We start from the raw sequence: 54,876 nt of genomic DNA on the forward strand, positions 1-54,876 counted from the left end.
GAACTCGACGGACGCGGCGACCGCGCGGCGGGCCGCCTCATCGTCGGGGTTCAGCTCGAACATGCCGCAGATCGCCGCCGACCAGGGGCGCAGCAGGGGCCGGTCGGCGGCGGGGATGCCCAGCATCTCCGCGATGACGGCCACCGGCAGCGGCTCGGCGACCCGGGTGAGGAGGTCGCCGCCGCCGTCCGCGACGAGGCCGTCGACCAGCTCCGCGGCGAGCCGCTCGACGGCGGGCGCCAGCCGCTCGACGGTGCGGGGCGTGAACGCCTTCGCCACCAGGCGGCGGACGCGGGTGTGGTTCGGCGCCTCCAGGTCGAGCAGGCCGTGGCCGTTGAGCACGTGGAACGGCTCGTGCGCGGCGGGCGGCGGGGTCCGGCCGAACTCCTCGTGCGTGAAGCGGTGCAGGTACGTCCGCCCCAGGCGCCGGTCGCGCAGCAGGGCGGACACGTCCGCGTGGTGCGGCACCAGGTACTGGCGGGTGGGCTCGTACCAGTGGACGCGCCCCCGGGCGCGCAGCTCGGCGTACGCGGGGTACGGGTCCGCGACGAACCCGGGCGCCCAGGGGTCGAACGACGTGGCCATGGCGGGACGCTACCCCACGGCCCGCGCCCGCACGAGACCCCGGCGGGCGGGCCGGCCACTCCGGGCGGGAGGGGCACCCCGGGCGGAGGGCCGCCCCGAGCGGAGGGCCGCCCCGAGCGGAGGGCCGCCCCGAGCGGAGGGCCGCCCCGGGCGGAGGGCCGCCCTGGCAGGCCCGCCCCCGAGCTGTCCGGTGCGGCCGGCTCGGACCGGTCAGCCCGGGGTGACCAGGCGGGCCTCGTAGGCGAAGACCGCCGCCTGGGTGCGGTCGCGCAGGCCCAGCTTCACCAGGATCCGGCTCACGTGCGTCTTGATCGTCGACTCCGCCACCACCAGGTGCGCGGCGATCTCCGCGTTGGACAGGCCCTGCGCGATCAGCACCAGCACCTCCGTCTCGCGCTCCGTCAGGTCGCCGACCTGCGACAGGGCGGCCGGCCGCGGCGACTCGGCGCGCTTGGCGAACTCGGTGATCAGCCGGCGGGTGACCGTCGGGGCGAGGAGCGCCTCGCCGTCCGCCACCACCCGCACCCCGTCCGCCAGCTGACGCGCCGAGGCGTCCTTCAGCAGGAAGCCGGACGCGCCGGCGCGCAGGGCCTGGTAGACGTACTCGTCGAGGTCGAAGGTGGTCAGGACGAGGACCTTCGCGTCGCGGTCGGCGGCGACGATCTCCCGGGTGGCGTCGATGCCGTTCATCTCCGGCATGCGGATGTCCATCAGCACCACGTCCGGGCGCAGCGCCGCCACCTGCCGGACCGCCTCGCGTCCGTTCACCGCCTCGCCCACGACCTCGATGCCCGGCATCGCGTTCAGCAGGACCGAGAAGCCCTCGCGGACCATCACCTGGTCGTCCACCACCAGGACCCTGATCGTCACGCCGCCGCCTCGTCCTTCGCCACCGGCACGAACGCCGTCACCTCGTAGCCGCCGTCGTCCGTCGGCCCCGCGGTCAGCTCGCCGTCCAGCATCGCGACCCGCTCGCGCATGCCCGTGATGCCGTGGCCGGCGCCCGGGGAGGGCTTGACGAGGCCGCGCGGCGGGCCGTTCACGACCCGCAGGCCGAGCCCGCCCAGCACGTACGCGATCTCCACGCGCGCCGCCGCGCCCGGCGCGTGCCGCAGGACGTTGCTCAGCGCCTCCTGCACGATGCGGTACGCGGACAGCTCCACGCCCTGCGGCAGCTCGCGCGCGGCGCCGGTGACCGCCTTGTCGACGGTCAGGCCCGCGTCGCGGACGTTGGCCAGCAGCCCGTCCAGGTCGGCGAGGGTCGGCTGCGGGGCGTCGGGGGCCTCGTAGTCCTCCGCGCGGACGACGCCGAGGACGCGCCGCAGCTCGGCCAGGGCGGCGACGGCGTTCTCGCGGATCGTCACGAACGCCTGCTCCAGCTCGGGCGGCGGGTTCTCCACCCGGTAGGGGGCGGCCTCCGCCTGGATGGCGACGACCGACATGTGGTGGGCGACCACGTCGTGCAGCTCGCGCGCGATCGTGGTGCGCTCCTCCAGCAGGGTGCGCATGGACCGCTCCTGCGCGGTGACCGTCCGCTCCGCGGTGACCTCCTCCCTGGCCTCCCGCCGCACGTGCAGGACGGTCACCATGAGGAGGCACAGCGCGGAGACGAAGAGCAGCGCCGCCGTGTTCTCCCCGCCGTACCCGCCGAAGACGGTGCCCGAGACGAACCCGTACAGGCCGGTCACCACCCACATCCAGGCGGCCGTGCGCGGCTGCGTCCGCGCGGCGACGACGGTCATGACGGCGACGTGCGAGAAGAAGGTGAGGGGCGTCCACGGCCCTCCCTCCCACGGCCCGGACATCACCGCGCACAGGGACGCGGAGACCAGCGACCCCCAGAACGCCGCGACCGGGCGCACCAGCGTCAGCAGCAGGGCCGCCGCCGGGAGGAGGCCGAAGACGAAGGGCCCGCGGTCGAACGCCGCGACGAAGACCAGCAGGGCCGCCGCGCAGACCACCGCGTGCGGGGTCCACACCACGTACCGGCGTATCCCCTCCGGCAGCCTGCGCGTCAGGGGGCCGTCGGGGGACATGGGCGGGAGGGGGCGGTAGCTCGTGGCGTCCTGGATGAGGTGTGCGCGCAGGCCCCGGAGCATTCCCACGGCGTGGTGGAGCTCCGGGCTGCGGGCGCCCTGGATGCGCTGCGTCGTCTCGGTCACGTCAGCAACGGTACGGGGGGCGCCGCACGGTCGGCGTCGGCTGGGAGACGGGTTCCGGCGGGTCCGTCTGGAGTACTACGCGCCGCCCCGCCGGTCGGACGGGGCTGCCCCGTGGCGTGCTCCCGCGCGGGGTCGCGGCCCTCAGGCGTGCCGCCGCGCGGTGCGCGCTACCAGGCCAGCTGGGCGATCTCCTCCGCGACCACCGCGCAGGCGTCCGCCGCCGGGTCGATCAGGGGGAAGTGTCCGACGCCGTCCAGGACGGTCAGGCCGACCGGCTCGCCGGCCCGCTCCGCCGCGTCCGCGTACGCCTCGGCGACGGTCAGCGGTACGACGGTGTCCTCGCGGCCCTGGACGACGGTCGTGGCGATGCCCGTGGGGAGCAGCGCCGCGGGGTCCGCCGCGGCGGACCGCTCCTCGGCGCGGGCCTCCCCGCCGAGGAGCTGGGTGACCGCCCCGCCGCACACGTCGAGCTCCACGGCCAGCGCGAGGTGCGCGATGGGGGCGAGGGCGACGACGCCGCGCAGCTCCGGCGGCTCGGGCAGCCGCCAGGGCGAGCCGGCGGGCAGGACGTGCCGGGCGGCGGCCCACAGGGCGAGGTGCCCGCCCGCCGAGTGGCCGGTGACGACCGTGCGGCGCGGGTCGGCAAGGGGTACGTGCTCGGCGGCGAGCGCGGGCAGCGCGTCGAGCGCCGCGGCCACGTCGTCGAACGTCTCCGGCCAGCGACCGGCGACCGGTCCACCGGCCCGCGGCCCGGCCCCCCGCGGCCCGGCCCACCGCGGCCCGGCCTCCCGCGGCGCGGGGATCCCGCCGCCCCGCCGGTACTCGACGCTGGCGACGGCGAACCCGCGCCGGGCGAGGAAGTCCGCGAACGGCGAGACGTGCCGCCGGTCGTACGGCGCCCGCCACGCCCCGCCGTGCAGCACGACGACGAGCGGGACCCGGTCGTGCCGGCCCCGGGGCGCGTGGAAGTCCACGACCTGGTCGGGGTGCGGGCCGTACGGGGCGGTGGAGTCGGGGTCGACGGCCGGATGCGACAGGGCCGACGCCTCCTCGGCGGCGTCGCGCGCGGCGCGGTCGGGCATGGTGCTCAACCTTTCGGTGACGGGGCCGAATTGGCCTGACCTGCGGGGACCGTACCAGGACTGGCGGCCCCCGCAGATCGGCTCGAACGGCGGCGCTACCGGGCCGAACAGACCTCCGCGAGCACGCGCGCGGCGCGCTCGGTGTCGGAGAACCCGACGTACAGCGGCGTGAAGCCGAAGCGCAGCACGTCGGGGCGGCGCAGGTCGCCCACGACACCGCGGGCGATCAGCTGCTCCATCACCGCGGGGGCGTCCTCGCAGGAGAGGGCGACCTGGCTGCCCCGCTCCGCGTGCGCGGTCGGGGTGAGGCAGGTGAGCCGCCCCTCGGGGACGTACGCCCGGACGCACTCCAGGAAGAAGTCCGTCAGGGCGAGGCTCTTCGCCCGCACCTGCGGCAGCGGCACCCCGTCCCACACGTCGAGGGCCGCCTCCAGCGCGAGCGTCGACAGGATGTCGGGCGTGCCGACCCGGCCGCGCCGCGCCCCGTCCGCCGCCGCGTACCCGGGGGTCATCGCGAAGGGGTCGGCGTGCGAGTTCCAGCCGGGCAGCGGGGAGTCGAAGCGCTCCTGGTGGCGCCGGGCTACGTACAGGAACGCGGGCGAGCCGGGGCCGCCGTTGAGGTACTTGTACGTGCAGCCGACGGCCAGGTCCACCCCGTGGGCGTCGAGGTCGACGGGGAGGGCGCCCGCGCTGTGGCACAGGTCCCACACCGCGACGGCGCCCGCGGCGTGCGCGGCGGCGGTGATGCCGGGCAGGTCGTGGAGGCGGCCGGTGCGGTAGTCGACGTGGTTGACGAGGACGGCCGCGGTGCGCGGGCCGACCGCGCCGGCGACGTCGCCCGGGGCGACCGGCACCAGGCGGCGGCCGGTCATGCGGGCGGCGGACTCGGCGATGTACCCGTCGGTGGGGAACGTCGTCCCGTCGACGACGATCTCGTCCCGCCGGTCGTCGCCGGCCAGCCGGACCGCCCCGACCAGCGCCTTGAAGACGTTGACGCTGGTCGAGTCGCCGACCACGACCTGGCCGGGCGCGGCGCCGACGAGCGGGGCGACGCGGTCGCCGATCCGCTCGGGCGCGGTCCACCAGCCGCTCTCGTCCCAGGAGCGGATGCGCAGCTCGCCCCACTCGTGGCCGATGACGTGCGCCATCCGCGCGGGCACGTGCCGGGGCAGGGCGCCGAGCGAGTTCCCGTCGAGGTAGACGACGCCGTCGTCGAGGGCGAACAGGTCGCGGTGGGCGGCGAGCGGGTCGGTGGCGTCGAGCTCCGCGGCCCGCGCCCGGAGGGTCTCCGGGCGGAGGAGGGTCTCAGACATGGCTGCGCGCCGTCCACAGCTCGGGGAAGACGTGCTTGCCGGCGCGCTTCTCCAGCCAGGCGACCCCGGCGGAGCCGCCCGTCCCGGTCTTGGCGCCCATGGCGCGGCGGGTGGCGACGAGGTGGTCGTTGCGCCAGCGCCACACCAGTTCGGCGACGTCGGTGAGGGCCTCGCCCAGCTCGACCAGCTCGGCGTGGTCGCGGGGCGCGGCGTAGAGCCCGGCCCAGATCTCCTCGACCGCCGGCGACGCCGCGTACCGCTGGGTGAGGTCGCGCTCCAGGACCTCGGCGGGCACGGGCAGGCCGCGGCGGGCCAGCAGCCGCAGCACCTCGTCGTACAGGGAGGGCTCGGCGAGGGCCTTCTCCAGCTCGGCGTGGACGCGCGGGGAGCCGCGGTGCGGGACGAGCATGGAGGCGGACTTGTCGCCGAGGAGGAACTCCATGCGGCGGTACATCGCGGACTGGAAGCCGGAGCCCTCGCCGAGCATCTTGCGGTACGCGTTGAACTGCGCGGGCGTGAGGCGGGCGATGGGGTTCCAGGAGGCGTTCAGCGCCTCCAGCTCGTGGGTCGAGCGGCGCAGGGCGGTCAGCGCGTCGGGGATCCGGTCCTCGCGCAGGGCGCGGCCCGCGGTCTCCCACTCGTGGACGATGACGGTGAACCACAGCTCCATGACCTGGGTGGTGACCAGGAAGACCATCTCTCCCGGGTCGTCGGAGCGCAGGTGCTGCAGGTGGGTGAGGACGTCCGCCTGGACGTAGTCCTCGTACGGTGTGGTGCCCGCGAAGTCCAGGTTCGGCAGGTCCGAACCGGTCTCGTGCGCAGGGGGGGTAGTGGGCGAAGTAGACATCGCTGTCTCCGTCGGTGCGTGCTACCGGGTAGCGGTCTGCTCCTTCCGTTCGGCGGTGGAGCCCCGGTCCCCTCGGGACCGGGCGCAGTCGGCGCACGCGGTCCCGGTCGCATCATGGCACGATCGGACCGGTGATGTAACGGCCGTCCTCGTCGTGGGGCCAGGCGTTGGAGACGCAGCCGCGCAGTCCCTTGATCTGCTGCATCATCACGGGCGCGGGCTTGCCGGGGCCGGGGCAGGTCATGTGGGCGCGCAGGCCGATCTCGTGGCCGACCTCGTGGTTGACGATCAGGTGCCGGTACTCGGCGGGGGTGCCGGTGAAGGTCGGGGAGCCGAGCAGCCACCGCTTGAGGTTGACCACGACGCCCTCGGTGGTCTCGCAGTTGTACTCGCCGCGGGTGTCCAGGCCCTGCGCGCGGCAGAGCCGGTCGGCGGTCGCGGGCGTGGCGATGCGGATGACGAAGTCGGCGTCCTCGGTGACCAGCTGGAACGCGCCGCGGCCGTGGGCGGCCCAACCGCGCGGGTGGGCGAGGATGCGTTCGATCTCGTGCGCGGCCTCGGCGGCGGGGACGCCGGTGCCGTCCTCGACCTGCACGCGGTAGCGGCGCAGGGTGCCGGTGCCGACCTTGTCGCCGGTGGCGCGGGCGGTGGTGAACGTCCCGGCGCCCTCCTGCGGTACGGCGGGGGGCGGCGCGGCGGGGCCGCGGCTGCGGGAGGGGGACGGCGCGACCGGTGCGGCGGGGCGCCGGGCGCCGGCCCCGGGCGGGGCCGGGGCTGCGGGCGGGGCCGGGGCTGCGGGCGGCCGGGCGGCCCGCGGCTCCTGCGCCTCCCGCGCCTCGTGCGGGACGGCGGGGGCGACGGCGGCGACGGGTTCCTCGTCGGCGTGCCAGTGCGCGAGGGCGGCGCCGCCGCCCAGGGAGAGGATGCCGAGGGCGAGTACCGCCGGCGCCACGCGGCCCAGCGGCCCGCGGGTCCTGCCCCGGCCGCGGCCGTTCCTGCGGCGCGCCCGTTTTCGCGGCGCGCCGGTTCCACGCTTGCCCACGGCAGAGCTCTCCCCGTGTCCTGGCCGGGTGGGGGGAGGTCCGGCGCCTGATTCGATGGTCTGTGCGATCGTACCGGCCGGTCACTCCGCGGGCCGACCACGTCCCGCCGCCGGGTGCCGCCCGGCCGGCGGGCCCACCGCCCCAGCGGCCGGGCGCAGTTGGGCCGCGGCTGCGGACGGCCCCGTTCCGCGCGGGACGGGCACGGGCCCCGGCCCCGGCGTGTCGCCGGATGCCGGGGCCCGCCGGATCCCGTCGGTGCGGGCCGTCAGCCCAGCGTCTCCGCGGCGAGCGGCGAGGAGTCGCGCAGGAACGTGGCGCAGCGCTCGTACTCCTCCTTCTCGCCGATGGCCTGCGCGGCCCGCGCCAGGGCGTGCAGGGCGCGCAGGAAGCCGCGGTTCGGCTCGTGCTCCCACGGCACCGGGCCGTGGCCCTTCCAGCCGTTGCGGCGCAGGGCGTCCAGGCCCCGGTGGTAGCCGGTGCGGGCGTACGCGTACGACTCGACGACCCGGCCGCCCTCGAAGGCGTCGTCGGCGAGGCGCGCCCAGGCGAGCGAGGACGTCGGGTACTGCGCGGCGACCTCGGCCGGAGCGGTCCCGGCGGCCAGCAGCTCGCGCGGGCCGGGCTCGTCGGGCAGGTGGGTGGGGGGCGGGCCCCCGAGCAGGTTCTGGTGAATGGACATGGCCCCAGTCTCCTACGGCTGCCGGGTCATTCGGCGAGACGGGTCAGGGTGCGCACCAGCGCGTCGACGCCCCGCTCGGCCTTGGCGCGGGGGCAGCCGAGGTTGACCCGGACGAAACCGGCCGTGCCGTACGCCGTTCCGCGCCGGACGGCGACCCGTTCCCGCCGGACCAGCTCCTCGTCGAGCGTCCCGTCGTCCACGCCGAGCGGCCGCAGGTCGACCCAGGCGAGGTACCCGGCCTGCGGCGGCGCGTAGAGGGCGCGGCCCGGGAAGGCGTCCGCCAGCCGGTCGCCGAGCAGCCGCAGGTTCCCCGCGACGTACGCGCGCAGCTGCTCCAGCCACGCCCCGCCGTGCCGGTAGGCGGCGGTGTGCGCGGCGAGGGAGAGCACGGACGGCGCGGTGAGGCCCTCGCCGTACTCCAGCCGGCGGTCGAACGCGGCCCGGTCGGCCGGGTCGCCGAGCACGCCGTACGCGCCGTTCAGGGCGGGGAAGTTGAACGCCTTCGAACCGGAGGTCAGCAGCGCCCAGCGGCCGCCGGCCGGCGCCACGGCGGGCCACGGCACGTGGGGGTGTCCGTCGTGGGCGAGGTCGCCGTGGATCTCGTCGCTGACGACGGCCGCCCCGTGCGCGGCGGCGAGCGCCGCGAACCGCTCCAGCTCCTCCCGGCTCCACACCCGGCCGGTCGGGTTGTGCGGCGAGCACAGCAGGAGCACCCGGCTGTCGGGCCGGGCCAGTTCCCGTTCCAGGGCCGCCCAGTCGCCGACCGGGACGCCCCGCGCCTCCCGCCCGAGCCCGCCGAGGGTCTTGGTGAAGCCGTCGTACGTCGGGACGTGCACCACCACCCCGTCGCCCGGCCGGGTCCACATCCGCAGCAGCTGCGCCAGAGCGTTGACGACGGACGGGCCGAAGACCAGCGCCGCCGGGTCGAGCTCCAGGCCGTACCGCCCGGAGTACCACTCGCGCACGGCGTCCGGGAAGGCCGTGTACCGCCAGTCGGCGTACCCGAACACCCCCTGCTCGACGCGTTCCCGAAGGGCGTCGAGCACCTCGGGCGGCGAGCGGAAGTCCATGTCGGAGATGGTGAACGGGATCAGGTCCGGCACCCCGTACAGGTCCGGCAGCACGTCCCACTGGAACGAGCCGGTGCCCCGTATCGGCACCTCCGTGTCGAAGTCGTACACCCGGCCTTGCGGCATGGTTCCCCTTCCGGCGAGCTTGCGGCGTGCTTCCGGTGTGCTTCCGGCGTGCTGTGCTTCCGGCGTGCTGTGCTTCCGGTGTGCTTGGAGCATGTCCGGCGGCCCGGTGGCGGGCGTCGGGGCGGGGTCGCACGGGCCAGGGGCCGCGGGCGGTCGCGCGGTGCGCGGGCGGGCCGTCACGGGCCCCCACGGGCGCGGGCCCGGCACCGCGCGCTCGCGGTGCCGGGCCCGGCCGGTCGCCGGGGTGGCGACGGCTGCGAGGGTGGCGGCTACTTCAGCCGGGTACCCGCCGAGCGGAGCGCCTGGCACGCCTCGGCGACGCGCGCGGCCATGCCCGCCTCGGCCAGCTTGCCCCAGGTGCGCGGGTCGTACGTCTTCTTCGAGCCGACCTCGCCGTCGACCTTCAGGACGCCGTCGTAGTTCTTGAACATGTGGTCGGCGACCGGCCGCGTGAAGGCGTACTGGGTGTCGGTGTCGAGGTTCATCTTCACGACGCCGTTCTCCAGCGCGGTGGCGATCTCCTCGGCGGTGGAGCCGGAGCCGCCGTGGAAGACGAAGTCGAACGGGTCGGCCTTGCCGAAGCGCTCGGCGACGCCCTCCTGGAGGTCCTTCAGCAGCTCGGGGCGGAGCACGACGTTGCCCGGCTTGTACACGCCGTGGACGTTGCCGAAGGAGGCGGCCAGCAGGTAGCGGCCCTGCTCGCCCAGGCCGAGGGCCTCGGCGGTGCGGACGGCGTCGTCGACGGTGGTGTACAGCTCGTCGTTGATCTCGTGGCTGACGCCGTCCTCCTCGCCGCCGGTCGGGGTGATCTCGACCTCGAGGATGATCCGGGCGGCGGCGGCCTGCGCGAGGAGCTCGCGGCCGATGGCCAGGTTGTCGGCGAGGGTCTCCGCGGAGCCGTCCCACATGTGGGACTGGAACAGCGGGTTCTCGCCCTTGGCGACGCGCTCGGCGGAGACCGCGATCAGCGGGCGGACGTAGCCGTCGAGCTTGTCCTTCGGGCAGTGGTCGGTGTGCAGGGCGACCGTGATGTCGTACTTCGCGGCGACGATGTGGGCGAACTCGGCCAGCGCCACGGCGCCGGTCACCATGTCCTTGTTGTGCTGACCGCCCAGGAACTCCGCGCCACCGGTCGAGATCTGGATGATGCCGTCGCTCTCGGCCTCGGCGAAGCCGCGCAGCGCGGCGTGCAGGGTCTGCGACGACGTCACGTTGATGGCCGGGTAGGCGAACTTGCCTGCCTTCGCCCGGTCGAGCATCTCGTTGTAGACCTCGGGGGTTGCGATGGGCATCTGTCCGCTCCTTGTGATCTGCGGTTGCGTACCGTTGCTGATCCCTGACCTGGGGGCGACGTCATCGTCGCACCTATCTTTCCAGACGGCCCCGCAGGCTCCACCCCCCGGACGCCGCCGTGACGCACGACGCGTGCGCCGCTCAGGGGGAGCGGCGCACGCGTCGTGAGAAGCCGCAGGTGGGGCGGCCGGAGGTCAGCCCAGGCCCAGCTCGTCCAGGGCGAAGGCGTACCGGTAGGGCACCCCGGCGGTGCCGCTGATCTTCTCGCCGGCGCCGGTCGCCCGGTCCACGATCGTCGCGACGGCGACGACCTCGGCGCCCGCCTCGCGGACCGCCTCGACGGCGGTCAGCGGGGAGCCGCCGGTGGTGGAGGTGTCCTCCACCACCAGGACGCGGCGGCCCCGGATGTCCGGGCCCTCGACGCGGCGCTGCATGCCGTGCGCCTTGGCGGCCTTGCGGACCACGAACGCGTCCAGGGCCCGCCCGCGGGCGGCGGCGGCGTGCAGCATCGACGTGGCGACGGGGTCGGCGCCGAGGGTGAGGCCGCCCACCGCGTCGAAGTCGAGGTCGGCGGTCAGATCGAGCATGACCTGACCCACGAGCGGCGCGGCGGCGCCGTCCAGCGTGATCCGGCGGAGGTCGACGTAGTAGTCGGCCTCCAGACCCGAGGAGAGGGTCACCTTGCCGTGCACCACGGCCTTGTCCTTGATCTGCCGGAGCAGATCGGCTCGTACGTCAGTCATGCCCACGAGCTTAAGCGGCGCCGCCCGCGCCCCGCGCCCCCGCTCGGAGGCGGCGCCAGGTCCAGGTGGTGGCGGTCTCCAGCGGGTCGATGGGGGTGACGAGCCGCGGGTGGGTGTTCAGCCCGTTCGGCGGGCCCGACTGGGGCTCGACGCACACGGCGGCCTCCTGCTCGTCGTAGACGACGACCCACGGGGAGCGGCTCGCGACCTCCAGCTCCAGCACTCCGGGCCAGGTCAGCGTCACGCTGACGCCGTCGGGCATGCCGAAGCAGTCGTCCCAGGGGCCGGGCTTCGGGTCGACGCGCCGGCCGGTGGGGAGGTGGTCGTCGCCCCGCTCCTCCTGCCAGGCGGGCGCGAAGTCGAGGGCCACCTCGCTGCCGTCGACGGTCCGGTTGAACCACGGGTGCCAGCCGGCCTGCGCGGGGAACGAGTCGTCGTACGTCTCGACGCCCAGCCGCAGGGTGAGCGAGGAGTCGCTCAGCTCGACGGTCTGCGTGACCCGGCCGGTGTACGGCCACGGGTCGGCCAGGTCGTAGGTGAAGACCGCCTCCGTCCCGTCCGCGCGGGCGGTGCGCCAGGCGGTGTCGCGGCCGGTGCCGTGGATGGCGTGCGGGGGCGCGTTGACGGGCAGCCGGTGCCGGGTGGCGCCGTTGAGGAAGACGCCCCGGTCGGTGCGTCCACACCAGGGCACCATGGGGAAGCAGCCGTACCGCTCGCCCTGCCGCAGCAGTTCGGCGCCGGCCACGCGCAGGCTGCTCAGCCGGCAGCCGTCGGCGGGCGCGATGGTCAACTCGACGTCTCCGGCGGCCAGCCGGACGTTCTGCGTACTCATGCTCACCCCACCGACCCTAGGCCCTGGGACCCGTCTTCGGACCACGCCGCGGGCCCCGGCGGACCCGGGAGGCGGTCCCGGCTCCGTCGTCGGGCCGGCACGGCCCGGCACGCGCGGACCCCGCGGCCGGCGCGGGCCGCCGGGTCCAGGGCGTGTCCCGTCGATCGGGCCGGATCAGCGAGCGGCGTCCGGTGTCGTGCGGCGCGGGGCGGACCGAGGGAGCCGATGCGGAGCATCGGCGACCGACGACGACGCGGCGAGGCGCGACAGCGGGCACCGGGAGCCCGGCGTGATCGGCGAGACACCCCCTACGGTCGGCGACCGCCGGCCCGGCCGCGGCGCCGCAGGGCGCGGCCGACCACGACCGCCGAGGCGAGGGCGAGCGCGGCGGCGGGGGCCAGCCAGCGCAGCACGAGGGACCCGGCGCGGTGGTCGGGGCCGGGCACGGGGGCGTACCGGCCGCGGGGCGGGGAGTGGTCGACCTCCTCGGCACTGCGGCCGATCATGGTCCGCCGGGCGTGGGCGGCCTCGACGGGGGGTTCGCCGGGGACCGTCTCGTCGAGCGGGAAGCCGTCGACGGCGAACGGGTCGAGGGCGGCCGGGTCCAGGGACGGCGGGGGGACGGGCGTGTCGAAGACGGTGGGCCGCCGCCCGGCCCCGCCCTCGCCCGCGTCGCCACCGGCGTCGGGCTCGGCGGCGGGGTCGGTGGGGCCGCTGTCGGCGCCGGGGCTCCCGTCGGCGCCGGGGGTCCGGTCGGAGGCGGCGTCGTGGGCGGCCGCCGGTTCCACGGCGCCGTCGTCCACTCCGTCGTGGTCCACGTCGCCGGGGCCGTCGGCGTCGTCCGGTGCGCCGGTGTCCGCCGCGGCGGCCGGGGCGGCGGTGGTACCGGACGCGGGGCCGGGCACGGGTCCGGGTTCGGCCGCGCCGTGGGCGAGGGCCTCGCCGAACCGGTCCAGCAGGCGCCGGGCCGCCGAGGTGACCGCGTCACCCGGCAGCTCGGCCAGGCGCCCCTCGGCGCCGGCGGAGCCGGTGAACGCCAGGGTGGTGCCCTCCTCCGCCGGGGTGAGCCGGGCGGTCAGCACGACCTTCACCGCCCCGCCGCCGCGCACTTCGGCGCCCTCGCCCTCGACGGCGTACGCGCCGTCCTCCCGGGCGGTGAGGTGCAGCTCGCCGCGGTAGGTGATGGTGTGCCCGCCGACCCGCACCCGCAGGCGGCCCGACAGCGGCCCGGCGGCGCCGTCCGCGTCCTGTTGGAGCCCGGGGACGCAGCGGGCGACGCGGGCCGGGTCGGCCAGCAGGTCGCGGAGGGGCGACTCGGCGACCGGAACGAACACCTCATGCTCCATGGGAGCGAGACTACCCACGCCGGGCCGTCCCGTCCCCGCCCCGCGCGGCACCGATCCCCCGCGGGCCGCGCCCCGGGCACCCCACCGGCCGCGCCCCGCACGGCCCGCCGCCCGGTCAGCGGCCGTAGCGCGGGTGGGTCAGCGTCGACGGCGGGAGCCCGCGCACGCGGGAGCGCTCCGCGCGGCGGGCCGCGGCGGCCAGGGCGTCCGCCGTCGGCGCGTCCCCGGCCGGCGCCCCGGCGGCGGGCGCCAGGGCGGGCGGGCCCGGCCGCCCTCGGGAGGCGGGTACGGCGAGGAGGAGGCCCCAGTCGTGCGGGGAGCGCGCGGACCCGCCCGGCTCGCCGCCGGCGTCGCCCGGGTCACCGGCCGCCCTGCCGGTGACGGCGTACGGCCGGGTGGCGAAGCCGGCCGCGCGCAGGGTCGCCTCGACCGTCCAGTACGCGGAGGGCCTGGCGGCGACCGGCCCGGCGTGGACGGCGAGGCGGCCGCCGTCGGCGAGCACGCGCGCGGCCAGGCCGTAGAACTCCTGCGAGTACAGCTTCGCCCCGGCGGCCGTCCCCGGGTGCGGCAGGTCCGCGACGACGACGTCGTACCGCGCGGCGCGCTGCGCCGTCCTGAGCCAGCGGAACGCGTCGCCGTGGACGACCCGCACCCGGGGGTCGTCGTACGCGTGGCCGTTCAGCCGGGCCAGGGCCGGGTCGGCGCGGGCTAGCCGGACGACGCCCGGGTCCGCCTCGACGACGGTCACGGAGACCACGTCGGCGTAGCGGAGCACCTCGCGCGCGGCGAGGCCGTCGCCGCCGCCGAGGACCAGGACCCGGGCGCGGGGCCCGCGCATGGCGGGGTGGACCAGGGCCCGGTGGTAGCGGTGCCCGTCGCCGCCGCTGACCCGCAGCCGCCCGTCCAGGTACAGGTCGGGCGGTCCGTGCCGGGCGCCGGTCAGCACGACCTCCTGCACGTCGGTGTGGACGGCGACGCGGACGTGCGGGCCGTAGACGGCGTGGCGCGCGGCCCGCTCGAAGTCCTCCACCAGCAGCGCGGCGCCGGCGAGCAAGCCGAGCACGGCGACGTTGACGCCGACGAGCAGCAGCCGCTCGCGGCCCGTCAGGCTCCGGGCGAAGAGCCACAGCACGATCGCCCCGCCCGCCACGGCGTTCACCGCGCCGGTCAGGAGCGCGCCGGTGAGCTGGCCGAGCCAGGGCAGCAGGACGAACGGGAAGGCGAGCCCGCCGACCAGCGCGCCCACGTAGTCGGCGGCGAACAGGTCGGCGACGGTGCCGTCGGCGTCCTGGCGGGCGCGCCGTGACACGCGCTGGATCAGCGTCATCAGCAGCGGCATCTCGGCACCGATCAGCACGCCGGTGGCGAGGCAGAACGCGACCAGCGCGTGCCACGCCCCGTCCAGCCAGGCGAACGAGGCGTGCAGCGCGAGCGCGGAGCCGCCGCCGACCAGGGCGAGCAGCGCCTCCAGCAGCCCGAAGCCCATGGCGGCCCTGCGGCGCAGCCGCTTGGCGAGCAGGGAGCCGACGCCCATCGCGAAGACCATCACGGCCAGCACGACGGACGTCTGGGTGACGGAGTCGCCGATCAGGTACGAGGCGAGGGCGACCAGCTGGAGCTCGTAGACCAGCCCGCAGGCGGCGCAGACGAACACCGCCGCGAGGACCAGGGGGCGGCCGGCGCGCCGCCCCGGCCGCCCCGGCGCCGCGTCCTCGGGGGAGGGCGGCGCCGCGGGCGGCGAGGCGGGCGCTTCGAGCATGCGTCCACGCTACGTCGCGGCCCGGCCACTCCCTGTCACCCACAAGAGTGCTACCGGCGCGTCCGAGGCATGGAACGCCCACGTCCGCGGCGGGCGGCTCCACCGGGGACGGCCGGCCGCCCCGTCCGCCACGGCCGCCTGCCGGTCAGCCGGCGGCGCCGCGCACCAGCGCCCCTCCCCCGGCCGCCGCGTCGCCCTCCCGGCACCGGCGGGCGGTCGCGCCGCCCGGGGGCCGGGGGGCGCGCCGCACGCTGGTCCGCGTGACCACGAGCTGCCCCTCCTGCGGGTACGCGTGCCACGTGCGCCACCGCACCCGGCCGTCGTACCGCTGCGCCAGCATCGCGGTGAACGCGTGCGGCGAGCCGGGGAACGTCCCCGCCAGGCCGTGCGGGTGGTCCGCGACGAGCGCGAGCAGCTCCTGGGCGCGTCCGGCGAACGCGCCCTGGGACAGGGTCTCGACGCGTGCCGCGAACTCGTACTCCAGGCCGCCGATCCGCTCGGCCGCGCCGAGTGGCAGGGGAGTGGAGCTGCCCGGCATGCAGGCGACGGTCTCCGAGCATCTGGCGTCCCCTTCCTCCAGGAGCACCTGGTGGGACGCGCCCAGCAGTCTCAGTTGCAGGGTGGCGCCGGACAGTTCGAGGTCCAGGACGGCGAGCGCGGGCAGCGCCTCGCGCCCCAGCGCCCAGGCCAGGTCGGCTGCGCGCGTGTCGGTGTACGCGGTCTGCAGGGTGGTGAGCATGAGTCAGCTCCGCAAGCACGGTGACGTGACGGGTGGACCGGGGCGTCGTCCCGGAGACGTTCAGGGGACTGGAGGTACCGGCTCGGGGTCCACACGAGGTCCGAGGGCTCGATGTCTCGACAGCGAGGGAATCATGAACCCCGCGAGGCTCACAGCGTCTTTACCCAACTTTGCGCCGGTTCCATCCCCCCGGGGGCCCGACGGTTCAACTGTTCACCCGTTACCGGGCGGTGGGCGCTCGAAAACGGAACGGAGGCGCGCCCGGCGGAAGTTCCTCCACCGGGCGCCCGCCGTGGGTGCGGACCGGCTGCCCCGTGTCAGCCGCCTCCGCACCCGCCTCCTCCCCCGCCCCCGTCGCAGGAGCCGCCGGACGAGCCGCCGCTCCCGCCGCCGGTGTCGCACGGCGGCGCGTCACCCCCGCCGCCCTGCACGACGCCGCTCCCGGCGTCGGCCCCGAAGGCCCCCGAGGTCCCGAAGGCCCCGTCCCCGGCACCGCTCCCCGGGCCGCTCCCGCCGCCCGTCCCGCCGCCGGCGCCCCCGCCTCCCGCGGTGAGGGCCACGAGCCCCACCGCCAGCAGCAGCAGCGCGCCGCCCACGACGAACACCCCCGTCATCGCGTCCACCCCCGCCGCTCAGGAGCCGCCGCAGCCGCCGCCCCCGCCGCCCCCGCCGCACGACGAGCCACCGCCGCCGCAGGAGTGGCCCCCGCCACCGTCCCACCAGCCCCCGCCGCCCGCGCCGCCGCTGCCGGACGCCGAGCGGCGGCGCCGGCCCCGCGGCACCGTGCCGCCCCGGCCGGCAGTCGAGACGGCACCGATGATCACCGCCAGCACCACCAGTCCCCCGAAGACCGCCATGAACTCCATGTCCGATCACCCTCCCCCGTGTTCCCCCGTGCGTGTGTGACTGGGGGATGCCCGTCCGCGGGCCACGCCCAATCGCGACTTGAGGAACTCCAGAGGTTTCGCGGCCCGGACGCCGTACGGCCCGCGCGCGCCCTTGAGGGCGCCCGCGCTTCACCGCAGGATGGCGCCCATGACCAGAGCACCGCTCAACCGCCGTCTCGCCCCGTTCGGCACCACGATCTTCGCCGAGATGTCCGCGCTGGCGACCGCCACCGGCGCGATCAACCTCGGCCAGGGCTTCCCCGACACCGACGGCCCCGAGGAGGTCCGCGAGGCGGCCGTCCGGGCCCTGCGGGACGGGCGCGGCAACCAGTACCCACCCGGCCCCGGCGTGCCGGAGCTGCGCACCGCGATCACCGAGCACCAGCGGCGGCGCTACGGACTCGTCCACGACCCGGACACCGAGGTCCTGGTCACCGTCGGGGCGACGGAGGCCGTCGCGGCGTCCCTGCTGGCGCTGGTCGAGCCGGGTGACGAGGTCATCGCCCTGGAGCCGTACTACGACTCGTACGCCGCCTGCATCGCCATGGCCGGGGGCACCCGGGTCCCGGTGACCCTGCGCCCCGACCCGGAGGCCGGCCGCTTCGTCCTGGACCTGGACGAGCTGCGCGCCGCCGTGACCGACCGCACCCGGCTCATCCTGCTCAACACCCCGCACAACCCCACCGGCACCGTCCTCACCCGGGACGAGCTGGCCGCCGTGGCGGCCCTGGCCGTCGAGCGGGACCTGCTCGTGGTCACGGACGAGGTGTACGAGCACCTGGTCTTCGACGACGCGGAGCACGTGCCGATCGCGACGTTCCCGGGGATGCGGGAGCGGACGGTGACGATCTCGTCGGCCGGCAAGACGTTCTCGTTCACCGGCTGGAAGGTCGGCTGGCTCACGGCGCCGCCCGAGCTGACGACGGCGGTGCGCACGGCGAAGCAGTACCTGACCTTCGTCGGGTCGGGGCCGTTCCAGTACGCGATCGCCGAGGCGCTGCGGCTGCCGGACGCCTTCTTCGCGTCGCTGCGCGCCGACCTCGCCGTCAAGCGGGACATCCTCACCGAGGGGCTGACGGCGGCGGGCTTCGGCGTGTACCGGCCGCGCGGCACGTACTTCGTGACGGCCGACGCCGCCCCGCTGGGCGAGAAGGATGGGGTCTCCTTCTGCCGGTCGCTGCCGGAGCGGTGCGGGGTCGTCGCCATCCCGAACGCCGTCTTCTACGACCACCCGGACACCGGGCGCTCCCTGGTGCGGCTGGCCTTCTGCAAGGGCGAGGACGTGCTGCGGGAGGCGGCCGAGCGCCTGGCCCGGCTGTGACGGCCCGGCGGTGCCGGTCCGGCTCCGACGGCCCGTACGTCACGCGTCCGGCCGCCACCCCTCCGGCCGGGTCGCGTGACGGCCGGGACGCGTGACGGCCGGACCGGGTGCCGCGGGGCGCCCCCGAGGGGGCGGGGGCGTTCAGACCTCGTCGCCCTCGGTGGCCGTGCCGGGCTCCAGGCCCAGCTGCTCCAGGAGCCACTTGTCGAACTCGATCGACGCGCGCACCCAGCTGACCGTCGACGACACGAAGTGCTCCAGGCTGACGCCCGTGCCGATCAGCATTTGGGCCTCGCCGATGAGCCGGACGGTGGCGCCGCCCTGCTCGTCCTCGTGGAGGTGCGTGTACACCTTGGGCCACAGGGTGCGGCGGTTCCAGTCGTCGATGGTCTCCAGGATCTTCGTACGGTCCTCGACCGGGTGCGGCCGGTCGTAGAACGTGCGGACGGAGAAGACCTGCTGCTCCGCCTCGCCGCGGAACATGAAGTAGGTGCGGAACTCCTCCCACGGCGCCGCGAGGTCGCCCTCGTCGTCGACGACGTACTTGAGCTCCATCTGCTCCAGGAGCTGCTTCACCAGGTCCTGGTCGGGGACGATGGGCCCCGCCGGTCCTTCGGTCTGGGGCTGGGGCTGTCCCCCGAAATTCGGAATCGAGGACGGGTCGATGCTCACCGGGTAATTCCCTTCGTACGGATAGCCGCCATCCTCTCCCATCGTGGGCGGTCGATGGCAAGCCCGACGGCGCCGATCCGCTGCGGGCTGACAGCGACCGTGCGGGGCCACCCGTACGGGCCCGCCCGCCCGGCCCCCCCTTGCGGGCGGGCCGGGCGGGGCCGGGTCAACGGACCGGTTCCACCGACAGCCCGCCGTCGACGCGGTCCACCCGGACCGTGTCGCCGTCCGTGACCTCGCCGGACAGGATCGCGCGGGCGAGCCGGTCGCCGATGGCGGTCTGCACCAGGCGGCGCAGCGGGCGGGCGCCGTACGCCGGGTCGTTGCCCTCGACGGCGAGCCACTCCAGGGCGTCGGGCGTGACGTCCAGGGTGAGCCGCCGCTCGGCGAGCCGGCGGGCCAGCCTGCCGATCTGGAGCCGGGCGATGCGGGCCAGCTCCTCGCGGTTGAGCGCGGCGAACACGACGATGTCGTCCAGCCGGTTGAGGAACTCGGGCTTGAAGGAGGCCCGCACGACCTCCAGCACCTGCTCCCGCTTCTCCGCCTCCGTCGTCGTCGGCTCCATCAGGTACTGGCTGCCCAGGTTGGAGGTGAGCACCAGGATGGCGTTGCGGAAGTCGACCGTGCGGCCCTGGCCGTCCGTCAGCCGCCCGTCGTCGAGGACCTGGAGGAGCACGTCGAAGACCTCGGGGTGGGCCTTCTCCACCTCGTCCAGCAGCACGACGCTGTACGGGCGGCGGCGCACCGCCTCGGTCAGCTGCCCGCCCTCCTCGTAGCCGACATAGCCGGGGGGCGCGCCGACGAGCCGGGCGACGGAGTGCTTCTCGCCGTACTCCGACATGTCGATGCGGACCATGGCCCGCTCGTCGTCGAAGAGGAAGTCGGCGAGGGCCTTGGCCAGCTCGGTCTTGCCGACGCCGGTCGGGCCGAGGAAGAGGAACGAGCCGGTCGGCCGGTCGGGGTCGGCGATGCCCGCCCGCGTGCGGCGCACGGCGTCGGAGACCGACCGGACGGCCTCGGTCTGGCCGATCAGCCGCCGGCCCAGCTCCTCCTCCATGCGCAGCAGCTTCTGCGTCTCGCCCTCCAGGAGGCGGCCCGCGGGGATGCCGGTCCAGGAGCCGACCACGTCGGCGATGTCGTCGGGGCCGACCTCCTCCTTGACCATGGTGTCCTTGGCGGCCTCCTGCTCGGCCTCGCTGGCCTCCTCCAGCTCCCGCTCGACGGACGGGATCTCGCCGTAGAGGAGCTTGGAGGCGGTGTCGAAGTCGCCGTCGCGCTGGGCGCGCTCGGCCTGGCCGCGCAGGTCGTCGAGCTTCTCCTTCAGCTCACCGACGCGGTTGAGGCCCTGCTTCTCCTTCTCCCAGCGGGCGGTCAGGCCGCGCAGCTCCTCCTCCTTGTCGGCGAGGTCGCGGCGCAGCTTCTCCAGGCGCTGCACGGAGGCGGGGTCGGACTCGCTCTTCAGCGCCAGCTCCTCCATGCGGAGGCGGTCGACGGCGCGCTGCAGCTCGTCGATCTCGACGGGCGAGGAGTCGATCTCCATACGGAGCCGGGAGGCCGCCTCGTCGACCAGGTCGATGGCCTTGTCGGGGAGGAAGCGGGAGGTGATGTACCGGTCGGAGAGGGTCGCGGCGGCGACGAGCGCGGAGTCCGCGATCTGCACCTTGTGGTGCGCCTCGTACCGGCCCTTGAGGCCGCGCAGGATGGCGATGGTGTCCTCGACGGTCGGCTCGGCGACCAGGACCTGCTGGAAGCGGCGCTCCAGCGCGGGGTCCTTCTCGATGCGCTCGCGGTACTCGTCGAGGGTGGTCGCGCCGACCATGCGCAGCTCGCCGCGGGCCAGCATGGGCTTGAGCATGTTCCCGGCGTCCATCGCGGAGTCGCCGCCGGCGCCCGCGCCGACGACCGTGTGCAGCTCGTCGATGAACGTGATGACCTGGCCGTCGCTCTCCTTGATCTCGGAGAGGACGGTCTTGAGGCGCTCCTCGAACTCGCCGCGGTACTTCGCGCCGGCGACCATGGCGCCCAGGTCGAGGGAGACCAGCCGCTTGTCGCGCAGCGACTCCGGGACGTCGCCCTTCACGATCCGCTGGGCGAGCCCCTCGACGACGGCGGTCTTGCCGACGCCGGGCTCGCCGATGAGGACGGGGTTGTTCTTGGTGCGGCGGGAGAGCACCTGTACGACGCGGCGGATCTCCTGGTCGCGGCCGATCACCGGGTCGAGCCGGCCCTCGCGGGCGGCGGCGGTGAGGTCGGTGCCGAACTTCTCCAGCGCCTTGTACTGCCCCTCGGGGTCCGGCGTGGTGACGCGGCGGCTGCCGCGCGTGCGGGTGAAGGCGTCCAGCAGCTTCCTGGCGGTCGCCCCCTGCCGCGTGAGCAGCTCGCCCGCGGGGCCGCCCTTGGCGGCGACGCCGACGAGCAGGTGCTCGGTGGAGAGGTACTCGTCGCCCAGCTCGCGCGCCCGGGCCTGGGCGTCGGCGATGACGGCGAGCAGGTCGCGGTTGGGCTGCGGCGGGGCGACGGTCGACCCGGTGACGCTCGGGAGCCCGGCGAGCAGCCGCTCGGCCCCGGCGCGTACGGCCGCCTGGTCGGCGTCGACGGCGGCGAGCAGGTCGGTGAGGTTCTCGTTGTCCTGGCCGGAGAGCAGCGCCAGCAGCAGGTGCGCCGGCGTCAGGTCGGCGTGTCCGCCCGACACGGCGCGGCTCGTCGCGGCGTTCAGCGCGTCCCGGCTCTTGTTGGTCAGCTCGGCGTCCACGGGTACTGGGTCCTCCTCGGCTGCTGATGCGTCGTACCGGCTTCTGACTCAGCCAACGTCCACAAAGTTGAGTCTATTCCACTCAAGCTGGTCGGGGCCAGCAGCCGCCGGTAGGTTCCGGACCATGGCCATCGACCTGCGGGACCCCGGCGCCTCCTACGTCAGCTTCTGGCGGGAGCGCCACATGTGCACCCTGACGACCCACCGCCCCGACGGCTCGCCGCACGTGGTGCCGGTCGGCGTCACCTACGACCCGGACGGCGGGGAGCGGGGCGTGGCCCGGGTGATCACCAACAGGCACAGCCGCAAGGTGGCGAACGTGCTGGCCGCGGGGGCCGACGGCGCCCGGGTCGCGGTGTGCCAGGTGGCCGCGGGCCGCTGGGCGACGCTGGAGGGTCTGGCCGTGGTCCGCACGGAACCGGACGTCGTCGCGGACGCCGTCACGCGGTACGCGGAGCGGTACGGGCGCACACCGGCGCCCAACCCGGACCGGGTCGTGATCGAGATCACGCTCACCCGCGCGATGGGACGGGCCTAGACCGAGGGACGCGCGGGGCCCGCGGGACGTGGGAGCCACGAGCGTCCCGCGCGGCGTGGGCGGCACGAGCGGCCTGCGGGGCGCCCGGGGCGCGGGGCACGCGGACAGCACAGCGGCGCCATCGTGTTTCAGGTCCACGATGGCGCCGCTGTGTGGGGGAAGCGTCTGAGCGATCTACAACGACGGGGGAATCGCTCAGGCGCTGCGGGGGGTGGCGGTGGGGGACTCGGCCTCGACCAGCTGGTGGTCCCGCTGGTCGAGGTTGACGAAAATCATTCCGTAGCGGATGGCGCAGCGGACGGGCTGCGGCGCGCCGCGGGGCCGGCGGAGGCACCGGTAGGCGCGGATGTCCTCGTCGTCGCCGCGGGTGATGACGATCGGCTCCCCGAAGAGGGTGACCATCAACGAATCGCCACCCTGGGGGACTGCGGTGACGAGGTCGATGAAGTGCCACCCGGAACGGTAGGCGGACGCCATCTCACGGCGGAATCGGGAGTCGTCGGGGACGTTCATGCGGCGACACCCGTCGGCGTGGAGTCGGCGCTGTCCCAGGAGGGCTCCCCGAACGTGGCCGGTCCGACCTCCCACGAGGGCTCCGGGATGCCCGCCGGTCCGCCTTCCCACGCAGGCTCACCTGCGACGACGCTGTTCGCGGACACCGTGTCCCACGACGGCTCGCCGCTGAGGGCGGCGACACCGCACGCGGCCGCCGCGGCGACAGCTATGGCGCTAAGTGCACGAACCATCCTGGTCATGGACGATCTCCACCTCTTTTTGTCCTTACCTCCTCCCCCGCGTCTATGACGATGGCTCACTCCGAACGCTTCCACCAGCCAGTACAGGCATCATGTTCCTGAAATACAGGACCCTGAGGGGGGTGCAGATGCGGTCTAAGGTGGACAATCCGGAAACCGGGCACAGTCATGACGAGCTGTGCGAAGCCGGAAAGCACCTGTACGCGGCCGCCCTGCGCGCCGGCCGGATAGCCCGTACGGAGGTCGACGCGGCACCGTGCCTCATCGACCTCGCCCTGCTGCATCCGGATCCGGACGATTCGCAGTGGCTCCGGCCCGTGCCCCCGTCCATCGCTCTCAACCAGCTGATACACCCCATCGAGCGCGAGATCCAGCAGCGGCGGCAGCGGGCCCTTTCGTTGGCCGACGCATTCGAGCCGTTCATGACGATCCCCGCGGCGGCCCCCTGCACCAGCGCGGCGATCAACGTCCTGGAGGGTCTGGCGGTCATCAACGCCGAACTGGACCGCGTGACGGACGAGTGCGCGGTCGAGCTCCTCACCATCCAGCCCGGCAGCGGGCGGAAACCCGAGACTGTCAAGGCCGCCTTGCGGCGGGTGGAGCCCCTGCTCGGCCGCGGTGTCCGAATGCGGACCCTCTACCAGCACACCGCGCGGCACCACTCGGCGACCATGGGGTACGTCGAGCGGATCACGCCCTACGGGCTGGAGGTGCGCACGCTGGAGGAGATCATCGACCGGTTGATCATCGTCGACCGCAAGGTCGCCTTCATACCGGCCCGCAGCGACCGCCAGGTGGCCCTGGAGCTGCGCCACGAGGGGCTGGTGCAGTACCTCGTCGGTGTGTTCGAACAGTTCTGGCTGCACGGCATCCCCTGGGAGGAGGAGGTCGTCGCGTACACCCCCGCCCTCAACGGCATAAGCGGCATCCAGCGGTCCATCGCCAAGCTGCTCGTCGAGGGCCACGTCGACGAGGCCATCGCCCGCCGCCTCGGCATGAACGTGCGCACCTGCCGCGCCCACATCGCGAAGCTCGCCTCCACCCTCGGCAGCGGCAGCCGCGCCCAGCTCGGCTACCTCATCGCCCGCTCCGGCATCCTCGACCAGGAACCGGACCACGCCCCCCGCACGCCCGGCCCGGAGGAGCCCCCGCGCGGCCACGACTGACACCCCGGCCCGGTCGGCCCGCACCCGCCCCGGCACCACCCCGCACCCGCCCCGGCCGCACCGCCGGACCCGCACGGGCCGCACCGCACCGTCGCCCGGCCCGGCCCGCCCGGCCCGCACCGCCGGACCCGCACGGGCCGCACCCGCCCGCCGAGGGCCGCGGTACGCGGAAGGCCCCCTCCGCGGAGGGGGCCTTCGGACGTCCACGGGCGGCTACTCGCCGCCCCGCCGCGCACCGGGGCGCCACACGACCAGCGCGCCGGTCTGCTGCACGTCCTGGTACGGGACCAGGTCCCGCCGGTACGAGGCGTGGACCTGCGCTTCGCGCTGGCGCATCGCCGCCGCCGCTCCCTCGACCGCCGCCGACAGCTCGGCCACCCGCGCCTGCAGCGCGGCGACCTGGTTCTCCAGCTCGATGATGCGCTTGATTCCGGCCAGGTTGATGCCCTCGTCCTGCGACAGCTGCTGCACCTGCCGGAGCAGTTCGATGTCACGGGCCGAGTAGCGCCGGCCCCGCCCGGCCGTACGGTCCGGCGAGACGAGTCCCAACCGGTCGTACTGGCGCAGCGTCTGCGGGTGCAACCCGCTGAGCTGGGCCGCCACCGAGATGACGTACACCGGAGTCTCGTCGGTCAGTTCGTACGGGTTGCGTCGGCGTGCGTCCATTGCGTCAAGCCCCCTTCGCGGCCTGGAAGAGCTCCGCCCGCGGGTCCTCACCCGCGGTCACCCGACGGTACGCCTCCAGGGCCTCGCGCGCCTCGGCGCTGAGCCCCTCGGGCACGGCGACCTCGACGGTCACCAGCAGATCGCCCCGCGTGCCGTCCTTGCGGACGGCGCCCTTGCCGCGGGCGCGCATGGTGCGGCCGTTGGGGGTGCCGGCCGGGATCTTCAGCGTGACCGGCGGCCCGCCGAGGGTCGGCACCCTGATCTCGCCGCCCAGTGCCGCCTCCGCGAAGGAGACGGGGACCGTGACGGTGAGGTTGTCGCCCTTGCGGCCGAAGACGGGGTGGCTGCCGACGTGCACGATCACGTACAGGTCGCCGGCCGGTCCGCCCCGCTCACCGGGGGCGCCCTTGCCGCGCAGCCGGATGCGCTGGCCGTCGGAGACGCCCGCCGGGATGCGCACCTGCATGGTGCGCGAGGACTTGGCGCGGCCGCTGCCGTGGCAGACGTCGCACGGGTCCTGGGCGATGAGCCCGCGGCCCTTGCAGTCCACGCACGGGTCGGTCAGCGAGAACGAGCCGCTGCCGCCGCGGGAGACCTGGCCGGTGCCGACGCAGGTCGGGCAGACGCGCGGGGTGCCGTTCTTGTCGCCGGTGCCGGAGCACGCCTGGCAGGGCTGCTGGCTGGACATGCGCAGCGGGACCGTGGCCCCGTCCACCGCCTCGGTGAAGCTGAGCGTCACCTCGGACTCGACGTCCTGGCCGCGGCGCGGCTGCGTCCGCGTGCCCGGGCCGGCGCCGCCGCCCCGGTTGAACAGGCCACCGAAGACGTCCCCGAGCCCGCCGCCGAAGCCGCCGGCGCCGCCCGGCTGGCCCTGGGCGCCCCCGAAGAGGTCACCCAGGTCGAAGTTGAACGTGCCGCCCGCGCCGCCGGGCCCGGGGCGGAAGCCGCCGTTGCCGAAGAGGGCGCGCGCCTCGTCGTACTCCTTGCGCTTCTTGGGGTCGCCGAGGACGTCGTTCGCCTCGGAGACCTCCTTGAAGCGCGCCTCGGCCGCCGCGTCGCCCTTGTTGGCGTCCGGGTGGAACTCCCGGGCGAGCTTGCGGTACGCCTTCTTGATCTCGGCCTCGGTGGCGTCCTTGGGGACGCCGAGGACCTTGTAGTAGTCCTTCTCGACGAAGTCCTTCGTGCTCATCGACGTCCCTCCTCCCGGACGATCACTGCGCGAGCCGCCGGGCCGGCGGTCCGAAGACCGCCGGCCCGCCGGCTCTCAGCCCTCTTCGGGGCCACCGTTCTCCTCGTCGCCCGGCTGCTCGTCCTTCGCAGCGGGTGCCGCGCCCGGCTGGGGCTCGGCCACGGCGACGCGCGCGGGCCGGATGGTCCGCTCGCCGATGCGGTACCCGGGCTGCAGGATCGCCACGCACGTCGTCTCGGTGACGTCCGGCGCGTACGAGTGCATGAGCGCCTCGTGCACGGTCGGGTCGAAGGGCTCGCCCTCCTTGCCGAACTGCTGGAGGCCCATCTTGGCGACGGTGGTCTCCAGCGACTCGGCGACCGACTTGAAGCCGCCCAGCAGCTCGCCGTGCTCCCGTGCGCGGCCGATGTCGTCGAGCACGGGCAGCAGCTCGGTCAGGAGCGTCGCCACGGCGACCTCCTTGACCGCGGCCCGGTCCCGGTCGACGCGGCGGCGGTAGTTCTGGTACTCCGCCTGGAGCCGCTGGAGGTCCGCGGTGCGCTCGGCGAGCGCGCTGCGGGTCTGGTCCAGCTGGGCGGTCACGCCGACCGACTGGTCCGTGTCGTTCGCGTCCCCGGCCGGGGCCGCCTCGCCCTCCTCGACGGGAGGGGTGTCGGCGGCCTCGGCGGCGTCGTCAGGGGTGGCGCCGGAGGGGACGTCGGGCTTCTCCTCGAATCCCGGGGTCTCCTCCGTCATGCGGCCCCACCCTTCGGCTTCTCGTCGTCGACGATCTCGGCGTCGACCACGTCGTCGTCGGCGGCGCCCTGGGCGGCGCCCGGAGCCTCGCCGGCACCGGCCGCCTGGCCGGCCTGGGCGTCGGCGTACATGGCCTGGCCGAGCTTCTGGGAGACGGCCGCGACCTTCTCGGTGGCGGTGCGGATCTCCGCGGTGTCCTCGCCCTTCAGCTTCTCCTTGAGCTCGTTCACCGCCGTCTCGACCTCGGTCTTGACGTCACCGGGCACCTTGTCGGCGTTGTCGGTGAGGAACTTCTCCGTCTGGTAGACGAGCTGCTCGCCCTGGTTGCGGGTCTCGGCGGCCTCGCGGCGGCGGTGGTCCTCCTCCGCGTACTGCTCGGCCTCCTGGCGCATCCGGTCGACCTCGTCCTTCGGCAGCGAGGAGCCGCCGGTGACGGTCATCTTCTGCTCCTTGCCCGTGCCGAGGTCCTTCGCGGTCACGTGCATGATGCCGTTGGCGTCGATGTCGAAGGCGACCTCGATCTGCGGGACGCCGCGCGGGGCCGGCGGGAGGCCGGTCAGCTCGAACATGCCGAGCTTCTTGTTGTACGCCGCGATCTCGCGCTCGCCCTGGTAGACCTGGATCTGCACGGACGGCTGGTTGTCCTCGGCCGTCGTGAAGATCTCGGACCGCTTGGTCGGGATCGTGGTGTTGCGCTCGATGAGCTTGGTCATGATGCCGCCCTTGGTCTCGATGCCGAGGGACAGCGGGGTGACGTCGAGGAGCAGGACGTCCTTGACCTCGCCCTTGAGGACACCGGCCTGCAGGGCGGCGCCGATGGCGACGACCTCGTCCGGGTTGACGCCCTTGTTGGCCTCGCGGCCGCCGGTCAGCTCCTTGACCAGCTCGGCGACGGCCGGCATGCGGGTCGAGCCGCCGACGAGGACGACGTGGTCGATCTCGGAGAGCTGGATGCCCGCGTCCTTGATCACGTTGTGGAACGGGATCTTGCAGCGCTCCAGCAGGTCCGAGGTGAGCTGCTGGAACTGGGCGCGCGTGAGCTTCTCGTCCAGGTGCAGCGGGCCCTCGGCGGACGCCGTGATGTAGGGCAGGTTGATCGAGGTCTCGGTGGACGAGGACAGCTCGATCTTGGCCTTCTCGGCGGCCTCGCGGAGGCGCTGGAGGGCCATCTTGTCCTTGGACAGGTCCACGCCGTGCCCGGACTGGAACTGCTTGACCAGGTACTCGACGACGCGCTGGTCCCAGTCGTCGCCACCGAGGTGGTTGTCGCCGTTGGTGGCCTTCACCTCGACGACGCCGTCGCCGATCTCCAGCAGCGAGACGTCGAAGGTGCCGCCGCCGAGGTCGAAGACGAGGATCGTCTGGTCGTCCTTGTCGAGGCCGTACGCGAGGGCGGCGGCCGTCGGCTCGTTGACGATGCGCAGGACGTTCAGGCCCGCGATCTCGCCGGCCTCCTTGGTGGCCTGGCGCTCGGAGTCGTTGAAGTACGCCGGGACGGTGATGACCGCGTCCGTGACCTTCTCGCCCAGGTACGCCTCGGCGTCCCGCTTGAGCTTCTGCAGGATGAACGCGGAGATCTGCTGCGGGTTGAAGTTCTTCCCGTCGAGCTCGATCTTCCAGTCCGTGCCCATGTGGCGCTTGACCGAGCGGATGGTCCGGTCGACGTTGGTGACGGCCTGCCGCTTGGCCACCTCACCGACGAGGACCTCGCCGTTCTTCGCGAAGGCGACGACGGACGGCGTGGTCCTGGCGCCCTCGGCGTTGGTGATGACGGTGGGCTCGCCGCCTTCCAGAACGCTGACGACGGAGTTAGTCGTGCCCAGGTCGATGCCGACCGCACGTGCCATTTCGATTCCTCCAACTGACTTGAGTGGAACAGGCTCAAGGATGCACGACACGGGAACGCACGTCAACAGACCTGAGTCGGGCCCGCTCAACTTTTATCCCGCCCTTATGCGCAAGACGCCCCCGACACGCGACCCGGCGGGCCCGACCGGCACCCCTACCCAGCCTATTGTTCAGCACACCGGGACTATCCGGACAAAAGCCGCCAACAGGCAGCAACACTCCCGATACGTACACCCCCTGAACGACCCGGAACGGTGAGGTGGCCGCCATGCACTCCAAGCGCGTCCTGGACCTGCTCCTCGGCTCGGTCCTGCTGACCCTGGTCGCGCCCCTCCTGCTCGCCGCGGCGGCGGCCCGGGCGCTGGGGCGCCCCCCGGACGACCTCCTCGCACGCGAGACGGCCGTCGGCCTGCACGGCCGCCCCTTCACCCTGCGCACCCTGCCGGTGCGCCGGCTGCGCCTCGACGCGCTCTCCCGGCTGGTCCACGTCGTACGCGGCGAGATGTCCCTCGTCGGCCCCGCCCCGCTGCCCCCGGGCGCCCCCGGCGCCGACACCCCCTGGCGCCGCTCGGTACGCCCCGGACTGACCGGCCTGGCCCAGGTGCGGCGCGACTCGGCGCTGCCGTGGGACGAGCCGCTGATGCTCGACCAGCACTACGTGGAGCACCATGGGGTGGGGACGGACGTGGCACTGCTCCTGCGGACCCCGGTGACCCTGCTCGCCGGGCCGCGGCGGCGGGACCGGGGGGCGGCGCCGGTCAGGCTCACCTGAGCGACGCAGATCACCGCGTGCGCGGCTACAGTGCGGCGGAATATCTGGGTACGCTCAGCACCGAACCCAATAAGTTACCGCTTAGTAGTACCGGATCCCCCACCTCGCAGGCCCGAGGAGCCCCCATGCAACTCGCCGCGATCATTGTGTCGCTGACCCTGACCGTGGTCGGCGTTGCGCTCTTTGCCCGAGCGATCGCGCACATCTACCGGTTCGTGCGGCTCGGCCAGCCCGTGCCGGCGGGCCGCCGCACCGACGACTGGAAGGCCCGCACGGTCACCCTGGCCCGGGAGTTCCTCGGCCACACGCGGATGAACCGCTGGGGGATCGTCGGCTTCGCGCACTGGTTCGTCGCGGTCGGCTTCCTGACCCTGCCGCCGACGCTGGCGCAGGCGTACGGCCAGCTCTTCCAGGCGGACTGGACGCTGCCGGTCCTCGGCGGCTTCCTGCCGTTCGAGATGTACATCGAGGCCATCGGCCTGATGACCGTCCTCGGCATCGCCGTCCTCATGGTGATCCGGCTGCTGAGCCTGCCGTCCCGCGCCGGCCGCAAGTCGCGCTTCGCCGGTTCCAAGGCGTGGCAGGCGTACTTCGTCGAGTACGTCATCCTCACCATCGGCCTGGCCATCCTGGCCCTGCGCGGCCTGGAGGGCGCCCTCCACCACGTGGACTCCTACGAGGCGGCGTACTTCGTCTCGTACCCGCTGGTCCTGCTCTTCGACGGACTGTCCACGGGCACGCTCCAGACCCTCGTCTACCTCGCCGCCATGGTGAAGATCAGCGTCTCCCTGATCTGGATGATCACGGTCTCGCTCAACACCAACATGGGCGTCGCCTGGCACCGCTTCCTCGGCTTCCCGAACATCTGGTTCAAGCGCAACGCCACCGGCGAGACCGCGCTGGGCGCCCTGCAGCCGATGACCTCCGGCGGCAAGGAGATCGACTTCGAGACGGTCTTCGACGACGAGGAGGGCGCCGAGGAGACCCACTTCGGCGTCAGCCAGGTCGAGCACTTCTCCTGGAAGGGCATCCTCGACTTCGCGACCTGCACCGAGTGCGGCCGCTGCCAGTCGCAGTGCCCCGCCTGGAACACGGGCAAGCCGCTCTCCCCCAAGCTCCTCATCATGTCGCTGCGCGACCACGCCCACGCCAAGGCCCCGTACCTGCTGGCCGGCGGCGGCAAGGGCGCGGACGGCGAGGAGAAGGCGTCCGCCGAGGCCCTGAAGGACGTTCCGGCGTCCGCCCTGGCCGAGGCCGAGCGCCCCCTCATCGGCACCGCCGAGGAGAACGGCGTCATCGACCCGGACGTCCTGTGGTCCTGCACCACCTGCGGCGCCTGCGTCGAGCAGTGCCCGGTCGACATCGAGCACGTCGACCACATCGTCGACATGCGCCGCTACCAGGTCATGATCGAGTCGTCGTTCCCGTCCGAGGCGGGCACGATGCTCAAGAACCTGGAGAAGAAGGGCAACCCCTGGGGCCTGGCGAAGAAGCAGCGCGTCGAGTGGACCAAGGAGGTCGACTTCGAGGTCCCGATCGTCGGCAAGGACGTCGAGGACCTCTCCGAGGTCGACTACCTCTACTGGGTCGGCTGCGCCGGCGCCCTGGAGGACCGGGCGAAGAAGACCACCAAGGCCTTCGCCGAGCTGCTGCACATCGCGGGCGTCAAGTTCGCGATCATGGGCGGCGACGAGAAGTGCACCGGTGACTCCCCCCGCCGCCTCGGCAACGAGCCGCTGTTCCAGCAGCTCGGCCAGGAGAACGTCGCGATGCTGAACATGGCGTTCGGCGAGTCCCTCGATGAGGACGGGGGGGTGGACGAGTCGACGAGGAAGCCCAAGTCGGCCAAGAAGATCGTCGCGACCTGCCCGCACTGCTTCAACACGATCGCGAACGAGTACCCGCAGCTGGGCGGCGAGTTCGAGGTCATCCACCACACGCAGCTGCTCCAGCACCTCATCGACGAGGGCCGGCTCACCCCGGTCACCCCGGTCGACGGGCTCATCACCTACCACGACCCGTGCTACCTGGGCCGCCACAACAAGGTCTACACGCCGCCGCGCGAGATCATGTCGGCCGTCCCCGGCCTGCGCCAGCAGGAGATGCACCGCCACAAGGAGCGCGGCTTCTGCTGCGGCGCCGGCGGCGCGCGGATGTGGATGGAGGAGCGCATCGGCAAGCGCATCAACACCGAGCGCGTCGACGAGGCCCTCTCCCTCGACCCGGACATCGTCTCCACCGCCTGCCCGTTCTGCCTGGTCATGCTCACGGACTCGGTGAACGGCAAGAAGAACGACGGCAAGGCGAAGGAGAACCTCCAGGTCGTGGACGTCGCGCAGCTGCTGCTGGACTCCGTGAAGACCCCGGCCGCCCCCGAGGCGGACACACCGGAGCCGGACGCCTCGCAGGAGCCGCAGCCGGCGAAGTGACCGCCGCGCCACGCACCACGGACGGCCGGGCCGCCCCCCACGGGGCGGCCCGGCCGTCCGCCTACCGCCCCGGCGAGTCCCCGGTACGCCCCGGCAATCCCACCCCCCCCACCCCCACCTGACGCCCCCTAGGGGATGTCACAGGTCGGCAGCAAACGCCCTTCGGCGACGGGCCGTGTACGCCCGTACGCGCGGAAGCGGGTACGTTCGTTGACGTGGCTGGATTCAGGATCGGACGCGGCCGGGACAACCGCACCCCGCACCAACGACCGCGGCAGGCGCCGCAGACGCGGCAGGGACCGCACGGCGGCGCGGCGGCGCCCCCTCCGTCGTACCCGTCCCCGTCGCCCTCCCCGCAGCAGCAGTGGTCGCAGGGCGGCCGCCCCTACGGCGGCCAGGGCGGGCACGGCGGACCGCAGGGCGGCACGGGGCAGGGCCGGCCGTACGGCGACCCCCGGGGCGGACCGCAGGGCGGTGAGCCGTACGGGGAGCCCGAGTACTTCGGCGACCCGTACCAGCAGCAGCACGCGCCGCAGCAGCCGTACGGCTCCCACCCGCACGCCGCGAACAACCCGGGCCACACCCAGGTGTTCAGCGTCGGCGAGGACCCCTACGGCCCGGCGGACACCTACCAGGCGGGCTCCGCCGCGCCCTCGGGCCCGCGGCTGCCGTGGAAGGCGCTGCTCAGCGGCATCGTGATGCGCCCCGGCCCGACGTTCTGGCAGATGCGCGACCACCCCGTGTGGCCGCCGGCGCTGATCGTGACGTTCCTGTACGGCCTGCTGGCCCTCTTCGGCTTCGACAAGGCCCGCGAGGAGGCGATCAGTGCGACGATCTCCACCGCGATCCCCTACGTCCTGCTGACCGGGGTCATGTTCGTGGTCGGCGGCCTCATCCTCGGCGCGGTCACCCACACCCTCGCCCGCCAGCTGGGCGGCAACGGCGCCTGGCAGCCGACCGTGGGCCTGTCGATGCTGATCATGGCGATGACGGACGCCCCGCGGCTGCTGTTCGCGCTCTTCCTCGGCGGCGAGAACTCGCTGGTCCAGGTCATCGGCTGGCTGTCGTGGCTGGCGGCGGGCGCGCTCTTCACGTCGATGGTGAGCAAGTCGCACGACCTGCCCTGGCCGAAGGCGCTCGGCGCGTCGTCCATCCAGCTCGTGGCGCTGCTGTCCCTGATCAAGCTGGGCACGCTGTAGGCGGACACCGCGGCGGCCGCGCCGCCGCACGAACGGAAGAGGGCCCCTCACGGGGCCCTCTTCCGTTCACCGACCGTCCGCCGACCGTCCCTCAGGCGTCGAGGACCTGACCGGACCGCCGCACGACGGGCTTCTCGACGCTCCACGGGAAGTTGATCCACTCGTCGGTGCGCTTCCAGACGTACTCGCACTTCACCAGCGAGTGCGACTTCTCGTAGATCACGGCCGAGCGCACCTCGGCGACGTGCTCCAGGCAGAAGTCGTGCACGAGCTTCAGCGTCTTGCCGGTGTCGGCGACATCGTCGGCGATCAGGACCTTCTTGTTGCTGAAGTCGATCGCGTTCGGCACGGGCGCCAGCATGACCGGCATCTCCATCGTGGTGCCGACGCCGGTGTAGAACTCGACGTTCACCAGGTGGATGTTCTTGCAGTCCAGGGCGTAGGCGAGCCCGCCCGCGACGAACACCCCGCCGCGCGCGATGGAGAGCACCACGTCGGGCTCGTACCCGTCGTCCGCGACGGTCTGGGCGAGCTCGCGCACGGCGCGCCCGAATCCCTCGTAGGTCAGGTTCTCCCGTACACCGCTCATGCTCACACCTGCGTCCGATGGAAGTTCTGGAAGGACCGCGAGGCCGTGGGCCCGCGCTGCCCCTGGTACCTGGACCCGTACCGCTCGCTGCCGTACGGGAACTCCGCCGGCGAGCTGAGCCGGAACATGCACAGCTGGCCGATCTTCATTCCCGGCCACAGCTTGATCGGCAGGGTCGCGAGGTTCGACAGTTCCAGGGTCACATGTCCGGAGAACCCCGGGTCGATGAACCCGGCAGTCGAGTGCGTCACGAGCCCCAGCCGGCCCAGCGAGCTCTTCCCCTCCAGGCGGGAGGCGAGGTCGTCGGGGAGGGAGATGACCTCGTACGTCGAGGCCAGCACGAACTCCCCCGGGTGCAGGATGAACGCCTCGTCCCCCTCCGGCTCCACCAGCCGGGTGAGGTCGGCCTGCTCGACCGCCGGGTCGATGTGCGGGTGGCGGTGGTTCTCGAACACCCGGAAGTAGCGGTCGAGCCGCACGTCGATGCTCGAGGGCTGCACCATGGAATCGTCGTACGGGTCGATGCGCACCCGACCGGCGTCGATCTCGGCCCGGATGTCCTTGTCTGAGAGAAGCACGCCCCGAGGATACGCAGAGCGCGCGGGCCCGCCCCAATCGGACGGACCCGCGCGCTCGCGCACGATCCCGAGGCGGCGCCGCCCGACCGATCGACCCACCCGGCCCCGAACCGCCACCCTCGGGCCATGCCCCTACCGGCCGCCGCCCCTACCGCTGCGCGGCGAACCCCACCGGCACGGCGTGCCGCAACCGCGCGCACCGCGGACACCGGATGAGCCGCCCGGGCCCGATCCGCCCGGCGCCGAGGTTCTGCATCGGGAACGTCGCGGTACTGAACACATGCCCCTCGGCACAGCGGACGACGGTTCGCTCCATGGTGTCCATCAGGCCCTTTCCCCAGACAAGCGGTGGACGAGAAGGCCACATTAGGGGATCAACAGGACACCACTCCAGGCGGCACTCCGCCCCGCACCCTACGCCCCAACTCCCGCACCCCGACCGCCGGATAACCCCACCCCGCGACACGAAACCCCCGCGGCGCGATACACCGGAAGCCGGTCATGAGGTACAGTGAGCGACGATGCGGCACGGATCACCGGCCGCTGCGCGGGTGTAGTTTAATGGTAGAACATGAGCTTCCCAAGCTCAGAGCGCGGGTTCGATTCCCGTCACCCGCTCTTCAATGAAGGCCCTGGTCGACGACCGGGGCCTTTCGCGTGCCCGCCAGGACGCCGTTGCCGGACCCCGCGAGTCTGACTGGTGAGGCACGGAGCCCGGCCACCGTGCATACTCCAGTATGCTTGCGGTATGTCCTCGACGACTCGCATCACCGTCACTCTCCCCAGCGATCAGGTGGCGGAGCTCCGCAAGCTCACGGACAACGTCTCCGGCTATGTGGCGGAAGCCGTGGCCCGCCAGATCCGGCACCAGCTTCTGGGCGACGACCTTCGCCGTCACGGGGAAGAACACGGACGCTTCAGCGACGAAGAGCTCGCCGAAGCCCGCTCGAAGATCTTTGGTGCCGCCGACTCCTCGAAGGACGCGGACGCCGCGTGAGCGAACGCATCGAGACCGTTGTCCTGGACTCGCAAGGACTCTCCGCCTGGATCGCGCAGGACCGCACGTTCCTCGCGATGTTGCAGGTGTTCCACGACATGGGGGCCGACTTCGTGGTCGGGGCGAACACCATCGTGGAAGTCAGCCACTCCCGGACCAACATCCCCCGCCTGAACTGGGCCCTGTCGCGCATCAAGGTGGAACCGGTCACCGAGCAGGCGGCCAGGGCGGCGGCGGAACTCCTCAAAGGCGCCGGACTGCACGGGCACAAGTACGCCATCGACGCCACGGTCGCCGAGGTCGCGCTGCGCCAGCCGAAACCGGTCGCCCTGCTGACCTCGGACAGCGACGACATGACCAAGCTCTGCGGCAACCAGGTGCGCGTCATTCGTCTGTGAGCCACCAGCCCGACAGGAGTGGCTGCTTCGCGGCCCGTTGTACTGCCATCACCTGTACCCCGTCGCTGATGAGCGTCGGGCGCGCGGCGGAGAATGGTGACATGCCACTGGCGATCTGGGTCGATGACTGGCAGATGCAGTGCTGCGGAGAGAGCTTCTCGGTGGGGGGATGTCGCCCCCTGGACGTTGCTGGCGGTCGATTCGGAGGAGTACGTCGCCGTCGTGGGTGGCGAATGTGCCAGGGGGATCGATTTCCGTGAGGAGCACCACGGGCGGGAGCAGGCGCCGACCTGGTTGAGGGTGCTGGCGATCGTCGAGGTGCACTGCCGTTACGAGGTACCGCCGGGCGGCTCGGGCGACGGGTACCGCCCCGTACCCGGCACAACGGTGCTCGTTCCGGCTGCGCGGAGGCGACAGGTGGGCCAAGGCCCGACCGCGCGTCTGGGTCAGGGGCCCGCTGAGTCGCCGACGGCCAGGGTCGGGAGGGTGCGGCGGCGCATGGCGGTGGGATGCGTCGGGCGCCGGGAGGGGGTGGCCGGTGCGGCCGTCAGCCATGGCGGCTGCTGCTCCGGGTGCGGGCCCGGGTCCGGGTCGCCGTGGTGAAGGCCAGGACCGCGGCCAGTATCCCCGCGCCCGTGGACAGGGCGTCGGCGCTGATCCGGTCCAGCTGCGGACGCAAGGTCTCCAGGAGGACGAACAGCACGGCGCACCCCGCGACGGTCGCCAGGGCGCCTGCCGTCCAGTGCCGGTGCCGCGCCCAGAACCAGTGCCCCAGCGCCAGCACCACGGGGGCGGCGGCCGGGAGCGTCGGGTCGTCCAGCAGGGCCACGACGCCGTAGCCCACGGCGCAGAGCAGCCAGCACCCGGCCAGTACCAGGGCGGCTTCGCCCCATGAGACCGCCTTCGCCGCCGTACCCGTCTTCGTCATCGTTCCTCCCGGCCCCATTGAGCCCGTCGGCGGGGGGCGGCGGACATGCGCGGGCGCAGAACAGTCGGCGCCGGGTTGCCTGCCGGGCCTCGGCAACGCGTCGCGACCCGGCCGGGCCCGTCGGCGTGGCCGCCGCCTCCTACTCGGGGGTGTGCCAGGGGAGCGGTGGGCGCCTCTTGTCCGAGCCCGGGCCGGGGCCGGGGCGGCTGTTCCACATCAGGAGCAGGTCGCGTGCGTGGTACCGCGCCCTCGGGTACCAGCGCCGGCCGTCCACCGTGTCCGGGAGGGTGTCGGGGCGGTCGTCCTTGATCTGCGTCACGCTGCGGGCGTCCATGCCGATCAGCTTGGCGAAACCCGCCAGCGTCACCTCGCGTGCCAGGTCGTCCTCGGCCAGCTCCACCGGATCGGGCCGGCGCGGGCGGAACGGTTCCAGCTTGGCCGGGTCGTACAGGGCGCTGCCGCCGCCTCCGCCCTTGGCGCTCACTCCTCGGCGCGGCTGCTCCGGGGCGGGGAAGTCCGGGTAGTGGCGCGGCATCACATGGACCACGTACCCGTGGCTGTAGCCGACTCGGGCCGCCCACTCCTTCAACGTCACCCAGTCGCCACCGGGTTCGACCACGATCCGCCCCCTCTCCCCCTCGGAACCCGGAAACACGCTACAGCGGACGTCGGACGGCGGTCAGCGCGTCGGTTGACGGCCTACGGGCGGAGGCAGGTGGCGGGTGTCCCTTCCCACAGCGGGGCCGGCCGTCCTCCCCCGGCTGTGACGAGGGCCCCGGCCGGTGACCGGAGTCCCGTCGTTCGCCGTTCGGCCCCCTGTGGGAGGGGTTCGGGCGGTCGGGCTCGCTTGGACGGGGACGAGCGTCGCTTCCGTCCGCGGTGGCGGCTGCGTGCCGGCGGGGCCGCCTCGGTGGGTCGGGTGGCGCCACCAGCGGGCCGGGGAAGGGGTGGGAGCGGTCCGGGGGGAAGACGGCGTCCGCGACCATCCTCGCGGCGGAGTAGAGCCGAAGCGCGAACGGCAGGCTCAGGGCTCTTTCCGCTCCCGGGGCCGTCACCCGCGCGGGCCGGGTCCTTCGCCGCCGTGGGTCGCGGGCGTGTGACTGGTGCCGGTGTCCAGGAGGATCTGCGCGGCCCCCGTGACGTTGTCGGCCCGTACCGCTCTTGCCATGGCCGCTCGGGCCGCCTCGGGGGTCGCGTGCGGCGGGACGACCAGCAGGGAGAAGTGGTCCCGGGGGCCCCGGGTGACGAGGACGGTGTCGTCGGCGACCGGGAAGGAGTCGATGTGCACGACGTGGTCGTCGACGACCAGCCGCGTGGGCAGTTCCTCCCAGGCGTCCGCGTCCAGGCCGACGCGCTCCACAGGTCCGAGGTGTCCGACGAGCGCGGACACCAGCCCGGGGAGCTCCGCGCCGACGTCCCGGGAGCGCGGCCACCAGGCGCCGTCGAGGATGCCCTCACGCGCGTGTGTCGTCTTCGGCCGCAGCAGCACCGTCCCCGGCCGCACCGCGTGGTGCATCGCGTCGGGCGGCGACGGGTGGGCGCGGGGTGCGTCGGAATCGGCCATGGCGTGTGCGCCCGTCTTCGGGGGTCCGGCGCGACCGCCGAACGGTACGACCTCGTCCTCCCACCGTACTCCGGCCGGCCGGCCGGGAAGGCCCGACCGCACTCCGGTCCGCGGGGCCGCCGACGCGGGCACGGTGGAGGTGACGGGGGCGCTTCGCACGCCGGCCGTCGATGCCGGTGAACTCCGCTCTCTCACCGCCGCCCCGGGCGGGCGTCGGCCGCCGCCGCCGCGGCAGGGGCGACGGGGACCGGGAGCGGTCGGGCGCGGGTCCCGCCGGGAGCCCCCGGTCTCCGCCTCCGGGCTCCGGGCTCCGGGGACTCCGGGCTCCGGGTGGCGACCGCGCGCACGGCGGTGGGTACCGCGCCTGGCACCGGCCTCCCCGACACCGCGGCCGGGGAGGAGCCGTGCCGAACGGGGCCGCACGCGGACGCGGACGCGACGCGGACGCGGGCGGCAATGCCCCGGATGCCGGAAACGCCACCGCGGCCTACGTTGGAAGGAGGCCGGAGCACTCTCACGTGCGGCCGACCCGGAAGGGCGGCCCCGATGTGTGTACGCCGGGGTCGTTGTGTCGATGTCATCCCGGCCGCAGGGAGCAGGACATGATCCATCCAGCCGACATCCGCGAGTGGCGCGGCCACGACGTCATCGACCCGAAAGGGCACAAGATCGGCGAGCTGGAAGCCGTCTACGTCGACACCACCAGTGACGAACCCGCCATGGCGACCGTCCGCACCGGCCTCCCCTCCCGTCGGCGCCTGGTCTTCGTCCCCATCGACACGGCCGTCGTCGGGCCGGGGTACGTCCGGGTCGCGCACGCCAGGAACCTGGTGAAGAACGCCCCCGCCATCGACACCGACGGCGTCCTTCCCGCCGAGGAGGAGGAGACCGTCTTCCACCACTACGACCTGGCCTACCGGCCGGGATCCGGCGGCGAACGCCGACTCGCACGCCGCTGACCCCCCGCCCGCCCGGGGCCCCGCCCGTGGATCCCCCACTTGCTCCGGGCTCCCCGCCTTCGGGCCGCGCACGCTCGGGCCCCGCACCTTCGGAGGTGTCATCGGTATGGCGCTGCTCCTGTTCCTGCTCCTCGTCGCAGTCGCACTCGGGCTCATCGGGGTGGTCGTGGAGGGCCTGTTCTACCTCCTGATCATCGGCATGGTGATCGTCGTGGCGGAGGTGGTGTACCTCGCCGTACGGACGAAGAACGCGGGGCGCCGCCGGGTGCGGTGACGCGGCTCGGTCGGCGCCGTGACGCCGACCGCCCATGACCGAACGCCGGATGTGTCCTCCTGATCATCACCCGCGTGCCGGGCGGCTGCGCGAGGATGGTCAGATGGTTGAGGATGGGGAGTTCCACGGCGGTCTCGCTGAACGAGTGGCACGGTTCGACCGGGAGGAGGCCCGTCGAACAGCGGACCGGGCGGAGGACGAACGGCTGCGGGCCGTCCGAGAGTTCCCCATCGGGGCATGGGCCGAGCTGCCGCTGGAGCGGTACGCGCTGGGCCCGGCCTCCCACGGCAATGCGTCGCATTCCTTCTGTCGACTCATGGAGTACGGCACGAACGCCATTGGGAGCATTCGGGGCGGCAGCGCGGCGAAGCACATCGTGTATCAGCACCGAACGGGTGAGTGGCGGGTAGTCCCCAGCGAACTGCGCGGGCTTGGTGTGCACCGCGCATGGGAGGAGGTGCGGAGCCAGTTCGCGTCGGCGTTCGCCGCGGCGGCTGCCGCCGACTTCGGAACGATCGACGAGTTCGAGTCGCTCTCGTACGGTCAGGCGCTGACCACCAAGGCGCTGGCGGTGTACTTCCCCGACGAGTTCCTTCCGATCTTCTCCGCGGCACACGTCCGCCACTTCACCGCACTGCTCGGCGGCAGCGCGCACCAGCACTCTTCGGGCGTACGCACGTGGCGGGCCAACCGCGAGCTGCTGACCCTCGTACGACGGACACCGGAGTTCGACGGGTGGCGCCTGCACGAGGTGATGCGGTTCCTGTACGCCTTCCACGACCCGAGGCCGCGCGACCGTGTGGTCTGGAAGATCGCGCCAGGGGCGGGAGCGAGTCTCTGGGCCGACTGTCTCCCGAACCGTCGCATCCGCATCGGCTGGGACGAGGTCGGCAGCCTCGCGCAGTACGAGAGTGATCAGGAACTCAAAGACGCCCTGGATCGGAACTGGCCTTCGAGCATCGGCGGGAACCTGCGGCTCGCCCGCCAGATGCTCGCCTTCCGCGACCTGGAACCCGGGGACCTCATCGTCGCCAACCGCGGCAAGTCGGAGGTACTGGCCGTGGGCACCGTCATCGACGGCTACTCCTACGACACCGAGGTGGGCAAGCACCGGCACACCGTCGGGGTGGAGTGGGACACCTCGTACGCCCAGACCTTCGACTCGCCCCGTCACGCCTGGCAGCAGACCCTCGCCAAGGTGCCCGCGACCCTGTGGCGGGAGATTCGACGCGGCCGGGGGGAAGCCGTGTCCGAGACAGTCGACCCGGTGACCGCGGGTGATGCGGAACTGCCCGGGCCCGTACGCGCAGTGCGTGACCTCCTCGCGCACAAGGGGCAGGTGGTGCTGCAGGGGCCACCCGGAACCGGCAAGACGCGGTTGGCGCTCAGTGTCGCGCTCGCCGTTGCCGGACGGGGGCACCTGATCGAAGCCGCCCCGGAGGAACGTGCGGCGGCACTCGCCGACCTGTGCAAGGTGTCCGCGGGCGCGACGGCGGCCCCACTCACCATGGTGACCTTCCATCCCTCCTATGGATACGAAGACTTCGTCGAGGGGTACAAGCCGGCCGCTGCGGCCGACGGGGCGGGCCTGAACCTGACGATGACGGACGGGCTCTTCCGCAGGGTTTGCGCAGCAGCCGAGCTCGAGCCCGAGCAGACCTTCCTGATCGTCGTCGACGAGATCAACCGTGGCGATCTCCCTCGCATCCTCGGCGAGTTGATCACCCTGCTGGAGCTCGACAAGCGGGGCTCGGTCTCCGTCACGCTCCCCACCAGCGGACGGGCACAGACGGTGCCGCCCAACATCCGCATCATCGGCACGATGAACTCTGCCGACCGCAGCGTGGGACACATCGACGCGGCGATCCGACGTAGGTTCGCCTTCATCGACGTGCCGCCGGACCTCGACGTCCTGGACGGCGAGGTCGGCGGACTCGGACTGGCGGAGTTCCTGGAGGGGTTGAACGCCAAACTGGACGTCGCCTTCGGGCCCGACCACCTGCTCGGCCAGGCCTACCTCCTCGCCGGGGACCGCCCCCTCGCCACGGCCGAACAGCTCTCCCACGCCTTCCACCACGAGATCGTCCCGCTCGTCGCCGACTACTGCCTGGGACAACCCGACCTGTTGAAGAGCGTGCTGGGGTCCCTCGTGGACGACAGGACCGGTCGAGTCGTGCAGACGAATCCGCAGGACCTGCCGGGCATGCTCGCCGATGAGTTCGTGGCAACCGAGCCCGCCGGTGACGAGCGCGCGGGGCGCGAGGGCGCCCAATACCGGAACGAGGCATAGGTTGTGGTGCACCGGAACGGCACGTGGCACGAGGTCGTCCTGTGCGAGCACGAGGCCGTCACCGTCCCGCATTCCAGGTTGCACGGCGCCGACCTCGCCAAGCTCCGTGCGGTCGGCGCTGTCACCGTCACCGAGAATCGTCACGGTTACGTGCTGAAGGCCAAGGCGACCACGGGAGTGCTCGAACTCGACCGGATAAGGCTGGTGCTGCGGCCGAAGTTCCCGATCGAGGGGACACGGCTGATCGACTGGCTGTGCTACGCCACAAGCCGTCGCGAGCCGGACGAGACGCTGCGGAACTGGCCGATCGGCGCCGACGGTTACGCCGGCCTGGTGCCTGCCGCGTTGCTGCACGAGTGCACCCTCCTGCTGGGGCGCGGCCTGCGCAGGGAGTACGTACCGCGGCAGCGCGTCGACAACACCCTGCGAGGGCGGTTGGACGTCGAGGCCCAGGCGACCCGGTGCTACGGCGCGGTCGACCGGCTGCACTTGCGGACCTTCGAGTATGAGGACGGCGGCTGGGAGAACCTGGTGTGCGGGGCCGCGTTGACCGTCGCCGCCCGCAGGTCCAGCGATCCCCGCCTGGCGCGCCTGCTCCTCGCCGCCTCCAGGACGTTCCCGTCCCCGAGGCAGCCGCTCGATGCGCTATCCCTGCTCGCACGCGGCCAGTACACCCGACTCAACGCACATTACCGGGCCGCGCACGCGTGGGCCCGGATGGTCCTCGGCGGCGGCGGGGTGACCGATCTGCTGGAGCCCAGCGGTTTCGGCGCCAAGAGCCTGCTGCTCAACTTGAACGTCCTGTGGGAGAGCGTCGTCGGACGGATGGCCGTGGAGGTCGCGGTCGCCCTGGGCGGCAGGGCGGCCCGACCGGACGAGGGCGCCATCCGCACGTACGGGGGGCTCAACGCCCAGTGGCCGGCGTTCCGCCCGGACGCCCTGCTCGCCTTCCCGTCGCCTTCCGGGGGAACATTCGCACACCGTTTCCTCGCCGTGGACGCGAAGTACAAGCGGTACGGCGCAGAGGACGTCTCAGCCGACGACCGGCACCAACTGCTCACGTACATCGCCGGGTACACCACCCCGGACTCCCCACTCGCACTGGTGGTCCACCCATCACCCACCGGACCCACCCACCGCGTCCTGCGCGTCGAAGGCCCACGTGGACTCCTCGGCCGCATCGAAGTGCTGGGCCTCGACACCCGCGCTACGCCGAAGCACGCGGCCGATCCGCTGCGGGAGGCCGTGGCGCGCTTCGTAGGCTCCTCCATTACGCCGTAGAGGAGGCACCCCCTGCGTGAGTAGGTGTGATCTCTTGCGTGCCCCGGGCTGCGGGTGCCGGAGTACGGTGGAGGTGAGTCGCGTGGGGTTCCGCCAAGAACGCCCGCTTCGCAGCGGGGGCGCCGGGGCGTGGTTTTCCGGTCCCCGGCATGTGCACGAGCACAAGGAGGCTCGAGGATGGACTCCTCGCAGGACAGGCCCCCCGCCGGGCACGCCGAGGTGCGGATCGTCGCCGCGGAGCCCGAGGTGGCGCGGCGCGTCGCCGAGGTGCTGCGGCGGTCGTTCGCAGCGGGTGAGCAGCGCAGTTACCCGGCCGACGCCGAGGGCGGGACGCGGCTGCACCTCACGGTGGACACCACCCAGACGTCGGAGCCGGCCCGTTCGTGGCTGCTGGCCAGCGAGTCCACCTACGACGACCGGCCGCAGTCCGACGAGGTGTAGGCAGGTCGCAGGCGCGGGGCCGGGACGCCGGTGGCCGCCGGCGGCGACGCCGCCGCAGGGGCGCCTGGGGCGGCGGGGGATTTTGTGGTTGTCGGGGGTGGGGAATATCTGTCATCGCGGTGCCAGAGTTTGCCGGACCGCGCGATGAGTATTTCCGGGAAAACACGGCGGTGGAAATATCGGACGCCCGCCGGCCGCCGAAGCGTGCTACTGTCGATACCAGTTGCAGTTGTGGTTCCCAAACTTCAAGTGCCCTCGGCCGCCTCCGGGCAGTCGGGAGTGCTTTTATATTTCCGGTCATTTCCGGTGGGGTAATCATCGCGGCGACACGGTATCCGCGCAGTGCGGATCCCGATGTGCCCCAAAGGAGATATGACATGGCTACTGGCACCGTGAAGTGGTTCAACGCGGAAAAGGGCTTCGGCTTCATCGAGCAGGACGGTGGCGGCGCTGACGTGTTCGCCCACTACTCGAACATCTCGGCGCAGGGCTTCCGCGAGCTCAACGAGGGCCAGAAGGTCAGCTTCGACATCGCGCAGGGCCAGAAGGGCCCGACGGCCGAGAACATCGTTCTCGCCTGACGCACGACGCGCACGACGTAGCTGGGGCCCGCATCCTTCGGGGTGCGGGCCCCAGCTGCACGCATATCCCGCGGTGTCCGCTCCCGCGGGATGATCACCGGTCGGTCCGCGCACTCCCTTCGCGCCGGACCCGCCCCACAGAGCCGCCGCACGGCGGCCCGCGCACCGGACACCGTCCGTACGGCGCGACACCAATTTCAGCGCCCCCGACCATCCGCCCGGCACTTCACCGGGCGTATTCGTCGCCGCGCTCATCCCGGCCCATTCTCGCTATTCTCCGTGCTGCTCATCCGCTGCGGGAATTCCTTGATATGTGCCGCATCGAGGAAGGTTCCGCATGAACCGCACGCGTAGGAATGACCGCTTTTCCCGTACCCGTGACGGCGGTGCCGGCTCCGCCGGTGGCGCCAGGCGCTTCGGCCAGTCGGGCCGCTCCGGCGGCGAGGGCCGCTCGGGTGCTCCGAGCAGGTCCGCGGGGCAGGGCAGGTCCGGCGGTCAGGGGCGTGGCGGCGGCCAGGGCCGTCGGCGCGCCGCCGTCCACGGGGAGTTCGCCCTCCCCGAGACGATCACCCCCGCACTCCCCGCCGTCGACGCGTTCGCCGACCTGGACATGCCCGGGCAGCTGCTCGCCGCGCTCGGGACCCAGGGCGTGACCGTGCCGTTCCCGATCCAGGGCGCGACCCTGCCGAACAGCCTCGCCGGCCGGGACGTCCTCGGCCGCGGGCGCACCGGCTCCGGCAAGACGCTCGCCTTCGGGCTGGCGCTGCTGGCCCGTACCGCCGGGCAGCGCGCCGAGCCCCGCCAGCCGCTCGCCCTGGTCCTCGTACCGACCCGCGAGCTGGCGCAGCAGGTGACCGACGCGCTCACCCCGTACGCCCGGTCGCTGCAGCTGCGGCTCGCCACGGTCGTCGGCGGCATGTCCATCGGCCGGCAGTCGAGCGTCCTGCGCGGCGGCGCCGAGGTGGTCATCGCGACGCCCGGACGGCTCAAGGACCTGATCGGGCGCGGTGACTGCCGGCTCGACCAGGTGGGCATCACCGTCCTGGACGAGGCCGACCAGATGGCGGACATGGGGTTCATGCCGCAGGTCACGGCCCTGCTCGACCAGGTGCGCCCCGGCGGGCAGCGGATGCTGTTCTCCGCGACCCTCGACCGCAACGTCGACCTGCTGGTACGCCGCTACCTGACCGACCCGGTCGTGCACTCCGTGGACCCGTCCGCCGGCGCCGTCACCACGATGGAGCATCACGTGCTCCACGTGCACCGCGCCGACAAGCAGGCCACCACGACGCAGATCGCCGCCCGCGACGGCCGGGTGATCATGTTCCTGGACACCAAGCACGCCGTGGACCGGCTCACCCGCGACCTGCTGGGCAGCGGCGTACGGGCCGCCGCGCTGCACGGCGGGAAGTCGCAGCCGCAGCGCACCCGCACGTTGGCGCAGTTCAAGACGGGGCACGTCAGCGTGCTCGTCGCGACGAACGTCGCCGCCCGCGGCATCCACGTCGACAACCTCGACCTCGTGGTGAACGTCGACCCGCCGACCGACCACAAGGACTACCTGCACCGCGGCGGGCGCACCGCCCGCGCCGGCGAGTCGGGCAGCGTCGTCACCCTCGTCACCCCCGACCAGCGGGGCGGCATGGTCCGCCTCATGTCGGACGCCGGGATCCGCCCGCGGATCGCCGAGGTCCGCTCCGGCGAGGCCGAGCTGACCCGCATCACCGGCGCCCAGGCGCCGTCCGGCATCCCCGTGGTGATCACCGCGCCGGTGCCCGCCCGCTCCGAGCGCGACGCCGGGTCCCGCCCGCGGCGCGGCCGCCCCTCGCAGTCCTCGCGCCGGGCCGGCCGCCGCCGCACCGTCGCGGGTCCTGCCGCCTGATCCCCGGTACGACCGCCCCGACCCGCGGACCGGGTCGGGGCGGCCCCGCCGGGGTCGGCCCGGTTCCGGGCCCGTCGGCGTGGGGCCGCCCGCCCCGGTCGAGGCGGACCGACCCCCGCCCCCTTCCCGCAGGAGGTACTCCGTGACATCGGCTCCCTTGCTCGCCCACCCCGCCGGCGACGCCGTCGCGGCCTCCCGGACGGTGGTCGCGGCCCCGTACGAGGCCGGACCTCGGGTCTGGTACGACATGACCGTCGAGGTCGCCCTGTCCGTCATGGCCGGTGCCCGCACCGGGCACCTGCTCCTCTGCGACGACGACGGCCGCTGCACGGGTGTGGTCACCCGGCACCGGCTCGACGCCGTCCGCGACAGCCCCTCGTACTCCGACCGGGTGCGTCTGCGCGACGTCCTCGGCGGACACGGACCGTCCACCTCGCCCGTCGCGACGAGGACCACCCTCTCCCTCCCCCTGTGAGGCTCCCGTGCGCTGCGTCATCGCCCGCTTCCCGTTCTACCTGACCAAGATCGGCGTCCTGGAGACCATGAAGGGCGTCAAGCCCGAACCGGTCACCGGGGAGTCCGTCACCATCGGACGCCGCCGTTACCCCGTCATGCAGGTCGGGGCCGTCATCACCGGTCAGGACCGGCGCGACTTCAGCGCCGGCGAGGTCGTCCGGGCCATGGCCCACCTCGGCTTCACCTGTCGGTCGGCTCCGGACCCCCAGGCGATGCCCGAGCTCGCCACCGCCGGGCCGGTCCAGCGGGCCTCGGCGTTGCTCGGCGCCCCCACCGCGGCGTTCTGACCGTCGGGCGGGCGACGCCGCGGTCCTCGACGGCCGCGGTGGTCGACCCGCCGGGGGGGCAGGGCGCGGTCCTGCCCGCCCCACCGGTCGCCCCACCGGTCGGCCCGGCCCCGGGTGGGCGGACCACGGCCCTGCCCGTCGGTCGATCCGATCGGCGGGAACACGGCCCCATCGGCGCGTCCACCGCGCCGATGGGGCCGTCGCCGTCCCCCAGCTGACGGACCATCACCTCCCGCACCACCTCATACGTCCCTTCCCGTAACACCCGTATCGCAGCGGAGTGCGGGCGGGCACGGACCGCGCCGAGTGGGTGGGCCGGCCGGCGGTGGCGCACTAAGGTCGTCACGTCACCGCTGGTTGGGGGCCGGGACCCGGGGTGGGCGCGGGGCCCGGGGGGAGGGGCCTGTCACGCATGAGTCGTCACTCCGGTGGGCTGGTCGGGATATGGGCCGAGGCGCAGCGCCGCCAGCAGCGCGCGTACGAGGAACAGGCGCGGGAGCAGCGGGAGGCGGAACGCCGGCGGCGCGCCCACGAACGCGAGGTGGCCCGAGGCCACCGCGAGCAGCGCGCGGCGTACCGCAGGCAGCGCGAGGCGGACGCCGCGCGGCGCACGCAGGAGCTGGAGGCGCGCGTCGAGGCGCTGACGGGGCTGCTCGCCGCCGGGTGCCGCGCGCCGGCGTTCCGGGCGGCGTCGCTCGCCCGGCCGGAGTCGGTCGCGCCGTACGCGCCGGGTGCCCTCGCCCACCCCGTCCCGCTGCCGGGCCCCTCGCGGTACGACATGCGGGGCGGCCGCCGGGCGCAGGCCGAGACCCGTGCCCGGTACGAGCGGGACCGGCGGGCCGCGCAGGCCGCCGAGGCGCAGCGGGTACGGCAGCTGGAGGCGTACCGGCAGCAGTACGAGCGGTGGGCCGCCGCCCAGCTGGCGGAGGTCCGCCGGCACAACGCCGGGGTCGCCGCGATGGTGTCGGCCCTGCGCTCCGGGGACCCGGACGCCGCGGTCGAGTACTTTTCCGCCGCCCTGTACGCCTCCCCCGCGTGGCCGGCGGAACTGCCGCGCCAGGTGTCCGCCGCGTACGACCCGGCCGCCCGGCAGCTGGTGCTGGACTGGGAGCTGCCCGGGTACGACGTGGTCCCCGCGGCCCGGTCGGTGCGGTACATGCCGACGGCCGACCAGGAGAAGGAGACGGCCCGGCCCGCGGCGCAGCGCCGGGCGGTCTACCGGGACGTCGTCGCGCAGTGCGTCCTGCTGGTGACGCACGAGCTGTTCGCCGCCGACGAGTTCGGCGCCCTGGAGTCCGTCGCCGTGAACGGCTTCGTCGACGACCACGACCCCGTGACCGGCCGCCGGGGGCGGATCTTCCTCGCGTCCGCGGTGGTCCCGCGCCCGGCGTTCGCCGAGCTGTACCTGGCGCAGGTCAACGCGCCCGACTGCCTGGTGGACGGCCTGGGCGGGCAGTTGTCGGCGCGCCCCGACCAGCGGGCCGCGGTCCGCCCGGTCCGGGTCCCCGGCGACGTGGGGGACGACGTCGTCACCCACGGCGGGGACGGGGAGGAGCCGGACCTGTACGAGATGGACCCGATCCGCTTCGAGGCGCTGGTCGCGGAGCTGTTCCGCGCGATGGGCATGGAGGCCGTGACGACCCGCCGCTCGAACGACGGCGGGGTGGACGTCGCCGCGGTGGACCCGGCGCCGATCCGGGGCGGCCGGATCGTCGTACAGGTGAAGCGCTACCGCAACACCGTGCCGCCGACGGCCGTCCGCGACCTGTACGGGACGGTCCAGGACGCCGGCGCCAACAAGGGCGTGCTGGTCACGACGTCCGGCTTCGGCCCCGGATCGCGTACGTTCGCCCACGGCAAGCCCTTGGAGCTGGTGTCCGGCGGCGAACTGGTCGAGTTGCTGCACCGGCACGGGCTGCGCGGCCGGCTCGGCGACGGGGGACGGCCCGCGCCGGCCCGGCGGACGGCACCGGACGCACCGCGCACCCCCCACCCGCCGCGCCCCGCGCGGGCCGCCGGGCCGGGGGACGTACCGAGCCGGGCGGGGGGCTCGGCCGGCGGCACCGGGCCGGCGGTCGGGGCCGACGCGGCGGACGGGGAGGCGAACGTGCTGGGCCTGTCCTGGGCCGGGCCGGTCGCCCTGGACGTGTGCGCGCTGGTCTGCCGGGGCGGGCGCGTCCTGGACGACGACCACTTCGTCTTCTACAACAACCCCGGCACCCCCGACGGAAGTGTCCGCGCCACCCGGCCCGTGTCACCGGACCGGGCGGCGGTGCGGGTGGCGTTCGACGCGCTGCCCGCCGCCGCCGACCGGGTCGTCCTGGTGGCCGCGACAGACCCGGAGGTCGACCCGCGGGCCGACCTCACCGGCTTCACCGAGGCCCGGCTGCGCCTGCTGGACACCGCGGGGGGCGAGCTGGGCCGGCTGGAGGTCTCCGACGGGCGCCCCGGCGAGACCGCCCTCGTCCTCGGCTCGTTCCGCCGCCGCGCCAACGGCGACTGGGACTTCGTCCCCGGCGGCAAGGGGTACCGGGACGGCCTGGCGGAGCTGATCGGCGACCACGGCGTCGACGTGGCCTGAGCGGCGGGGCGGTCCGGCGGTCACCGCCGGGCGGGCACGTACTTGTAGCCGACGCGGCGGACGGTGACGATCCGGTCCCGGAGCGCGGGGCCGAGCTTGCGCCGCAGCCGGGCCACGTGGACATCGACGGTGCGCCCGTCGCCGACGTGGCCGTAGCCCCAGACCCGCGACACGAGCGACTCCCGGGAGTGGACCGTGTGCGGGCGGGCGACGAGGTGCGCGAGGAGGCCGAACTCCAGGTAGGTCAGGTCCAGTTCGACGCCGTCGGCCTCGGCGATCCGCTGGTCCGGGTCGACGCGGAGCGCGTCGTCGCCGTACTCCCGGCCGGTGGCGGGCGTGGCGGCGGGCGTGACGGCGGGGAGCCCGGTGGCGGGCGGGGCCGGCCGGGCGCCGAGCGGGTGGACGTCGGGCCGCACGCCGTGCGCGGCCAGCAGCGCCGTGGGGTCGACGCCCTCGGGCAGGAACACGAGGTAGCCGACGTGCGGTTCGGCGGGGCGGGGCCCCACCAGACGCAGGCGGGGAGCGGTGGACGGTCGGTCGGCGGCGAACGGTGCGGTGGTCACGGTGAACCCCTCGGGTCGGGGTGGCGTCACGTGGTCGCCCACGGACGGGGGACCCGCTCACGGCGGGCGCGCGGGCCGCGGGCCCCGCCGGCCCGGTCGGACGCGGACGTACGGGACGGGGCGGCACACGGGCGGGGCGAGGGCGGAACGTCGCCGCCGCGCGCGAGGGCGGCGGCGGCGGACGACGGCGGAAGCGCGGCGCGGACGAGGGCGCCGCGTGCACGGGTACGGGGCGGGCGAACCCGGTTACGCGCGGCGGCAGATGGCGTTGGCGACGCGACGGAGGTCGACATGCCTGCGGCGTACGAGCGGCTGCTGCGTCGAGGACATGGGGACATCCTCGGGCCGCGAGACGCCACCGTCAACCCTTTCCTACCTTTTCCCTAGGGATTCGGGTGCGCTCGGCGCCGGTAATCCGGGCGGCGGCCGGGCGGGCGGGATAATGGGCTCCATGCGCATCTCGGCCAAGGCGGACTACGCGGTACGCGCCGCTCTGCTGCTCGCCGCCGCCGGACAGGCGGCGCCCCTGAAGGCCGAGGCCATCGCGGCGGCGCAGGACATCCCGCACAAGTTCCTCGAGGGCATCCTCAACGACATGCGGCGCTGCGGGCTGGTCGTCAGCCAGCGCGGCGTCAACGGCGGTTACCGCCTCGCCGGGGCGGCGGAGGACATCAGCGTCGCGGACGTGGTGCGGGCGGTCGACGGGCCGCTGGTCTCCGTACGCGGCGTCCGTCCGCCGGAACTGTCCTACAGCGGGCCCGCCGAGTCGCTGCTGCCGCTGTGGATCGCTCTGCGGGCGAACGTGCGGAACATCCTGGAGGGGGTCTCCCTCGCCGACGTGGCGTCGGGGGAACTGCCGGTGCACGTCAGCGCGTTGGCGGAGGATCCGGCCGCCTGGTCCAACCCCTGAGGCCGCGCCCCGCTCCTCCGCCCCCGCCGTGTCTCTCCCGAGGTGCGGGAAGGGGGCGTCCGGTTGCGGTAGGGGCCCGGGGCCGGTCAGTATCCCTACCCATCCGAGGGGGAACCGGGCTTCCTGGAGGCTGCCGTGAAGACGCTGGTCCTGCTCGCCCTCGCCGGACTGGGCGCGCAACTCGTCGACGGCGCCCTGGGGATGGCGTACGGCGTCACCTCGACGAGCCTCCTGCTCGCCTTCGGCACGCATCCGGCCACGGCCTCCGCGACCGTGCACCTCGCGGAGATCGGCACCACGCTCGCCTCCGGGGCGGCCCACTGGCGGTTCGGGAACGTCGACTGGCAGGTCGTCGCCCGGATCGGCGTCCCCGGCGCGGCCGGCGCCTTCGCCGGCGCGACGTTCCTGTCCGGCCTCTCCACCGACCTCGCCGCGCCGGTCACGGCGCTGCTCCTGCTGGGCCTCGGCCTCTACGTGCTCGGCCGCTTCACCCTCCTCGGCCTGCCCACCGGCAACCTCGGCAAGCCCCTGCGCAGGCGGTTCCTCGCGCCGCTCGGCGTGGCCGCCGGGTTCCTGGACGCGACGGGCGGCGGCGGTTGGGGCCCGGTCGGCACCCCGGCGCTCCTGGCCGGCGGCCGCCTGGAACCGCGCAAGGTCATCGGCTCGATCGACACCAGCGAGTTCCTGGTCGCGGTGGCCGCGAGTCTCGGGTTCCTCGTCGGCCTCGGCGAGCGGGGCGTCGACGCCACCTGGGCCGCCGCCCTGCTCGCGGGCGGTCTCGTCGCCGCGCCGGTCGCCGCCTGGCTCGTCCGGCACCTCCCGGCGCGCGTCCTCGGGGCGGGCGTGGGCGGGCTCATCGTCGTGACCAACGCCCGGACGCTGCTGCGCTCCGAGGCCGTCGCGGCCGGGGACGCCGCGCGGTGGGCGGTGTACGCGCTGGTCTGCGCCGTGTGGGCGGCGGCCCTGACCCATGCGTTGCGCGCACACCGCCGCGAGAGGGCCGCCGCCGGCACGGTCGCGGTCGGAGCGCCCGCGCCCGCGCTCGCGTCCACGGCCACGGCTGTGGCCACGACTGTGGTCACGACTGTGGCGGTGGCCGGGTCCGGGCCCGAGCCGGACGCCGCGGGTGTGGTGTGCGCCCCCGCCCCCGACGCCGCCCGGCCCCGCCCCGCCGGGTGACGGCTACCGCGACCGGTGGGGCGCTTCCGGTCGGTGCGGGGTGATGACCGGCGCGGCACCCGCCGCGCGGGCGGCGCGCAGCAGGCGGTCGACCGCCCGGGAGGGGACGAGCCGCAGCCGCCGCCGGTCCCGCTGCCACCAGGCGACGACGTCGAGGAGCGCCGAGTCGCAGAACGTGACCGCCGTGGCGTCCAGGACGAGCCCTCGGTACCCGTAGACGGCCGCCACCGTCAGCACCACCCTCAGCGGGGCGGCACTGTGCCGGTCGACCTCGCCGGCGAGCCGGATGGTGAGCGTGTCGGCGGCGGTCGTACAGGAGCGGACCCCGCCGCCGGGCGCGGCGGGCCTTGCGGGCGCCACCCGGGCCGTGACGGGTGCGCCGGGCCCGGCGGGCGTCGCGGCCGGCTGGGTGGGCAGGGCGGGCGCGGGGGCACTGCCGGGCGCACCGGCGCGGAGTGTGCGGGGTGCGAGAGGCACCAGAGGCTCAAGGGGCAGTATCGGGCAGGTCGTCGAGTCGTTCACGCGGTGATCAACTCCGCTCGCACGGGACTCGGACACGGGCACCGGGGCCGGTTCACCCCCGTGTGGCGGGACGGGGGCGGCGACGGGCCGGAAGTCCACCCGTACGCACCAGTCCCGGCCTCCCCGGGGCCCCGAGGCGGCCGTGCCGCCTCCTGAGGGCCGGGTGAGCGGCGGGTACGGAGCCGGGGTCGGGTCCGGGGCCGAGGGGCGCGGCGGGCGCGGGGCACGCGGGCGGGCGGCCCGCCGGGTCGCGCGGTGGGCGCGGTGCGGTGCGGTGGGCGCGGTGCGGGACGGGTTGCGGGTCGCGTGGGAGTCGGCGGCGGCTCGGCGTTCCCGCCTGCCCTGCCCGACGGTCGTACGCGCCTCCGGGGCTCAAACCGCCTATCTGGGCGCGGTGTTGCGGCGGTCGGGGAAAGGGGCGCGCGGCACGCCGGGCGGGTGGTGGCGGGGCGCGCGGGGCGGTGTTCCGGTCGGTCGGGCGGAGCCGGGACGGGTCCGGGGGCACCACTTCGGCGCCGGGGATTGTAGGTTCGGGGCATGACGAAGCCTGATGCACTGCTCGTGAACGTCGCGGCCACCGTGGAAACGGAGCAGTCCAATCAGATGTCCCTCACCGTCGTGGTCAACGGTGCGGTCATCACCGGGCGGCTCGCGCCCGAGGCCGCGTGGCGGGAGCGGGTGGCGGAGGTCCTGCGGGACTCGGAGCGACTCGGCGCGTTCGCCGCGGGGTTCGAGTCGCCGCCGGAGGAGGCGCGTCCCGACCGGGACGCGGCACCCACGCACCTGCACTTCCACGTGGCGCGGATCCTCCAGGGCACGCTGGGGATCCCGGAGACGGGCGGGATGTACCGCGTGGCCATCGCGGACGTGAACGCCTGGACGGTGGGTGACTTCAGCTACACGGACGACTGACGCGGTCGGGGGCGGCCGGGATCCGGCCGCCCCCGCCACGACTCGTCCCGCGCGTCCCGCCCGCGCGGCACGGCGCGCTCCGTCCGGCGCGTCACGTGCCGCACGTGCCGTTCCGTACCGCGCGTACTGCTCCGTACCGTTTCGTTCCGTCGTGCCGGTCGGCCGGCTCTCGCCGGGCCGGGCCGGTACTCCGGCGTGCGTGCCGCCGGTCAGCCCAGCGGGTCGGCGGCGGGCGCCGGGGCGTGTGTCACGCAGGTGAAGCCGAGGCGCCGCAGTGCGCGGGTCACCTCGGCGGCGGTGAAGTCGCGCCGGTCCTGCCGGGTGATCACCTCACCGACCTGCTTGACCGGGTAGGTGTGGTCGCCGATGACCGCGCAGGGCCCCACGGCGGGCTCGGGCGTGACGCCGGCCATCAGCGTCTGCACCTCGCTCTGGACGAAGTCGAAGGGGAAGCTGGCGATCACACAGCGCATGGCGGCCTCGCAGGGTCGTGTCGTCGGTCGGTGGACGGATCGGGACGTCCGGTGGGGTGCGCGGCGGCGTGTGTGGGGCGCCGCCGCGCGGGGTCACCGCTGCGGGCCCGCCGCGCCGCGCGCCGGGCGGCGGCCCCGCCGTGCCCCGCCGCGTCGTCCGCGGCCTGCGGCGGGCTTGGCCGCCGTGGCCGGTGCGGGGGTGGGGACCGTGACGGTGACCGGTATGCCGGTGGGCGTGCGGGCGCCGGTGATGCGGGTCAGTTCGGCCTCGCCGGAGCGGACGGCGGTGGTGCGCGGCTTGATGCCGGCGTGCGCCATGAGGCGGTCGACGTCGCGCCGCTGGTGCGGCAGGACCAGCGTGACGACGCTGCCGGACTCGCCGGCGCGGGCGGTGCGGCCGCCGCGGTGCAGGTAGTCCTTGTGGTCGCCGGGCGGGTCGACGTTGACGACGAGGTCGAGGTCGTCGACGTGGATGCCGCGGGCGGCGACGTTCGTCGCGACGAGCACCGACACCTGGCCCTCCTTGAACTGGGCGAGGGTCCTGGTGCGCTGCGGCTGGCTCTTGCCGCCGTGCAGCGCGGAGGCCCGCACGCCGCTCTTGAGGAGGTGCTTGGTGAACCGGTCGACGCCGTGCTTGGTGTCCAGGAACATGATCACGCGACCGTCGCGGGCGGCGATCTCGGTCGCCGTCGCGTTCTTGTCGGTGTCGTGGACGTGCAGGACGTGGTGCTCCATCGAGGTGACCACGCCGGCCGACGGGTCCACGGAGTGGACGACGGGGTCGGTGAGGTAGCGGCGCACCAGCGCGTCGACGTTGCGGTCGAGGGTGGCGGAGAAGAGCAACCGCTGCCCGTCGGGCCTGGTCTGGTCGATCAGGCCGGTGATCTGCGGCAGGAAGCCCATGTCCGTCATCTGGTCGGCCTCGTCGAGGACGGTGACGCTGACGTCGTCCAGCTGGCAGTCGCCGCGCGAGACGAGGTCCTTCAGCCGGCCGGGGGTGGCGACGAGGACGTCCGTGCCGCCGCGCAGGGCGGAGGACTGCCGGCCGATCGACACGCCGCCGACGACGGTCGCCTGGCGCAGGCCGAGCGCGCGGGCGTACGGGGCGAGCGCGTCGGTGACCTGCTGGGCCAGTTCCCGTGTGGGGACGAGGACCAGGGCCGACGGCCGGCGGGGTTCGGCGCGGGTCCCGGCGAGCCGGCCGAGGAGGGCCAGCCCGAAGGCGAGGGTCTTGCCGGAGCCGGTACGGCCGCGGCCGAGGACGTCGCGGCCCGCCAGGGAGTTGGGGAGGGTCGCCGCCTGGATGGGGAACGGGGCGGTCACCCCTTCGGCTTCGAGCGCCCGCAGCATCGGCGCGGGCAGGCCGAGGTCGGCGAAGGACTCGACGGGCGGCAGCGGCGGCGTGTGGGTGACGGGCATGGCGAAATCGCCGGGCGGGGGCGGGGTGGAGCGGTTCCCGCCCCGGGTCCGCGCGCCTTTCGCGCCCTTCGGACCGCTGTCCGTCCGATCGTTCCGCGCGCGGCCGGCGGATGCCGGTGCCGCCTGGCGGGTTCCCGGGTGATTGCCCCGGGAACGGGGGGTACGGGCCATGGAGACATTCCTCAAACAGGGGATCGAGGAATT

59 protein-coding genes and 1 tRNA gene (1 of these 60 running past the window's edge) are annotated in these 54,876 nt (G+C 74.0%); 24 read left to right on the forward strand and 36 right to left on the reverse strand.

What is annotated here, in order from left to right:
• The 17 genes from LPA54_RS15840 to LPA54_RS15920 all read right to left on the reverse strand — a co-directional run.
• Window positions 1-585 carry the start of a cytochrome P450 gene (locus LPA54_RS15840; RefSeq protein ID WP_228978088.1) on the reverse strand. The gene continues 621 nt to the left of window position 1, outside the view, so the window shows 585 of its 1,206 coding nt (coding positions 1-585); it begins with the start codon at window positions 583-585; the stop codon falls past the left edge of the window.
• Between the two features lie 210 nt (window positions 586-795).
• On the reverse strand, window positions 796-1,455 hold the full coding sequence (locus LPA54_RS15845; protein ID WP_308112854.1) for a response regulator transcription factor: 660 nt from the start codon (window positions 1,453-1,455) through the stop codon (window positions 796-798).
• Complete coding sequence (locus LPA54_RS15850; RefSeq protein WP_228978324.1) at window positions 1,452-2,684, reverse strand: sensor histidine kinase; 1,233 nt, start codon at window positions 2,682-2,684, stop codon at window positions 1,452-1,454. Before LPA54_RS15850 ends, LPA54_RS15845 begins: the two co-directional genes overlap by 4 nt.
• A gap of 230 nt (window positions 2,685-2,914) precedes the next feature.
• Complete coding sequence (locus LPA54_RS15855; protein ID WP_228978089.1) at window positions 2,915-3,829, reverse strand: alpha/beta hydrolase; 915 nt, start codon at window positions 3,827-3,829, stop codon at window positions 2,915-2,917.
• 95 nt (window positions 3,830-3,924) lie between these two features.
• On the reverse strand, window positions 3,925-5,142 hold the full coding sequence (kynU, locus tag LPA54_RS15860; protein WP_228978092.1) for a kynureninase: 1,218 nt from the start codon (window positions 5,140-5,142) through the stop codon (window positions 3,925-3,927).
• The gene (locus LPA54_RS15865; protein ID WP_228978094.1) at window positions 5,135-5,989 is read right to left on the reverse strand and encodes a tryptophan 2,3-dioxygenase family protein; all 855 of its coding nucleotides are present in this window, start codon (window positions 5,987-5,989) and stop codon (window positions 5,135-5,137) included. The genes kynU and LPA54_RS15865 overlap by 8 nt, the downstream gene beginning before the upstream one ends.
• A 112-nt stretch (window positions 5,990-6,101) precedes the next feature.
• A complete protein-coding gene (locus LPA54_RS15870; protein WP_228978097.1) occupies window positions 6,102-6,941 on the reverse strand; it encodes a DUF3152 domain-containing protein in 840 nt (279 codons plus the stop codon).
• A gap of 356 nt (window positions 6,942-7,297) precedes the next feature.
• Window positions 7,298-7,711, reverse strand: coding sequence for a DUF3151 domain-containing protein (locus tag LPA54_RS15875; RefSeq protein WP_228978099.1), 414 nt, complete (start codon window positions 7,709-7,711; stop codon window positions 7,298-7,300).
• 26 nt (window positions 7,712-7,737) lie between these two features.
• Window positions 7,738-8,907, reverse strand: coding sequence for a MalY/PatB family protein (locus LPA54_RS15880; RefSeq protein ID WP_228978101.1), 1,170 nt, complete (start codon window positions 8,905-8,907; stop codon window positions 7,738-7,740).
• 269 nt (window positions 8,908-9,176) lie between these two features.
• On the reverse strand, window positions 9,177-10,217 hold the full coding sequence (gene fbaA, locus LPA54_RS15885) for a class II fructose-bisphosphate aldolase (RefSeq protein WP_308112860.1): 1,041 nt from the start codon (window positions 10,215-10,217) through the stop codon (window positions 9,177-9,179).
• 177 nt (window positions 10,218-10,394) lie between these two features.
• Window positions 10,395-10,943 (reverse strand): orotate phosphoribosyltransferase, encoded by a 549-nt coding sequence (gene pyrE / locus LPA54_RS15890; protein ID WP_228978108.1) that lies wholly within the window; start codon window positions 10,941-10,943, stop codon window positions 10,395-10,397.
• Window positions 10,944-10,953: 10 nt separating this feature from the next.
• Window positions 10,954-11,775: an aldose 1-epimerase gene (locus LPA54_RS15895; protein ID WP_228978109.1), complete on the reverse strand. Its 822-nt coding sequence runs from the start codon at window positions 11,773-11,775 to the stop codon at window positions 10,954-10,956.
• Window positions 11,776-12,083: 308 nt separating this feature from the next.
• Window positions 12,084-13,121: an SRPBCC domain-containing protein gene (locus LPA54_RS15900; RefSeq protein ID WP_228978112.1), complete on the reverse strand. Its 1,038-nt coding sequence runs from the start codon at window positions 13,119-13,121 to the stop codon at window positions 12,084-12,086.
• A gap of 115 nt (window positions 13,122-13,236) precedes the next feature.
• The gene (locus LPA54_RS15905; RefSeq protein WP_228978114.1) at window positions 13,237-14,880 is read right to left on the reverse strand and encodes a polyamine aminopropyltransferase; all 1,644 of its coding nucleotides are present in this window, start codon (window positions 14,878-14,880) and stop codon (window positions 13,237-13,239) included.
• 145 nt (window positions 14,881-15,025) lie between these two features.
• On the reverse strand, window positions 15,026-15,619 hold the full coding sequence (locus LPA54_RS15910; protein WP_228978116.1) for a DUF2617 family protein: 594 nt from the start codon (window positions 15,617-15,619) through the stop codon (window positions 15,026-15,028).
• A 317-nt stretch (window positions 15,620-15,936) separates the two neighbouring features.
• On the reverse strand, window positions 15,937-16,233 hold the full coding sequence (locus LPA54_RS15915; RefSeq protein ID WP_228978118.1) for a hypothetical protein: 297 nt from the start codon (window positions 16,231-16,233) through the stop codon (window positions 15,937-15,939).
• Between the two features lie 18 nt (window positions 16,234-16,251).
• Complete coding sequence (locus tag LPA54_RS15920; protein ID WP_228978120.1) at window positions 16,252-16,485, reverse strand: hypothetical protein; 234 nt, start codon at window positions 16,483-16,485, stop codon at window positions 16,252-16,254.
• Between the two features lie 169 nt (window positions 16,486-16,654).
• Between LPA54_RS15920 and LPA54_RS15925 the strand changes: the two genes are divergently transcribed.
• Window positions 16,655-17,827: a pyridoxal phosphate-dependent aminotransferase gene (locus LPA54_RS15925; RefSeq protein ID WP_228978122.1), complete on the forward strand. Its 1,173-nt coding sequence runs from the start codon at window positions 16,655-16,657 to the stop codon at window positions 17,825-17,827.
• Between the two features lie 141 nt (window positions 17,828-17,968).
• On the opposite strand, the gene LPA54_RS15930 is transcribed toward LPA54_RS15925, so the two are convergent.
• A complete protein-coding gene (locus tag LPA54_RS15930; RefSeq protein ID WP_228978124.1) occupies window positions 17,969-18,499 on the reverse strand; it encodes a YbjN domain-containing protein in 531 nt (176 codons plus the stop codon).
• Between the two features lie 166 nt (window positions 18,500-18,665).
• A complete protein-coding gene (gene clpB, locus LPA54_RS15935) occupies window positions 18,666-21,251 on the reverse strand; it encodes an ATP-dependent chaperone ClpB (protein WP_228978126.1) in 2,586 nt (861 codons plus the stop codon).
• A gap of 124 nt (window positions 21,252-21,375) precedes the next feature.
• On the opposite strand from clpB, the gene LPA54_RS15940 reads away from it, so the two are divergent.
• A complete protein-coding gene (locus LPA54_RS15940; RefSeq protein ID WP_228978127.1) occupies window positions 21,376-21,789 on the forward strand; it encodes a pyridoxamine 5'-phosphate oxidase family protein in 414 nt (137 codons plus the stop codon).
• 195 nt (window positions 21,790-21,984) lie between these two features.
• Here LPA54_RS15940 and LPA54_RS15945 read toward each other — a convergent pair whose 3' ends face one another.
• The gene (locus LPA54_RS15945; protein WP_228978128.1) at window positions 21,985-22,302 is read right to left on the reverse strand and encodes a (2Fe-2S)-binding protein; all 318 of its coding nucleotides are present in this window, start codon (window positions 22,300-22,302) and stop codon (window positions 21,985-21,987) included.
• Window positions 22,299-22,544, reverse strand: a complete 246-nt coding sequence (locus LPA54_RS15950; RefSeq protein ID WP_228978129.1) for a hypothetical protein — start codon at window positions 22,542-22,544, stop codon at window positions 22,299-22,301. The genes LPA54_RS15945 and LPA54_RS15950 overlap by 4 nt, the downstream gene beginning before the upstream one ends.
• A gap of 128 nt (window positions 22,545-22,672) precedes the next feature.
• Here LPA54_RS15950 and LPA54_RS15955 point away from each other — a divergent pair, with 128 nt between their 5' ends.
• Window positions 22,673-23,710 carry a helix-turn-helix transcriptional regulator gene (locus tag LPA54_RS15955; protein ID WP_228978326.1) on the forward strand — a complete coding sequence of 346 codons (1,038 nt, stop codon included), beginning with the start codon at window positions 22,673-22,675 and terminating at the stop codon, window positions 23,708-23,710.
• A 213-nt stretch (window positions 23,711-23,923) separates the two neighbouring features.
• On the opposite strand, the gene LPA54_RS15960 is transcribed toward LPA54_RS15955, so the two are convergent.
• The 4 genes from LPA54_RS15960 to dnaK form a co-directional block, all read right to left on the reverse strand.
• On the reverse strand, window positions 23,924-24,376 hold the full coding sequence (locus tag LPA54_RS15960) for a heat shock protein transcriptional repressor HspR (protein WP_228978130.1): 453 nt from the start codon (window positions 24,374-24,376) through the stop codon (window positions 23,924-23,926).
• Window positions 24,377-24,380: 4 nt separating this feature from the next.
• The gene (gene dnaJ, locus LPA54_RS15965; RefSeq protein WP_228978131.1) at window positions 24,381-25,565 is read right to left on the reverse strand and encodes a molecular chaperone DnaJ; all 1,185 of its coding nucleotides are present in this window, start codon (window positions 25,563-25,565) and stop codon (window positions 24,381-24,383) included.
• 75 nt (window positions 25,566-25,640) lie between these two features.
• Complete coding sequence (gene grpE, locus LPA54_RS15970) at window positions 25,641-26,300, reverse strand: nucleotide exchange factor GrpE (protein ID WP_228978132.1); 660 nt, start codon at window positions 26,298-26,300, stop codon at window positions 25,641-25,643.
• Complete coding sequence (dnaK, locus tag LPA54_RS15975; RefSeq protein WP_228978133.1) at window positions 26,297-28,147, reverse strand: molecular chaperone DnaK; 1,851 nt, start codon at window positions 28,145-28,147, stop codon at window positions 26,297-26,299. The genes grpE and dnaK overlap by 4 nt, the downstream gene beginning before the upstream one ends.
• Before the next feature lie 269 nt (window positions 28,148-28,416).
• On the opposite strand from dnaK, the gene LPA54_RS15980 reads away from it, so the two are divergent.
• The 3 genes from LPA54_RS15980 to LPA54_RS15990 all read left to right on the forward strand — a co-directional run bounded on the left by LPA54_RS15980 (window position 28,417) and on the right by LPA54_RS15990 (window position 32,548).
• The gene (locus LPA54_RS15980) at window positions 28,417-28,920 is read left to right on the forward strand and encodes a sugar transferase (RefSeq protein ID WP_228978134.1); all 504 of its coding nucleotides are present in this window, start codon (window positions 28,417-28,419) and stop codon (window positions 28,918-28,920) included.
• Window positions 28,921-29,045: 125 nt separating this feature from the next.
• Window positions 29,046-31,349, forward strand: coding sequence for a (Fe-S)-binding protein (locus LPA54_RS15985; protein WP_228978136.1), 2,304 nt, complete (start codon window positions 29,046-29,048; stop codon window positions 31,347-31,349).
• Window positions 31,350-31,564: 215 nt separating this feature from the next.
• A complete protein-coding gene (locus LPA54_RS15990) occupies window positions 31,565-32,548 on the forward strand; it encodes a Yip1 family protein (RefSeq protein WP_228978138.1) in 984 nt (327 codons plus the stop codon).
• Window positions 32,549-32,639: 91 nt separating this feature from the next.
• Here the strand turns inward: LPA54_RS15990 and LPA54_RS15995 are convergent, their stop codons facing one another.
• The 3 genes from LPA54_RS15995 to LPA54_RS16005 form a co-directional block, all read right to left on the reverse strand.
• A complete protein-coding gene (locus tag LPA54_RS15995; protein WP_228978140.1) occupies window positions 32,640-33,137 on the reverse strand; it encodes a phosphoribosyltransferase in 498 nt (165 codons plus the stop codon).
• Window positions 33,138-33,139: 2 nt separating this feature from the next.
• Complete coding sequence (gene dcd, locus LPA54_RS16000; RefSeq protein ID WP_228978142.1) at window positions 33,140-33,715, reverse strand: dCTP deaminase; 576 nt, start codon at window positions 33,713-33,715, stop codon at window positions 33,140-33,142.
• A gap of 148 nt (window positions 33,716-33,863) precedes the next feature.
• Complete coding sequence (locus LPA54_RS16005) at window positions 33,864-34,040, reverse strand: hypothetical protein (RefSeq protein ID WP_228978145.1); 177 nt, start codon at window positions 34,038-34,040, stop codon at window positions 33,864-33,866.
• Between the two features lie 222 nt (window positions 34,041-34,262).
• Here LPA54_RS16005 and LPA54_RS16010 point away from each other — a divergent pair.
• From LPA54_RS16010 to LPA54_RS42660, 5 genes are all read left to right on the forward strand, one after another.
• Window positions 34,263-34,333, forward strand: a tRNA-Gly gene (locus LPA54_RS16010).
• 130 nt (window positions 34,334-34,463) lie between these two features.
• The gene (locus tag LPA54_RS16015; RefSeq protein ID WP_228978148.1) at window positions 34,464-34,712 is read left to right on the forward strand and encodes a type II toxin-antitoxin system CcdA family antitoxin; all 249 of its coding nucleotides are present in this window, start codon (window positions 34,464-34,466) and stop codon (window positions 34,710-34,712) included.
• Window positions 34,709-35,110, forward strand: coding sequence for a PIN domain-containing protein (locus LPA54_RS16020; protein WP_228978150.1), 402 nt, complete (start codon window positions 34,709-34,711; stop codon window positions 35,108-35,110). The genes LPA54_RS16015 and LPA54_RS16020 overlap by 4 nt, the downstream gene beginning before the upstream one ends.
• Window positions 35,111-35,211: 101 nt before the next feature.
• Window positions 35,212-35,370: a DUF6578 domain-containing protein gene (locus LPA54_RS42655; protein ID WP_306806503.1), complete on the forward strand. Its 159-nt coding sequence runs from the start codon at window positions 35,212-35,214 to the stop codon at window positions 35,368-35,370.
• Complete coding sequence (locus LPA54_RS42660; protein WP_306806502.1) at window positions 35,297-35,713, forward strand: DUF6578 domain-containing protein; 417 nt, start codon at window positions 35,297-35,299, stop codon at window positions 35,711-35,713. The genes LPA54_RS42655 and LPA54_RS42660 overlap by 74 nt, the downstream gene beginning before the upstream one ends.
• Here the strand turns inward: LPA54_RS42660 and LPA54_RS16025 are convergent.
• From LPA54_RS16025 to LPA54_RS16035, 3 genes are all read right to left on the reverse strand, one after another.
• Window positions 35,658-36,038 carry a hypothetical protein gene (locus LPA54_RS16025; protein WP_228978152.1) on the reverse strand — a complete coding sequence of 127 codons (381 nt, stop codon included), beginning with the start codon at window positions 36,036-36,038 and terminating at the stop codon, window positions 35,658-35,660. The genes LPA54_RS42660 and LPA54_RS16025 overlap by 56 nt on opposite strands.
• A 139-nt stretch (window positions 36,039-36,177) precedes the next feature.
• Window positions 36,178-36,657 carry a hypothetical protein gene (locus LPA54_RS16030; protein WP_228978154.1) on the reverse strand — a complete coding sequence of 160 codons (480 nt, stop codon included), beginning with the start codon at window positions 36,655-36,657 and terminating at the stop codon, window positions 36,178-36,180.
• A gap of 432 nt (window positions 36,658-37,089) precedes the next feature.
• Window positions 37,090-37,602 carry a DUF5994 family protein gene (locus tag LPA54_RS16035; protein WP_228978156.1) on the reverse strand — a complete coding sequence of 171 codons (513 nt, stop codon included), beginning with the start codon at window positions 37,600-37,602 and terminating at the stop codon, window positions 37,090-37,092.
• A gap of 602 nt (window positions 37,603-38,204) precedes the next feature.
• On the opposite strand from LPA54_RS16035, the gene LPA54_RS16040 reads away from it, so the two are divergent.
• From LPA54_RS16040 to LPA54_RS16085, 10 genes are all read left to right on the forward strand, one after another.
• Entirely contained in the window at window positions 38,205-38,561 is a 357-nt protein-coding gene (locus LPA54_RS16040; RefSeq protein WP_228978159.1) for a PRC-barrel domain-containing protein, read from the forward strand.
• A 106-nt stretch (window positions 38,562-38,667) separates the two neighbouring features.
• Window positions 38,668-38,835 (forward strand): hypothetical protein, encoded by a 168-nt coding sequence (locus tag LPA54_RS16045; RefSeq protein WP_228978161.1) that lies wholly within the window; start codon window positions 38,668-38,670, stop codon window positions 38,833-38,835.
• Window positions 38,836-38,938: 103 nt separating this feature from the next.
• Entirely contained in the window at window positions 38,939-41,125 is a 2,187-nt protein-coding gene (locus tag LPA54_RS16050) for an AAA family ATPase (protein WP_228978162.1), read from the forward strand.
• Window positions 41,126-41,128: 3 nt separating this feature from the next.
• Window positions 41,129-42,406: an McrC family protein gene (locus tag LPA54_RS16055; protein ID WP_228978163.1), complete on the forward strand. Its 1,278-nt coding sequence runs from the start codon at window positions 41,129-41,131 to the stop codon at window positions 42,404-42,406.
• 177 nt (window positions 42,407-42,583) lie between these two features.
• On the forward strand, window positions 42,584-42,847 hold the full coding sequence (locus LPA54_RS16060; protein WP_228978165.1) for a hypothetical protein: 264 nt from the start codon (window positions 42,584-42,586) through the stop codon (window positions 42,845-42,847).
• 377 nt (window positions 42,848-43,224) lie between these two features.
• Window positions 43,225-43,428, forward strand: coding sequence for a cold-shock protein (locus LPA54_RS16065; protein WP_058942413.1), 204 nt, complete (start codon window positions 43,225-43,227; stop codon window positions 43,426-43,428).
• Window positions 43,429-43,765: 337 nt separating this feature from the next.
• Window positions 43,766-45,310 (forward strand): DEAD/DEAH box helicase, encoded by a 1,545-nt coding sequence (locus LPA54_RS16070; protein WP_228978167.1) that lies wholly within the window; start codon window positions 43,766-43,768, stop codon window positions 45,308-45,310.
• 202 nt (window positions 45,311-45,512) lie between these two features.
• The gene (locus LPA54_RS16075; RefSeq protein WP_228978328.1) at window positions 45,513-45,785 is read left to right on the forward strand and encodes a CBS domain-containing protein; all 273 of its coding nucleotides are present in this window, start codon (window positions 45,513-45,515) and stop codon (window positions 45,783-45,785) included.
• Between the two features lie 7 nt (window positions 45,786-45,792).
• Window positions 45,793-46,113, forward strand: a complete 321-nt coding sequence (locus LPA54_RS16080; protein ID WP_228978172.1) for an SCO5918 family protein — start codon at window positions 45,793-45,795, stop codon at window positions 46,111-46,113.
• 412 nt (window positions 46,114-46,525) lie between these two features.
• Window positions 46,526-48,694, forward strand: a complete 2,169-nt coding sequence (locus LPA54_RS16085; protein ID WP_228978175.1) for a restriction endonuclease — start codon at window positions 46,526-46,528, stop codon at window positions 48,692-48,694.
• A gap of 20 nt (window positions 48,695-48,714) precedes the next feature.
• On the opposite strand, the gene LPA54_RS16090 is transcribed toward LPA54_RS16085, so the two are convergent.
• Window positions 48,715-49,257, reverse strand: a complete 543-nt coding sequence (locus tag LPA54_RS16090; RefSeq protein WP_308112856.1) for a winged helix-turn-helix domain-containing protein — start codon at window positions 49,255-49,257, stop codon at window positions 48,715-48,717.
• A gap of 246 nt (window positions 49,258-49,503) precedes the next feature.
• On the reverse strand, window positions 49,504-49,587 hold the full coding sequence (locus LPA54_RS43020) for a putative leader peptide (RefSeq protein WP_368857865.1): 84 nt from the start codon (window positions 49,585-49,587) through the stop codon (window positions 49,504-49,506).
• A gap of 121 nt (window positions 49,588-49,708) precedes the next feature.
• On the opposite strand from LPA54_RS43020, the gene LPA54_RS16095 reads away from it, so the two are divergent.
• The gene (locus LPA54_RS16095) at window positions 49,709-50,167 is read left to right on the forward strand and encodes an Rrf2 family transcriptional regulator (protein ID WP_228978178.1); all 459 of its coding nucleotides are present in this window, start codon (window positions 49,709-49,711) and stop codon (window positions 50,165-50,167) included.
• A gap of 135 nt (window positions 50,168-50,302) precedes the next feature.
• On the forward strand, window positions 50,303-51,346 hold the full coding sequence (locus tag LPA54_RS16100; protein WP_228978180.1) for a sulfite exporter TauE/SafE family protein: 1,044 nt from the start codon (window positions 50,303-50,305) through the stop codon (window positions 51,344-51,346).
• 3 nt (window positions 51,347-51,349) lie between these two features.
• Here LPA54_RS16100 and LPA54_RS16105 read toward each other — a convergent pair whose 3' ends face one another.
• A complete protein-coding gene (locus LPA54_RS16105; RefSeq protein WP_228978182.1) occupies window positions 51,350-51,823 on the reverse strand; it encodes an STAS domain-containing protein in 474 nt (157 codons plus the stop codon).
• Window positions 51,824-52,405: 582 nt separating this feature from the next.
• Between LPA54_RS16105 and LPA54_RS16110 the strand changes: the two genes are divergently transcribed.
• A complete protein-coding gene (locus LPA54_RS16110; RefSeq protein WP_228978185.1) occupies window positions 52,406-52,780 on the forward strand; it encodes a hypothetical protein in 375 nt (124 codons plus the stop codon).
• A 209-nt stretch (window positions 52,781-52,989) separates the two neighbouring features.
• Here the strand turns inward: LPA54_RS16110 and LPA54_RS16115 are convergent, their stop codons facing one another.
• Together LPA54_RS16115 and LPA54_RS16120 are read right to left on the reverse strand one after the other, a co-directional pair.
• A complete protein-coding gene (locus LPA54_RS16115) occupies window positions 52,990-53,253 on the reverse strand; it encodes an SCO5918 family protein (protein WP_228978186.1) in 264 nt (87 codons plus the stop codon).
• 93 nt (window positions 53,254-53,346) lie between these two features.
• Window positions 53,347-54,843 carry a DEAD/DEAH box helicase gene (locus LPA54_RS16120; RefSeq protein WP_228978188.1) on the reverse strand — a complete coding sequence of 499 codons (1,497 nt, stop codon included), beginning with the start codon at window positions 54,841-54,843 and terminating at the stop codon, window positions 53,347-53,349.
• Between the last annotated feature and the right edge of the window lie 33 nt (window positions 54,844-54,876).

Source organism: Streptomyces sp. DH12, from assembly GCF_020873895.1.
Taxonomy (GTDB): Bacteria; Actinomycetota; Actinomycetes; order Streptomycetales; family Streptomycetaceae; genus Streptomyces.

Coding starts and splice junctions, on each gene's coding strand:
- LPA54_RS15850 (WP_228978324.1), bottom strand. CDS start 2,684: ATGCTCCGGGGCCTGCGCGCACACCTCATCCAGGACGCCACGAGCTAC.
- LPA54_RS15855 (WP_228978089.1), bottom strand. CDS start 3,829: ATGCCCGACCGCGCCGCGCGCGACGCCGCCGAGGAGGCGTCGGCCCTG.
- kynU (WP_228978092.1), bottom strand. CDS start 5,142: ATGTCTGAGACCCTCCTCCGCCCGGAGACCCTCCGGGCGCGGGCCGCG.
- LPA54_RS15865 (WP_228978094.1), bottom strand. CDS start 5,989: ATGTCTACTTCGCCCACTACCCCCCCTGCGCACGAGACCGGTTCGGAC.
- LPA54_RS15875 (WP_228978099.1), bottom strand. CDS start 7,711: ATGTCCATTCACCAGAACCTGCTCGGGGGCCCGCCCCCCACCCACCTG.
- LPA54_RS15880 (WP_228978101.1), bottom strand. CDS start 8,907: ATGCCGCAAGGCCGGGTGTACGACTTCGACACGGAGGTGCCGATACGG.
- pyrE (WP_228978108.1), bottom strand. CDS start 10,943: ATGACTGACGTACGAGCCGATCTGCTCCGGCAGATCAAGGACAAGGCC.
- LPA54_RS15895 (WP_228978109.1), bottom strand. CDS start 11,775: ATGAGTACGCAGAACGTCCGGCTGGCCGCCGGAGACGTCGAGTTGACC.
- LPA54_RS15900 (WP_228978112.1), bottom strand. CDS start 13,121: ATGGAGCATGAGGTGTTCGTTCCGGTCGCCGAGTCGCCCCTCCGCGAC.
- LPA54_RS15905 (WP_228978114.1), bottom strand. CDS start 14,880: ATGCTCGAAGCGCCCGCCTCGCCGCCCGCGGCGCCGCCCTCCCCCGAG.
- LPA54_RS15910 (WP_228978116.1), bottom strand. CDS start 15,619: ATGCTCACCACCCTGCAGACCGCGTACACCGACACGCGCGCAGCCGAC.
- LPA54_RS15915 (WP_228978118.1), bottom strand. CDS start 16,233: ATGACGGGGGTGTTCGTCGTGGGCGGCGCGCTGCTGCTGCTGGCGGTG.
- LPA54_RS15920 (WP_228978120.1), bottom strand. CDS start 16,485: ATGGAGTTCATGGCGGTCTTCGGGGGACTGGTGGTGCTGGCGGTGATC.
- LPA54_RS15925 (WP_228978122.1), top strand. CDS start 16,655: ATGACCAGAGCACCGCTCAACCGCCGTCTCGCCCCGTTCGGCACCACG.
- LPA54_RS15940 (WP_228978127.1), top strand. CDS start 21,376: ATGGCCATCGACCTGCGGGACCCCGGCGCCTCCTACGTCAGCTTCTGG.
- LPA54_RS15945 (WP_228978128.1), bottom strand. CDS start 22,302: ATGAACGTCCCCGACGACTCCCGATTCCGCCGTGAGATGGCGTCCGCC.
- LPA54_RS15950 (WP_228978129.1), bottom strand. CDS start 22,544: ATGACCAGGATGGTTCGTGCACTTAGCGCCATAGCTGTCGCCGCGGCG.
- LPA54_RS15955 (WP_228978326.1), top strand. CDS start 22,673: ATGCGGTCTAAGGTGGACAATCCGGAAACCGGGCACAGTCATGACGAG.
- LPA54_RS15960 (WP_228978130.1), bottom strand. CDS start 24,376: ATGGACGCACGCCGACGCAACCCGTACGAACTGACCGACGAGACTCCG.
- dnaJ (WP_228978131.1), bottom strand. CDS start 25,565: ATGAGCACGAAGGACTTCGTCGAGAAGGACTACTACAAGGTCCTCGGC.
- grpE (WP_228978132.1), bottom strand. CDS start 26,300: ATGACGGAGGAGACCCCGGGATTCGAGGAGAAGCCCGACGTCCCCTCC.
- dnaK (WP_228978133.1), bottom strand. CDS start 28,147: ATGGCACGTGCGGTCGGCATCGACCTGGGCACGACTAACTCCGTCGTC.
- LPA54_RS15980 (WP_228978134.1), top strand. CDS start 28,417: ATGCACTCCAAGCGCGTCCTGGACCTGCTCCTCGGCTCGGTCCTGCTG.
- LPA54_RS15985 (WP_228978136.1), top strand. CDS start 29,046: ATGCAACTCGCCGCGATCATTGTGTCGCTGACCCTGACCGTGGTCGGC.
- LPA54_RS15995 (WP_228978140.1), bottom strand. CDS start 33,137: ATGAGCGGTGTACGGGAGAACCTGACCTACGAGGGATTCGGGCGCGCC.
- LPA54_RS16005 (WP_228978145.1), bottom strand. CDS start 34,040: ATGGACACCATGGAGCGAACCGTCGTCCGCTGTGCCGAGGGGCATGTG.
- LPA54_RS16015 (WP_228978148.1), top strand. CDS start 34,464: ATGTCCTCGACGACTCGCATCACCGTCACTCTCCCCAGCGATCAGGTG.
- LPA54_RS42655 (WP_306806503.1), top strand. CDS start 35,212: ATGCCACTGGCGATCTGGGTCGATGACTGGCAGATGCAGTGCTGCGGA.
- LPA54_RS16025 (WP_228978152.1), bottom strand. CDS start 36,038: ATGACGAAGACGGGTACGGCGGCGAAGGCGGTCTCATGGGGCGAAGCC.
- LPA54_RS16035 (WP_228978156.1), bottom strand. CDS start 37,602: ATGGCCGATTCCGACGCACCCCGCGCCCACCCGTCGCCGCCCGACGCG.
- LPA54_RS16040 (WP_228978159.1), top strand. CDS start 38,205: ATGATCCATCCAGCCGACATCCGCGAGTGGCGCGGCCACGACGTCATC.
- LPA54_RS16045 (WP_228978161.1), top strand. CDS start 38,668: ATGGCGCTGCTCCTGTTCCTGCTCCTCGTCGCAGTCGCACTCGGGCTC.
- LPA54_RS16050 (WP_228978162.1), top strand. CDS start 38,939: ATGGTTGAGGATGGGGAGTTCCACGGCGGTCTCGCTGAACGAGTGGCA.
- LPA54_RS16060 (WP_228978165.1), top strand. CDS start 42,584: ATGGACTCCTCGCAGGACAGGCCCCCCGCCGGGCACGCCGAGGTGCGG.
- LPA54_RS16065 (WP_058942413.1), top strand. CDS start 43,225: ATGGCTACTGGCACCGTGAAGTGGTTCAACGCGGAAAAGGGCTTCGGC.
- LPA54_RS16070 (WP_228978167.1), top strand. CDS start 43,766: ATGAACCGCACGCGTAGGAATGACCGCTTTTCCCGTACCCGTGACGGC.
- LPA54_RS16085 (WP_228978175.1), top strand. CDS start 46,526: ATGAGTCGTCACTCCGGTGGGCTGGTCGGGATATGGGCCGAGGCGCAG.
- LPA54_RS43020 (WP_368857865.1), bottom strand. CDS start 49,587: ATGTCCTCGACGCAGCAGCCGCTCGTACGCCGCAGGCATGTCGACCTC.
- LPA54_RS16095 (WP_228978178.1), top strand. CDS start 49,709: ATGCGCATCTCGGCCAAGGCGGACTACGCGGTACGCGCCGCTCTGCTG.
- LPA54_RS16110 (WP_228978185.1), top strand. CDS start 52,406: ATGACGAAGCCTGATGCACTGCTCGTGAACGTCGCGGCCACCGTGGAA.
- LPA54_RS16115 (WP_228978186.1), bottom strand. CDS start 53,253: ATGCGCTGTGTGATCGCCAGCTTCCCCTTCGACTTCGTCCAGAGCGAG.
- LPA54_RS16120 (WP_228978188.1), bottom strand. CDS start 54,843: ATGGCCCGTACCCCCCGTTCCCGGGGCAATCACCCGGGAACCCGCCAG.